At 38.4% G+C, this 57671-nt stretch carries 43 protein-coding genes (1 of these 43 running past the window's edge); 23 read left to right on the plus strand and 20 right to left on the minus strand.

Annotated features, from left to right (window positions below; genetic code table 11):
• Window positions 1-90: 90 nt before the first annotated feature.
• The 5 genes from ACI6PS_RS08840 to ACI6PS_RS08860 all read right to left on the minus strand — a co-directional run bounded on the left by ACI6PS_RS08840 (window position 91) and on the right by ACI6PS_RS08860 (window position 7324).
• The gene (locus ACI6PS_RS08840) at window positions 91-696 is read right to left on the minus strand and encodes a hypothetical protein (protein ID WP_421012198.1); all 606 of its coding nucleotides are present in this window, start codon (window positions 694-696) and stop codon (window positions 91-93) included.
• Window positions 693-1580: a carboxypeptidase-like regulatory domain-containing protein gene (locus tag ACI6PS_RS08845; RefSeq protein ID WP_421012199.1), complete on the minus strand. Its 888-nt coding sequence runs from the start codon at window positions 1578-1580 to the stop codon at window positions 693-695. The genes ACI6PS_RS08840 and ACI6PS_RS08845 overlap by 4 nt, the downstream gene beginning before the upstream one ends.
• Before the next feature lie 39 nt (window positions 1581-1619).
• Window positions 1620-3083 (minus strand): RNA polymerase factor sigma-54, encoded by a 1464-nt coding sequence (gene rpoN / locus ACI6PS_RS08850; RefSeq protein ID WP_421012200.1) that lies wholly within the window; start codon window positions 3081-3083, stop codon window positions 1620-1622.
• Between the two features lie 113 nt (window positions 3084-3196).
• Window positions 3197-4630, minus strand: coding sequence for an asparagine--tRNA ligase (gene asnS, locus ACI6PS_RS08855; RefSeq protein ID WP_421012201.1), 1434 nt, complete (start codon window positions 4628-4630; stop codon window positions 3197-3199).
• Window positions 4631-4906: 276 nt separating this feature from the next.
• On the minus strand, window positions 4907-7324 hold the full coding sequence (locus ACI6PS_RS08860; protein ID WP_421012262.1) for an efflux RND transporter permease subunit: 2418 nt from the start codon (window positions 7322-7324) through the stop codon (window positions 4907-4909).
• A 195-nt stretch (window positions 7325-7519) separates the two neighbouring features.
• On the opposite strand from ACI6PS_RS08860, the gene ACI6PS_RS08865 reads away from it, so the two are divergent.
• The 5 genes from ACI6PS_RS08865 to ACI6PS_RS08885 all read left to right on the plus strand — a co-directional run bounded on the left by ACI6PS_RS08865 (window position 7520) and on the right by ACI6PS_RS08885 (window position 14126).
• Window positions 7520-9787: a cation:proton antiporter gene (locus ACI6PS_RS08865; protein ID WP_421012202.1), complete on the plus strand. Its 2268-nt coding sequence runs from the start codon at window positions 7520-7522 to the stop codon at window positions 9785-9787.
• Between the two features lie 122 nt (window positions 9788-9909).
• Window positions 9910-10665 (plus strand): sensor histidine kinase, encoded by a 756-nt coding sequence (locus tag ACI6PS_RS08870; protein WP_421012203.1) that lies wholly within the window; start codon window positions 9910-9912, stop codon window positions 10663-10665.
• On the plus strand, window positions 10631-11350 hold the full coding sequence (locus ACI6PS_RS08875; protein ID WP_421012204.1) for a LytR/AlgR family response regulator transcription factor: 720 nt from the start codon (window positions 10631-10633) through the stop codon (window positions 11348-11350). The genes ACI6PS_RS08870 and ACI6PS_RS08875 overlap by 35 nt, the downstream gene beginning before the upstream one ends.
• Window positions 11351-11469: 119 nt before the next feature.
• Complete coding sequence (locus tag ACI6PS_RS08880) at window positions 11470-13740, plus strand: cation:proton antiporter (protein WP_421012205.1); 2271 nt, start codon at window positions 11470-11472, stop codon at window positions 13738-13740.
• Between the two features lie 2 nt (window positions 13741-13742).
• Complete coding sequence (locus tag ACI6PS_RS08885) at window positions 13743-14126, plus strand: hypothetical protein (RefSeq protein WP_421012206.1); 384 nt, start codon at window positions 13743-13745, stop codon at window positions 14124-14126.
• Here the strand turns inward: ACI6PS_RS08885 and ACI6PS_RS08890 are convergent, their stop codons facing one another.
• The 3 genes from ACI6PS_RS08890 to pyrH all read right to left on the minus strand — a co-directional run bounded on the left by ACI6PS_RS08890 (window position 14127) and on the right by pyrH (window position 18071).
• The gene (locus ACI6PS_RS08890; RefSeq protein ID WP_421012207.1) at window positions 14127-16619 is read right to left on the minus strand and encodes a DUF5686 family protein; all 2493 of its coding nucleotides are present in this window, start codon (window positions 16617-16619) and stop codon (window positions 14127-14129) included. It lies immediately after the preceding gene.
• 115 nt (window positions 16620-16734) lie between these two features.
• Window positions 16735-17298: a ribosome recycling factor gene (gene frr, locus ACI6PS_RS08895; protein WP_421012208.1), complete on the minus strand. Its 564-nt coding sequence runs from the start codon at window positions 17296-17298 to the stop codon at window positions 16735-16737.
• A 65-nt stretch (window positions 17299-17363) separates the two neighbouring features.
• The gene (gene pyrH / locus ACI6PS_RS08900) at window positions 17364-18071 is read right to left on the minus strand and encodes a UMP kinase (RefSeq protein WP_421012209.1); all 708 of its coding nucleotides are present in this window, start codon (window positions 18069-18071) and stop codon (window positions 17364-17366) included.
• Between the two features lie 116 nt (window positions 18072-18187).
• Between pyrH and ACI6PS_RS08905 the strand changes: the two genes are divergently transcribed.
• Window positions 18188-18778, plus strand: a complete 591-nt coding sequence (locus ACI6PS_RS08905; protein ID WP_421012210.1) for a thioredoxin family protein — start codon at window positions 18188-18190, stop codon at window positions 18776-18778.
• On the opposite strand, the gene truB is transcribed toward ACI6PS_RS08905, so the two are convergent.
• Genes truB through ACI6PS_RS08925 form a run of 4 tightly spaced genes read right to left on the minus strand, consistent with a single transcriptional unit; the run spans window position 18779 to window position 21522 of the window.
• Window positions 18779-19489, minus strand: coding sequence for a tRNA pseudouridine(55) synthase TruB (gene truB / locus ACI6PS_RS08910; RefSeq protein WP_421012211.1), 711 nt, complete (start codon window positions 19487-19489; stop codon window positions 18779-18781).
• Window positions 19490-19495: 6 nt separating this feature from the next.
• Window positions 19496-20305, minus strand: a complete 810-nt coding sequence (locus tag ACI6PS_RS08915; protein ID WP_421012212.1) for an undecaprenyl-diphosphate phosphatase — start codon at window positions 20303-20305, stop codon at window positions 19496-19498.
• A 50-nt stretch (window positions 20306-20355) separates the two neighbouring features.
• Complete coding sequence (locus ACI6PS_RS08920; RefSeq protein WP_421012213.1) at window positions 20356-20595, minus strand: DUF3098 domain-containing protein; 240 nt, start codon at window positions 20593-20595, stop codon at window positions 20356-20358.
• Window positions 20596-20646: 51 nt separating this feature from the next.
• Entirely contained in the window at window positions 20647-21522 is an 876-nt protein-coding gene (locus ACI6PS_RS08925; RefSeq protein WP_421012214.1) for a cell division protein FtsX, read from the minus strand.
• Between the two features lie 232 nt (window positions 21523-21754).
• Here ACI6PS_RS08925 and ACI6PS_RS08930 point away from each other — a divergent pair, with 232 nt between their 5' ends.
• From ACI6PS_RS08930 to ACI6PS_RS08950, 5 genes are all read left to right on the plus strand, one after another.
• Window positions 21755-22003: a DUF6364 family protein gene (locus ACI6PS_RS08930; protein ID WP_421012215.1), complete on the plus strand. Its 249-nt coding sequence runs from the start codon at window positions 21755-21757 to the stop codon at window positions 22001-22003.
• Window positions 22000-22425, plus strand: coding sequence for a type II toxin-antitoxin system VapC family toxin (locus ACI6PS_RS08935; protein WP_421012216.1), 426 nt, complete (start codon window positions 22000-22002; stop codon window positions 22423-22425). The genes ACI6PS_RS08930 and ACI6PS_RS08935 overlap by 4 nt, the downstream gene beginning before the upstream one ends.
• A gap of 110 nt (window positions 22426-22535) precedes the next feature.
• Window positions 22536-25703 carry a leucine--tRNA ligase gene (locus ACI6PS_RS08940; RefSeq protein WP_421012217.1) on the plus strand — a complete coding sequence of 1056 codons (3168 nt, stop codon included), beginning with the start codon at window positions 22536-22538 and terminating at the stop codon, window positions 25701-25703.
• Window positions 25704-26131: 428 nt separating this feature from the next.
• Window positions 26132-26830: a zinc metallopeptidase gene (locus tag ACI6PS_RS08945; protein WP_421012218.1), complete on the plus strand. Its 699-nt coding sequence runs from the start codon at window positions 26132-26134 to the stop codon at window positions 26828-26830.
• 421 nt (window positions 26831-27251) lie between these two features.
• Window positions 27252-27722 (plus strand): Lrp/AsnC family transcriptional regulator, encoded by a 471-nt coding sequence (locus ACI6PS_RS08950; protein WP_421012219.1) that lies wholly within the window; start codon window positions 27252-27254, stop codon window positions 27720-27722.
• A 420-nt stretch (window positions 27723-28142) separates the two neighbouring features.
• On the opposite strand, the gene ACI6PS_RS08955 is transcribed toward ACI6PS_RS08950, so the two are convergent.
• The gene (locus ACI6PS_RS08955) at window positions 28143-29528 is read right to left on the minus strand and encodes a saccharopine dehydrogenase family protein (protein WP_421012220.1); all 1386 of its coding nucleotides are present in this window, start codon (window positions 29526-29528) and stop codon (window positions 28143-28145) included.
• Window positions 29529-29642: 114 nt separating this feature from the next.
• Here ACI6PS_RS08955 and ACI6PS_RS08960 point away from each other — a divergent pair, with 114 nt between their 5' ends.
• Window positions 29643-30029, plus strand: a complete 387-nt coding sequence (locus tag ACI6PS_RS08960) for a DUF423 domain-containing protein (protein ID WP_421012221.1) — start codon at window positions 29643-29645, stop codon at window positions 30027-30029.
• A 78-nt stretch (window positions 30030-30107) separates the two neighbouring features.
• On the plus strand, window positions 30108-31709 hold the full coding sequence (pckA, locus tag ACI6PS_RS08965) for a phosphoenolpyruvate carboxykinase (ATP) (protein WP_421012222.1): 1602 nt from the start codon (window positions 30108-30110) through the stop codon (window positions 31707-31709).
• A gap of 62 nt (window positions 31710-31771) precedes the next feature.
• On the opposite strand, the gene ACI6PS_RS08970 is transcribed toward pckA, so the two are convergent.
• From ACI6PS_RS08970 to ACI6PS_RS08990, 5 genes are all read right to left on the minus strand, one after another.
• Complete coding sequence (locus tag ACI6PS_RS08970; protein ID WP_421012223.1) at window positions 31772-32554, minus strand: DUF3050 domain-containing protein; 783 nt, start codon at window positions 32552-32554, stop codon at window positions 31772-31774.
• Window positions 32555-32629: 75 nt separating this feature from the next.
• Complete coding sequence (locus tag ACI6PS_RS08975; RefSeq protein ID WP_421012224.1) at window positions 32630-33808, minus strand: acyl-CoA dehydrogenase family protein; 1179 nt, start codon at window positions 33806-33808, stop codon at window positions 32630-32632.
• Window positions 33809-34007: 199 nt separating this feature from the next.
• Window positions 34008-34718, minus strand: coding sequence for a tRNA1(Val) (adenine(37)-N6)-methyltransferase (locus ACI6PS_RS08980; protein ID WP_421012225.1), 711 nt, complete (start codon window positions 34716-34718; stop codon window positions 34008-34010).
• A gap of 89 nt (window positions 34719-34807) precedes the next feature.
• The gene (gene rimM / locus ACI6PS_RS08985) at window positions 34808-35332 is read right to left on the minus strand and encodes a ribosome maturation factor RimM (protein ID WP_421012226.1); all 525 of its coding nucleotides are present in this window, start codon (window positions 35330-35332) and stop codon (window positions 34808-34810) included.
• 13 nt (window positions 35333-35345) lie between these two features.
• Complete coding sequence (locus ACI6PS_RS08990) at window positions 35346-35924, minus strand: 30S ribosomal protein S16 (RefSeq protein WP_421012227.1); 579 nt, start codon at window positions 35922-35924, stop codon at window positions 35346-35348.
• A gap of 249 nt (window positions 35925-36173) precedes the next feature.
• Here ACI6PS_RS08990 and ACI6PS_RS08995 point away from each other — a divergent pair, with 249 nt between their 5' ends.
• The 4 genes from ACI6PS_RS08995 to trxA all read left to right on the plus strand — a co-directional run bounded on the left by ACI6PS_RS08995 (window position 36174) and on the right by trxA (window position 42468).
• The gene (locus tag ACI6PS_RS08995; RefSeq protein WP_421012228.1) at window positions 36174-36698 is read left to right on the plus strand and encodes a DUF6252 family protein; all 525 of its coding nucleotides are present in this window, start codon (window positions 36174-36176) and stop codon (window positions 36696-36698) included.
• A 221-nt stretch (window positions 36699-36919) separates the two neighbouring features.
• The gene (locus tag ACI6PS_RS09000; protein ID WP_421012229.1) at window positions 36920-37300 is read left to right on the plus strand and encodes an RNA recognition motif domain-containing protein; all 381 of its coding nucleotides are present in this window, start codon (window positions 36920-36922) and stop codon (window positions 37298-37300) included.
• A 212-nt stretch (window positions 37301-37512) separates the two neighbouring features.
• A complete protein-coding gene (gene dnaE / locus ACI6PS_RS09005; protein ID WP_421012230.1) occupies window positions 37513-42030 on the plus strand; it encodes a DNA polymerase III subunit alpha in 4518 nt (1505 codons plus the stop codon).
• A gap of 120 nt (window positions 42031-42150) precedes the next feature.
• On the plus strand, window positions 42151-42468 hold the full coding sequence (gene trxA / locus ACI6PS_RS09010; protein WP_421012231.1) for a thioredoxin: 318 nt from the start codon (window positions 42151-42153) through the stop codon (window positions 42466-42468).
• Window positions 42469-42514: 46 nt separating this feature from the next.
• Here the strand turns inward: trxA and ACI6PS_RS09015 are convergent, their stop codons facing one another.
• Together ACI6PS_RS09015 and ACI6PS_RS09020 are read right to left on the minus strand one after the other, a co-directional pair.
• The gene (locus ACI6PS_RS09015) at window positions 42515-44497 is read right to left on the minus strand and encodes a tetratricopeptide repeat protein (protein WP_421012232.1); all 1983 of its coding nucleotides are present in this window, start codon (window positions 44495-44497) and stop codon (window positions 42515-42517) included.
• Complete coding sequence (locus ACI6PS_RS09020; RefSeq protein ID WP_421012233.1) at window positions 44494-45198, minus strand: LytR/AlgR family response regulator transcription factor; 705 nt, start codon at window positions 45196-45198, stop codon at window positions 44494-44496. The genes ACI6PS_RS09015 and ACI6PS_RS09020 overlap by 4 nt, the downstream gene beginning before the upstream one ends.
• A 206-nt stretch (window positions 45199-45404) precedes the next feature.
• Between ACI6PS_RS09020 and ACI6PS_RS09025 the strand changes: the two genes are divergently transcribed.
• From ACI6PS_RS09025 to sprA, 6 genes are all read left to right on the plus strand, one after another.
• Window positions 45405-47546 (plus strand): cellulase family glycosylhydrolase, encoded by a 2142-nt coding sequence (locus tag ACI6PS_RS09025; RefSeq protein ID WP_421012234.1) that lies wholly within the window; start codon window positions 45405-45407, stop codon window positions 47544-47546.
• A 143-nt stretch (window positions 47547-47689) separates the two neighbouring features.
• Window positions 47690-48298: a hypothetical protein gene (locus tag ACI6PS_RS09030; protein WP_421012235.1), complete on the plus strand. Its 609-nt coding sequence runs from the start codon at window positions 47690-47692 to the stop codon at window positions 48296-48298.
• Between the two features lie 293 nt (window positions 48299-48591).
• A complete protein-coding gene (locus tag ACI6PS_RS09035) occupies window positions 48592-49329 on the plus strand; it encodes a hypothetical protein (RefSeq protein WP_421012236.1) in 738 nt (245 codons plus the stop codon).
• A 760-nt stretch (window positions 49330-50089) separates the two neighbouring features.
• Complete coding sequence (locus ACI6PS_RS09040) at window positions 50090-52381, plus strand: NADP-dependent malic enzyme (protein WP_421012237.1); 2292 nt, start codon at window positions 50090-50092, stop codon at window positions 52379-52381.
• An 85-nt stretch (window positions 52382-52466) separates the two neighbouring features.
• Complete coding sequence (gene ruvA, locus ACI6PS_RS09045; protein WP_421012238.1) at window positions 52467-53048, plus strand: Holliday junction branch migration protein RuvA; 582 nt, start codon at window positions 52467-52469, stop codon at window positions 53046-53048.
• A 39-nt stretch (window positions 53049-53087) separates the two neighbouring features.
• Window positions 53088-57671, plus strand: the 5' portion of a protein-coding gene (gene sprA, locus ACI6PS_RS09050; protein WP_421012263.1) for a cell surface protein SprA. It continues 2751 nt past the right edge of the window; only the first 4584 of its 7335 coding nucleotides appear in the window; its start codon is at window positions 53088-53090; its stop codon lies off the right edge, out of view.

Consider the following 57671-nt stretch of genomic DNA (forward strand, 5'->3'; position numbering starts at 1 on the left):
GGAATGAATTCCTTGTTGAAAGAAACGAAAAATACAGAGGGCAGTCCTGTTGACTTTAAAACACTCAACATTGGCCTGATGTTTTACATCCTATAGCCACAAATAGAAAAGTCCCGCCTGTGGAATTATCCCAATCAGGCTCCCCAAGACCAACTCAGTAGGAGTATGCGCTTTCATCTCGAGCCTTGAAGTGGCGACGAATCCGTTGCATAGGATTAAAAGTACGATTGGGAAAATCAAACGTACTTGAAAATGTAGACTCATCCCGATAGTAAATACGGTCAAGGCAGTGATGCCGATCATGTGCAGGCTTACTTTTTGTTGAAAATAAATCATTACCAAGGCAAGAAACGTACTCATCAGACTTCCTAGAAAAAAGAAATGAAGTTCGGGGAAATTCTCTACTGTGATGCTTTTCTTAATTAAGACGTAAAGCAGTAAAGCGTGAATGATTAACGGAATAATACGCTGGTTTCTTTTGGCAAGCATAATAGAATCCACCTTTCCCATTGATAGCAACAGGTAATAAAAGGTCACCGGAATAAGAATGGTGATGATGACAATCTGGATGATGATTAGATAGATGTCCGGATATTGGAAGAAATGTGTGCCGAAAACGAAAAACAACAAAACCGCATAGACCGATATAAATAGCGGATGCAAGATATAGGAAAATGCGGGTAGTATTTTTTTCAATTTGATAAAATTGTTTCGATGGCTAATGTTGCAAAAGAATCTTTGTTGTTTCCAATAGGAAAGGCAGGTGTTTGCTTCCAATTGGCATTAATATAATACCAAGTATCGCCATATTCGGGAGTAATAAATGCCGATAGAGTAGGCTCGTACCGATAGGCTTTTGTATATCCCTTTTTGTTCAAATCTTTTAAGTCATACTTGTATTTATTGCTTTCGATGGTTAGCCATTCAAAAGCAATAAATAATCCTTTTTCAGGAAAAGCAATTTTATATTTTGATAAATCTACAATTGTTTCTTTCAATCCTTTTGGAACAGAAAAAAGAATATCCTCATGGTAAAGGTATTCGCCAGGCGCTCCATTATCATCAGGAACATATAAAACCATTTTAAATTGAGCATTTCTGATGTTGCTGTTTGTCGCAAATTTTACTTTGTTCAAATAAGGTGTTTTTTCATATTCATGTTTATAGGCAAAGAAACGGCCAACTATCCATGGAGCTAACTGGATGCCAAAACCCGTTGTAGATTCCTCTAAATTAAATGTCGAAATGGTATTGAAAACAGTTTTCAAAGGAGTTTTTATAACCACTTCGTCCAGTTGCTGAATCGCTTCGGCTAGATAAAAAGTTTGATTATTCTCAGAAAAAACAATTCTTCTTTTTTCATATCCAACACACGATAAAACTAGTGTTTTTTTGAAGGCTTCGTCAGAAATTGTAAATATTCCATTTTCCTCAGATGTGGCGCCAATATTTTCATTATCAACCCATATATTGACATAAGGCAACGGTTTTTTTGTAAGGCTATCTTGAATAAGGCCCGTTTTTTGTGCAAAAAAAGGTAGGCTGAAAAGTAAAAATAAAATCTGAAGATAAAATTTCATTTACGATTTTTTTATTCTAAACTTAAAGATTTAGATTTATTATATTTTCTTCCTCATTCTCGCCACCGGAATATCAAGTTGCTCCCTGTATTTTGCAATTGTTCTTCTCGCAATCGGATAGCCTTTTTCTTTTAGGATATCGGCTAATTGATCGTCTGGAAGTGGCTTTTGCTTGTCTTCCTCCTCAATTACGTTCTGCAATATTTTCTTGATTTCAAGCGTCGAAACATCTTCGCCTTGATCGTTCTTCATCGCTTCAGAGAAAAATTCCTTGATAAGTTTTGTGCCGTAAGGAGTTTCTACATATTTGCTATTCGCTACACGGGAAACAGTCGAAATATCCAAACCAACCATATCTGCAATATCTTTCAGAATCATCGGTTTTAGCTTCGTTTCGTCGCCTTCTAAAAAGAACTCCTGCTGATAATGCATGATAGCATTCATTGTTACAAAAAGCGTTTCCTGACGTTGTTTGATAGCGTCAATAAACCATTTTGCAGAATCCAATTTCTGTTTGATAAACTGAACCGCATCTTTCTGTGCATTCGATTTATCGCGGGAATCCTTGTAAGTCTGCATCATTTCCTGATAATCTTTGGAAACGTGCAAGGTGGGAGCATTTCTCCCGTTCAGCGTCAATTCCAGTTCTCCATCCACAATCCTAATGGCGAAATCGGGAACCACATTTTCGGTAATTTTATTGTTTCCAGCAAAAGAACCTCCTGGTTTTGGGTTCAATTTCTCAATCTCGGTGATGGCTTTCTTGAGCAATTCACTCGAAACGCCGTATTTCTGTAAAAGTTTATCGTAATGTTTTTTGGTAAAAGCCTCAAACTGATTTTCGATAATATCTGTTGCCAATTCTACGGATTCGGTCGGGGTTTTGTGCTTCAATTGCAATAATAAACATTCCTGCAAATCTCTTGCTCCAACTCCCGAAGGTTCCAATTCATGCACGATATGAAGAATTTTCTCTACCGTTTTTTCATCGGTATAAATACCTTGTGTAAAGGCCATATCATCGACCATATCGGGAACGCTTCTTCGGATGTAACCCATATCGTCGATGCTTCCTACTAGAAATTCTGCAATTTCACGTTCGGCATCGTTCAAAATAAAAGTATTCAGCTGATTGATCAAATCTTGGTGAAAACTCACCGAAGCCGCCAAGGGCGATTCGCGATCGTCGTCGTCATCGCTGTAATTATTTACTTGGGTTTTATAATCAGGAGTTTCGTCGTTGCTTAGGTATTCATCAATGTTGATGTCTTCGGCTTCAATTCGGTCGCCTTCAAATTCATCGTAGTCGTCGTATTCTTCGCTTTCAAATTCATCCTTTTCATATTCGTCTTCATTTCCGCCTTCCAAGGCCGGATTCTCGTTCATTTCTTCTTTCAAACGTTGTTCAAAGGCTTGCGTAGGCAATTGAATCAGCTTCATCAGCTGGATTTGCTGTGGAGATAATTTTTGAGATAATTTTAAATTTAAAAACTGCTTGAGCATCCTAGTTAATTAAGTGGTATTTATAATTCAAATTTAATCAATTTCAAGTAAAAATGGCACACGTTATGATAAACTTGTGCCATTTTTGATAGGTTTTTATAAAATGTTGATTCTTAGAATTCCGCACTTCCAGGAGTTCTAGGAAAAGGAATAACGTCTCTAATATTGGTCATTCCGGTAACAAACAATACCAGTCTTTCAAATCCTAATCCGAAACCTGAGTGAACGGCAGAACCAAAACGTCTTGTATCCAAATACCACCAAAGTTCTTCTTCATCAATCCCGATCACTTTCATTTTTTCAAGCAAAACATCCAAACGCTCTTCTCTTTGTGAACCACCCACGATTTCTCCGATTCCAGGGAAAAGGATGTCCATCGCTCCAACTGTTTTTCCATCTTCGTTCAAACGCATGTAGAACGATTTGATGTTGGCTGGATAATCATACACAATTACAGGCGACTTAAAGTGTTTTTCCACCAAATAACGCTCGTGTTCCGATTGCAAATCAGCTCCCCATTCTTCAATGATGTAGTTGAATTTTTTATTCTTGTTTGGTTTTGAATTCTTCAAAATGTCAATCGCTTCAGTGTAAGAAACACGTTTGAAATTGTTCTCCAAAACGAAATTCAATTTCTCTAACAAAGCCATTTCGCTTCTTTCAGCTTGAGGTTTCTGTTTTTCTTCTTCTAATAAACGGCCTTCTAAAAATTTCAAATCGTCGCCACATTTAGCAACCGTATATTTAATCACATATTGGATAAAGTCTTCCGCCAAATCCATATTGTCGTGCAAATCGTTGAAGGCAACTTCTGGCTCAATCATCCAAAATTCCGCCAAGTGACGAGAAGTATTGGAGTTTTCAGCTCTAAAAGTTGGTCCAAAAGTATAAATCTGACCCAAAGCCATCGCGAAAGCCTCACCTTCCAATTGACCCGAAACGGTCAGGTTGGTGTGTTTTCCGAAGAAATCTTTTTTATAGTCAATATTTCCTTCTTCGTTTTTAGGCAAATTGTCCAAAGGCAAAGAAGTCACTTGAAACATTTCTCCAGCTCCTTCTGCATCTGCACCCGTAATCACAGGTGTATTCACATACACAAAACCTTTCTCTTGAAAATATTGGTGTACCGCAAATGCCAAAACCGAACGCACTCTCATAATTGCTCCAAAAGCATTAGTTCGCACACGTAAATGGGCATTTTCACGTAAAAATTCCAACGAATGTTTCTTAGGTTGCATCGGGAATTTCTCCGCATCCGAATCGCCAAGGATTTCCAATTTCTTCACCTGAATCTCGAATTTTTGTCCAGCACCTTTGCTTTCCACCAATTCTCCGGTTACCGAAACCGAAGCTCCAGTCGTAATTCTTTTCAAAGTTTCTTCCGGCGTGTTCTCAAAATCAACCACACACTGAATATTATGAATCGTCGAACCGTCGTTCAACGCGATAAATTGATTATTTCTAAAAGTTCTAACCCAACCTTTTGCATTTACTTCGTGAAGCGTCTGTGTACTGTTTAATAAGTCTTTAACTTTTGTGTGTTTCATTTTTATAAAATTTTAATCGAATGCAAATATATAGTTTTTGATAGTATTTTTTAGGAGCTTTTTATTTCATCAGTTCGCTTCGCTCGTGTCCCGCTATCCGTTACAATACTATCGGGGCTAGGCAAGTCAAATGGCTTGATAATTTAAAGGAATCTGCTTTTAAGCCACAGATTACATTCATTCGTACAGATTTTTGTTTCTATAGAAAAATCATTTTCTTTTAATCTGTGGCAGGTAAAATGATTTCAGTATAAATAATCTGTGAATCTGGGGCTATTACTTTTTATTATCCAAATCATCAATCTCAGCATCTGTATATTCCCTAAGTCGGATGTTAGGTTCAGGTAAATCCTGGGCATTTGCCAAACGTTTGTTCATTGTCAATACCAAAGCCGGCAACAGCATCAGGTTCGAAAGCATTCCGAAGCACAAGGTGATCGAAACCAATCCACCCAGGGCAATCGTACCGCCAAAACTCGACAACATAAACACCGAAAACCCAAAGAACAATACAATCGAAGTGTAAAACATACTCAATCCCGCATCATTAAAAGTCGCATAAACCGATTTTTTGATCTTCCAATTGTTGTTTCTCAACTCTTCACGGTATTGCGAAAGGAATCGCACAGTATCATCCACCGAAAGTCCAAATGCAATTCCAAAAACCAATATGGTAGAAGGCTTCAGCGGAATGCCAAAATAACCCATAATTCCAGCTGTCATCATCAAGGGCAACAAATTCGGAATCAAGGCCACCAGTATCATCTTGAACGAACGGAACATAAATCCAATCAGTAAGGCTGTCAAGAAAAAAGCAAATGCCAGCGAAGACAAAAGGTTGTCCAATAAATAATTTGTTCCTCTTTGAAAAACCAATGATTTTCCAGTAATGCTCACGTCATACGAATCTTTCGGGAAAATTTCATCCGCAATCTTTCGGATAGAAGCCTCAATTGCAGGCAGGTTTTCGCCATTATCATCACGCATATAAGTCGTGATCCGTGCTACCTGTCCGCTTTCATCCACATAGCTTTTCAATACATTTTCCTTGCTGTCTTTCGCAGTATTTTTTACGTAGCTCAAAATAAAAGCCTGTTCCTGAGAGGATGGCAAGGCAAAATATTCAGGATTTCCATTATAATAAGCCTGTTTGGCATATTTAACCAGATTCACCACCGAAATAGGTTTCGACAATCCATTGATATTTTGAATTTTAGTTTCAAAATCTTCCATCCTTCTCAAGGTCGAAAGTTTCATGACACCTTTTTTTCGCTTGGTGTCAATTACGATTTCCAAAGGCATGATTCCGTCAAATTCATCTTCAAAAAACACAATATCCTGGAAGAATCGGGTCTTTTTCGGCATATCTTCGATAATGCTTCCCGTAATTCTCATTTTCATGACACCCACGATACTCAATAAAAGCAAAACCGAAACAACAGCATAGATCTTGGTGCGATTGGTTTTTACATTGCGCAGAATCCAATCCATGAAACGCCTTACGGATCCTCGATCAAGGTGTTCCAAATGACGCTCTACAGGAGCCGGAATATAACTGTGGAAAATAGGAATAACAAAGAGGCAAAGGAAGAACAAGGCAAAAATATTGATTGCAGTAACGATTCCAAACTCAATCAACAATTGATTGTTGGAAGTCACAAAAGTTCCAAATCCTATGGCAGTTGTTACGTTCGTAATCAAGGTTGCCATACCGATTTTGGTTGTCACACGTTGCAACGCTTTCGCTTTATTCTTATGAACCTTGTACTCCTGGTGGTATTTGTTGGTCAGGAAGATGCAGTTCGGGATCCCAATAACGATAATCAACGACGGAACCAAAGAAGTCAGGATCGTAATCTCATAATTGAACAATCCTAAGATGCCGAACGACCACATTACGCCAATGATCACAATAATAATTGAGATTAAAGTAGCCCTGAAACTTCTAAAGAAGAAATAAAATAACAGCGAAGTAACGAGTAAAGAAGCGCCTATAAAAAGTCCGATTTCTCCCTTGATGGTTTCGGTACTCATTGTCCTGATATAGGGCATTCCCGAAATATGCAGGTTCACCTTGCTTTCCTGTTCAAACTTCTCAATAGCTGGATTTAAGATTTCAAGTACAAAATCTTTACGCTCAGCGGTATTCACAATCTTTTTATCCAAATAGATGGCACCACGGATTGTTCCTGTTTTTTTGTTGAACAGCAGGCCTTCGTAAAAAGGCAGGTCGCTTCGTAATTCTTCCACTTTTCCGGAAAGATAGTCAGCGTCTTTCGTTTTGGAATGATCTAGGAAAGGTTTTAATTCAAAGGTCTGAAGTGAGTCGTTCTTCTGCAATTGCTTCAAATTGTCAATGCTCAGGACCAGATCAACCGATTTGTTTTTTTGAAAATCCTGCATCATCCTGCTCCATTTTTCAAAAGCTTCAGGAGTAAAAAGCGAATCATTTTTAGAGCCAATGATGATCAGATTTCCCTCTTCGCCAAATTTTTCGAGAAAGGCCTTGTATTCGATGCTGGCAATTTCATCATCAGGTAAAAGATTGGCTTCCGTATAGGTGAACTTTATATTCTTCCATTGCAGAGCCAAAAAAATGGTGATCAAAACTACCGATACAAGAATGATTATTCTGTTACGAAGAACCAATCGTGCCAAAAGCGCCCAAAAACCCAAACTAAACCACTTAACCATCATCAAAATTTAAGGGTGCAAAGGTAGTTAAAACGTCACTTTTTTCAGGTTCTTTAGCTGTGAAATAAAGTTTTCTTGTGTTAATTTTAACATTGGGATTAAATTTACATTACGCTTTTTTTTCTTTGATAAATTTATATATTTGGTTTTTGCATCTTTGTAGGAAAATAAAAATAATTTTGGAAGTGTACATTTATGAAGAACTATAAAAATTCTATATTCTATGTAACCACTGTTGCCGGATTTTCAATGCTGATTTTCTGGGTTCTTTCTAAAGGAAAATTCCTCGAAGACGGCAGGGAAATAGTTTCCGCAACGTCGGCAAAAGACCATTGGGATGAATTTTTAGATTCAATGATGCACAGCCTCAAAGAACCTCTAGCAATCTTATTGCTTCAAATTATTTCCATCATATTAGTAGCCAGGTTCTTTGGCTGGATGTTCAGGAAAATTGGACAGCCTTCTGTAATTGGTGAAATGGTTGCAGGAATTGTCCTTGGGCCTTCGTTGGTTGGACTGTATTTTCCTGAGTTTTTCGAAAATTTATTTCCTGTAGCTTCACTCGGAAATTTAAAGTTCCTCAGCCAGATCGGATTGATTCTTTTTATGTTCGTCATCGGAATGGAATTGGACTTGAAAGCCTTAAAGAATAAGGCCAATGATGCAGTAGTGATCAGCCACGCGAGTATTATTTTTCCGTTTACGCTTGGAATTTCTCTGGCCTATTTTATCTATACACATTTTGCACCGGACGGAGTCGAGTTTTTATCATTCGCCTTGTTCATAGGGATTTCCATGAGTATTACGGCTTTTCCCGTTTTGGCAAGGATTGTCCAAGAACGTGGCATCCATAAAACCAAATTGGGAACTATTGTTATTACGTGTGCCGCTGCAGACGATATCACGGCTTGGTGTATTTTGGCAACGGTTATTGCGATTGTAAAGGCGGGTTCATTCGTAAGCTCATTGTACGTTATTGCTTTGGCAATTGCCTACGTTTTCCTGATGCTCAAAGTGGTCAGGCCCTTCTTGGCAAGAGTCGGACAATTGAAAAATTCACGCCAGAGTTTGAGCAAGCCGGTTGTTGCCATTTTTCTTTTAACGCTTATTGTTTCGGCGTATACGACAGAAATTATAGGTATTCATGCTTTATTTGGAGCTTTTATGGCGGGTGCGATCATGCCCGACAGTGCAAAATTCAGGGCCATTTTTATAGAAAAGGTCGAAGATGTTTCGGTGATCATCCTTTTGCCGTTGTTCTTTGTTTTTACAGGATTACGGACAGAAATCGGACTCATCAGCGATCCCGAATTGATGAAGATGACAGGATTGATCATTGCGGTTGCCGTAATCGGAAAATTTTTGGGAAGTGCCATTGCGGCAAAATTTGTAGGACAGAATTGGCGCGATAGTCTGACCATCGGAGCGTTGATGAACACAAGAGGTTTGATGGAATTGATCGTATTGAACATCGGGTTGGATCTGGGAGTTCTATCACCAGAAATATTCACTATGATGGTGATTATGGCCTTGGTTACTACGTTTATGACGGGGCCGGCTTTGGATCTGATCAACTTTATATTCAAAACCAAAGATGTGATTGTTCCTGAGGAAGTTCGAAAAGTAGACAAATACAAGATACTTTTTTCTTTTGGAAATTCTGATAGGGGAAAGTCACTTTTGCGTTTGGCCAACAGTTTTGTGAAGAAAGAAAACACGGAATCTATAGTAACGGCTATGCATCTTACCTCAAGTAACGAACTTCATACATTTGATTTGGAAGAGCAGGAAAAGAAAAGTTTTACACCGATAATTGCCGAATCTAAAAACTTGGATCAAAAGATTGTGACTTTATTTAAAGCTTCAAACGACATCAATACCGATATTGCGGACATAGCCAATCAAGGTGATTATGATTTATTATTGGTGGGTCTGGGCCAATCCATTTTTGAAGGGACTTTACTTGGAAAGGTATTGGGATTTACCACAAGGATCATCAATCCGGATCGGCTGATCGATAAATTTATTGGCAAAGAAGGCCTTTTTGAAAACTCTCCTTTTGATGAAAGGACACGTCAAATTATTGCCAATAGTAAAATGCCAGTTGGAATTCTGGTCGATAAGGATCTGAAATGCCCGAATAAGGTTTTTATGCCGATTTTCAGTAAAGATGATGTGTTTCTGATTGATTATGCGGAGAAATTGGTTTACAATAATGATTCGCATATTACCTTCATCGATCCGAATGAGGCGATTGTAAGTAATGAAGAAATCCACGAAAGAATCAGCGAAATCGAACAAAATAACCCAAGTTCTACTAAAATGGGAGAGCGAATCATAAAAAAAGATTTTCTAAAAGACCAGGATATCATGATCATCAGCCTCGAAAGCTGGAAAAAACTGATCGATACCCAGAGTATCTGGCTGACAAATATTCCTTCGGTTTTGATTATTAAACCTTAGGATAATTTAGGAATAAGATCACATTTGAAAACCTGTCGTACAAATACCCGGCAGGTTTTTTTGTTTTCAGTTTTCATTAATTTAGAAATGTCTACTTTTGAAAATCTTTTTTTGTAGATGATATGAATGACGGTACTGTTTTTATTTTATTGCTGATCCTAGTCCTGGTACTCGCTGTTGCAGTTTGCTGGCTGGTTTACCAATTGTTTCAATCTGAAAAGAAGAAAGCAAGGGCGGAAGAAAAATTCTATCTTTTGGAAATGAAAATAAACGATCTCCAATTGGAAACCTTGGAATCAAAACTCAATCCGCATCTTTTCAAGAACATATTGAACTCGATCCAATCACACGCGTATCAGACCTATTTTGCTTTGGATAAATTGGCAAATGTGTTGGATTATATATTGTATGAGAGCCAGAAAAAACTTGTTTCGCCAAAAGAAGAAATAGAGTTTGCAATGAATCTGATTGAAATCAATAAGATCAAAGTCAGTCCGCTTTTCGAGCTGAATATAAAGACAAAGATCAAGGAGAGTGAACCGCTTTTTGAGCAGAATTTAATTGCACCACTCATTTCGATTGATTTGATTGAAAATGCCTTTAAACATGCCGATTTGCAAAGTGCCGATGCCTTTATCTCGGTTTTGTTCGAGTTCAAGGACAATTGCTTTTACCTGACGGTTTCCAATAAGATTTCTGAAAAGAAGGCGCTCAAGAAGGAACGAAGCGGTATCGGTTCGACCACTTTGGAACAAAGATTGAAAATCATTTACAAGAACAACTTCAAACTTGATAAGTTTGTAGAAGACAACGTTTATATTGCCCACCTAAAAATAGACTTACTTGAATACAAGGCTCAGATGCTTACTGATAGATGACGAATTGCCAGGATTGATGTACCTGAAGATGCTGTGCGAACAGATTCCGGATTTGGAGATCGTAAGGACTTTCAACGATCCGGAAAAATTGATTCGCGAAATGCCTTCCTTGAATTTTGACCTGTGCATTACCGATATTGAAATGCCGGGAGTTGATGGCTTGCATCTTGCAGAAGCACTGAAGGATAAGTTGATCATTTTCATAACAGCCTACAAGCACTATGCCGTCGATGCCTTTGATTTGAACGCCGTGGATTACATCACAAAACCAGTAAAAAAAGAACGTTTGGAAGTGGCGGTTGAGAAAGCCAGGGGGCGTATGGATCGGAAAACAGAAGCAAGGAATTCGATGCAGGCCAATACGGACAAAGGAAGGTCGATTGTGTATTTTGATACTGTTGTTTATATAAAAACGGCTGCGATTGATAGTCGTGATAAGGAAATCTTGTTGGATGATGGAAGTTTGTTGTTGTTGAAGAACATTAATTTCAAGACACTTTTGGAAGAGCTTCCCGCTAATGATTTTTGCAGGATCAATAAAAAAGAAATCATTGCCTTGAATCAGGTAAGTTTTTTCAGCCATAATGAAATCACGCTTTCACAACGCGGCCAAAACGAAAAGAAAATTACACTTTCAGTAAGCGAAATTTACCGTTCTGATTTCTTGGCAAAGGTAAAAATCTAACTCATTACAAAATTTTGCCGTCTTATTACATCAGGCTGAAATTAGATTTCGGATCATTTTTTTTCCAGTAAATCACTTCCCATATTTGCGCCAAATTTCATACTAAACACAAAGCAAATATGAAAAACTTTAAAAATACCTTTTTCTATATCGCCATTATCAGCGTTTTTTCAAGTCTGATGTATTGGGTCATAAGCAAAGGAAAAGTACTTGAAGCGGGTAGAAATATCGTTACCGATCGGGTTGAAAATGGTCATTGGAATGATTTTATAGAATCGATGGTCCATAATTTAAAACATCCGCTGGCCATCCTGCTGGCTCAGATTGTGGCCATTATTTTGGTAGCCCGGTTTTTTGGTTGGGTTTCTAGAAAAATAGGACAGCCAAGTGTGGTGGGAGAAATTGTGGCAGGTATTGTGCTCGGGCCTTCATTGGTTGGAATGTATTGGCCTGAATTTTCAGCAATGCTGTTCCCAAAAGAATCAATGGGCAACTTGCAATTCCTAAGCCAGATAGGGCTTATCCTTTTCATGTTTGTTATTGGTATGGAATTGGACCTGAAAGCCTTGAAAAACAAAGCACACGATGCAGTTGTCATCAGCCATGCGAGTATTATTATTCCGTTCTCGCTGGGATTGGGGTTGGCTTATTTCATCTATCAATCTTTTGCCCCTGAGGGAATCGAATTTATTTCATTCGGATTATTTTTGGGTATCGCAATGAGTATCACTGCTTTTCCCGTCTTGGCACGTATTGTCCAGGAACGGGGCATTCATAAAACACGTCTAGGAACCATTGCCATTACTTGTGCCGCGGCAGATGATATCACGGCTTGGTGTATCTTGGCAGCGGTAATTGCTATTGTTAAGGCCGGTTCTTTTGTAAGTTCCCTTTATATCATTGGTTTGGCCTTGGTTTATGTCTTGGTAATGCTCAAAGTGGTACGTCCATTCCTGAAAAGGGTTGGAGATTTGAAATCCACCCGTGAAAGTTTGAGCAAACCTGTTGTGGCGATCTTCTTTCTGACCTTGCTGTTGTCTTCTTATGCTTCAGAGATTATTGGAATCCATGCCTTGTTTGGTGCTTTTATGGCGGGAGCGATTATGCCAGAAAGCGGTAAGTTCCGTAATATTTTTATCGAAAAGGTAGAAGACGTCTCGGTTGTCATCATGCTTCCTTTGTTTTTCGTTTTTACAGGATTAAGGACTCAGATAGGTTTGCTGAACGACCCTTCTCTTTGGAAAATTACCGGCCTGATCATTCTTGTTGCAGTAGTAGGCAAGTTTTTCGGAAGTGCCTTGGCGGCAAAATTTGTTGGCCAGAGTTGGAAAGACAGCCTTTCGATTGGTGCTTTGATGAACACCCGTGGATTGATGGAATTGGTCGTTCTTAATATCGGATATGACTTGGGGGTATTGTCTGCCGAAATATTCACGATGATGGTCATTATGGCATTGGTTACCACTTTTATGACGGGGCCTGCTTTGGATCTGATCAATTATGTGTTCAAATCGAAATCAGAAAATGTTCCTGGAGCGATAAGCAACAAGAATAAATTTAAGATACTGCTTTCCTTTGGCGATGCCGAAAAAGGAAAAATTTTATTGAAGATAGCCAACAGCCTTTCGAAAAAGCAGGAAAGCAGTACGATGATTACGGCAATGCACTTGTCTTTGAGTTCGGAACTTCACTCTTTCGATGTCAAGGATTACGAAAGGGAAACATTTCTTCCCGTGATTTCAGAGTCTGAACATTTGAATCAGAACATCAATACTTTATTTAAGGCTTCGAATGATATTGATTCGGATATTGTGGAAACAGCAAATCAGGGCGAATACGATTTGTTGTTGATTGGCCTTGGACAATCTATTTTCGTAGGGACATTGCTTGGAAAAGTATTAGGATTTACAACGAGAATCATCAATCCGGATCGTTTGATTGATAAGTTTACCGGAAAGGAAGGCCTGTTTGATAATTCCCCTTTTGATGAAAGGACAAGGCAGATAGTGGCCAAAAGTAAAATGCCGGTAGCGATTTTGGTAAATAAGGATTTGGAGAATATTGATACTGTTTTCCTGCCGATCTTTTCAAGCGAAGATGCTTTCCTGATAGGCTATGCACAAAAATTAATCCATAATAACGGATCCCAAGTTACAGTCCTCGATGCCGATGGACATATAAAAAGCAACCATGGAATCAAGGAAAATATTCGTTCAATTGAGCAGAATGCACCCAATCACATTATGGTGACAACGGATAAGACGATGAAGAAAGAGTTTCTAGACCAGCAGGATTTGATGATTATCAGTTTGGAAAGCTGGAAGAAATTGGTCGATTCTCACAGCACTTGGCTCAACAATACCCCATCGGTACTTATTATAAAGCCTTAATTATGAATTCAGTTTTTATTAGAAAGGCACTGCTGTTATCGGCAGTGCTCTTTTCTTCTGTTGTGCTTTCTCAAACTCAAGATGAAGTAAAAAAGGAAAACCCTACAGTAGATTTCGCCTTGGAAGGAAGGATTGGTGTTGCTGTCGGTGATAAGGCTGTCGGAATAAATGTAGGTGGCCCAAGCCTAAAACTCAAGTTGAATGGTTTTAAAATTGGTGTGGGCGCTTTTCCTTCGCTATTGGTTTTGGATGGTGATGCGGCACCAAGATTGTCCGTTTCTCCTATCATTGAATATAAAAAATGGATGCTGATTACACCTTATTATGGCTATGATGCTGAAAAGAAAATGATTTGGACGTTCGGAATTGGCTACAAATTCAAATAATTATAGGCCCAAGTCCAATACAAAATTTAACTTTATAGAAATATTGTCTTCAAAACGAAGCAACTGATTTGGCCCATATCGGTAAAATCCGGACAGCCCGAAGCCTTTGAAGATCTGGTTCAGTTCTATTCCAGATTCAAAATAACCCTTGTCCAATGTTTTGTAGCCAATCCCAAGATGCTGTTCCGGTTTTTCCATGTTTCCCCACGCGGCTCTTGAAACCAGGACCAAAGAAGGTTTTACCTTTCCAAACAATTTAACACGCTTGAAGGCATGCTTTAATTGGAAAAATGCATATTGGCTTGAGAAAAACTCATTAAAATACATTGTTTCCAAGCTGTTTTTTCCAGCAATGGTAATACGCTGGATAATGTTGTCTTTCGTCAAGCTATTTGGCGCAGTATTGTAAAGATGCGTCAACGGAACATCGCCAAAGGCATATCCAAATTCGGTATAGATGGCTGTTTTTTGACCGTTCAGATACTTCTTTTGAAACTCGGCTCTGATGTCAATTTTTCCAAAATCAAAATCATTTTGCATCACATCAGGTAATGATTTCGTAAACTGGAAAGTAAACTTTGGGTAGCGCTTGTCTATTTCCAATTTACCGCTAGGCGTTTGCATAAAATCACTAAAAGGGTTCCACTGCAACGAAACCATTGCCGTTGTCATATTATAGGAACTATAAGAACGCCCGTTTGCATTGTATACATAGGCAAATTGTGGCTCAATATAGCTTTGTGTAATCTGCCAGATGCTCTCCGTTTTAGGGATAATTTTGGTTTCGATATAAGCACGCCAGGTTTTATGGCTGTAAAAGGTGCTCAAGTTGATAGGCCGAGGATCGTATATTTTAAAGACACGCTTGTCGATTGAAAATGACGTACTCGCAATTTCGCGAATATCTTCGGTATAGGATCCGCCAATCCACGAGTTGGAAAATTTTCCAACCCTAAAAGCAGCGCCAGCACTGTATTTGATTTCTTCATCTTTCAAACCATAGGCGGCATATCCGTCAAGGCGGAATTTGTCGGATAATTTCTCATTGGTAATACCACCGAGACCAAATCGAAAACCTTCATAATTATTGTATTTGATGAGGTAGCGCAAATCCATATCGAAAAAACCTAAGGGAACATAACCGTTCAGTATTCTCCGTCCAATGTTTAATTTTCGCTCGATACCTTGCTTGATGACAATGCTGTCCAAGGTCACATACGTTTGCTTGGCGCGTAAATCCAAGCTGTCTTTTCGGTAGCGGTTCCAAAAAGATTCTTCTTTCTTGATCGCATCATCCTTTATATGGATTGCAATGGCGGGTTTTTTGATAGACAAGGGAACGTCAAATTCAAAATCAAAATGATTGGATTCCGAAATCAGATAAACAAAATCCGAAGTCACTTTATCTTTCGCAGTAGATTTTGAATCATCCAAGTCGCCTTCAAATTGAATCTGACCGCCTAAAATCTTGATGTTTTCGCTGTTGTTACCCTTTACAATCTTGAACGTTTTGCCTTTGGGAAACCACAAATCGCTGTCTGGGAGGTATTCATATTCGTGGATGCCACTTACATCGATAATGTTTTTAACCCTGAAAATTGCCTTGGCAACAGCATTGTTTTTTTGATCGATGTATAAAACACCGTGAAGACCGTTCTTCTTGGAACGTTTTTTATTCTTAAAGAAAATGACATATAAGTCACGTCCTTGGATTCTTACAGTATCCAACATTTTAAACGAATATTGTCTCAATGCATCATTTGCCAACGGACCGTCATAGCGGTTTTCTAATAATTCATATTTAGAATCATAAACGGAAAAGGATTGCAACTGCAAGCCAATCAATTCATAAATAGGTTGCTTGAAGCCGGCCATTTTTGTTGCCAGTACATATTCCTTGAAGTTCTTTCCGTCAAACTGATATTGCGATACTTTTTCAGTTTGATAGATGTGTTGTTTGGAGATGATTTTTTTGAATTTATAATCAGTCGAATCTAATTTTACAAATTTACGAATGCCTTTGTTGGTTACAAAAATCGAGTCCAAAGTCCCGCTGATAGAGTCGGGGTTTGCAGTAATGGTAGCCCTATTATAAGATTTAAATTGAAAGCTTCTTAGCTTTTTTTGAGGATTGTTCTGATCCTTTAAAGCGATTGATTTCTTAATGATGGCAATGGCAGGATTTTCTCCAATGGCAATTTCTTCTAAACTTTCCGACTTTGGCGAAAGCTGGACAGTGAAATTTTTCTTTCCCTCGGTTGCAATTTCTTTTTTGTGATAGCCAACATAGGATATTGTAAAAGTAAGAATCGGTTCTTTGCTTTCGATATCGAATTTGCCGTCAACGTCGGTTATTTCGAAACCATTTTTTGAAGAAATAGAAGCAAATGGAAGTGGTTTATTCGTCGCTTCATCCCGCACAACTCCCGTTATTTGAAATTGGGCTTGAACCGAAAACGATAAAAGGAAAAAGAATAAAACGATTTGCTTCATAGGGTTATGTACCAAACGAATAAAATACAAATTTGTTACACAGAACAAAAGTAAGTTAGTTGCATAAAAAAATCCACTCTTTTAAGTGGATTTTAATATTTATTAAGTTTAAAACTTAAACCTTCATAATTTCAGCTTCTTTCACAGCCAAAAGCTCATCAATTTTTTTGATATAGCTGTCCGTCAATTTTTGAACATCTTCCTCGGCTTTTTTGCAGATATCTTCAGAAGTTCCGTCTTTTTCCTGTTTCTTGATGTCAGTATTAGCGTCTTTACGAGCATTTCTGATCCCGATTTTTGCATCTTCGGCTTCTGCTTTGGCTTGTTTGGCCAAATCACGACGACGTTCCTCCGTCAATGGTGGAACACTGATGATGATTACGTCTCCATTGTTCATAGGATTGAAACCAATATTGGCAATCTGGATTGCTTTCTCAATCGGCTGAATCATGTTTTTTTCAAACGGTTGGATGGTAATAGTTCTAGCGTCAGGAACACTGATTTTAGAAACTTGCGAAAGGGAAGTCTGTGATCCATAATAATCCACAAAAACACTTCCTAACATTGCTGGAGATGCTTTTCCTGCACGGATGTTCAAGAATTCTTTCTCCAAATGCGCAATAGAACCTACCATAGATTCCTTTGTGCTGTCTAATATAAATTCAATTTCTTCAGTCATTTTTTTACTTGTTATCGGTTGTTAGTTTTCGGTTTTGTGAGTCACTGAACACTGATTACTGAAAACTAAATGTTTACTACTGTTCCAATATTTTCGCCTTCGCAGATTTTCAATAGGTTCCCTTTCTTGTTCATATCAAAAACCAAAATAGGCAATTCATTTTCTTGGCTCAACGTGAAGGCTGTTGTATCCATTACATTCAATCCTTTTTTAAGAACATCTTCAAAAGAAATGTAATCGAATTTTGTAGCCGTTGGGTCTTTTTCAGGATCCGCCGTGTAAATACCGTCGACTCTCGTTCCTTTCAGGATCACATCTGCATTAATTTCCACACCACGTAAAACGGCTGCAGTATCGGTTGTAAAGTAAGGATTTCCAGTTCCGGCTCCAAAGATTACGATTCTTCCTTTTTCAAGGTGGCGAACCGCTCTTCTCTTGATGTAAGGTTCTGCAATCGCTTCAATTTTTAAAGCTGTTTGCAAACGAGTCAGCATTCCTTTGTCTTCAAGAGCTCCTTGCAATGCCATTCCGTTGATGATGGTGGCCAACATTCCCATATAATCGCCTTGAACACGGTCCATTCCGTTACTTGCTCCAGCAACTCCTCTAAAGATATTTCCTCCGCCAATTACAATTGCAATCTGTACGCCTTTGTCGTGGATTTGCTTGATATCGTTAGCATATTCGGCCAATCTCGCAGGATCGATTCCGTATTGACGATCGCCCATTAACGCTTCACCACTTAATTTTAAGAGTATTCTTTTGTACTTCATCTTTACTTTTTAGTTGAGTTGTGCAAATATAGTTATATTCTGTTTTTTAGAAATATAGTTTTCAGAAAAATATAGATTCGTTTTTTTGATTTAATTTTGCAACTCAAATTTTGATTATGAACGATATAATTAAGGAAAGCCTTGAAAGAAGTTTTTCCTATTCACAATATAGAACTATGGTTTCGAATTTGCTTCAAGAAGGGAAATCATCTGGAAATACGCAATCAGACGATTTATTGCATTACAGCCTTTTGAACGAAACGAGAATGAATCGTCTGGAAAAAACGATTAAGATTTCTGATGAAAATCTATTGAAATTAAAAAATCTGAATAAAGAATATATGTGGTTGGTCATTTCGGAAGGTTGGTGTGGCGATGCGGCTCAACTGCTACCCATATTCAACAAGATGGCGGATGTTTCGGACAATGTAGAATTGAAAATTGTCTTCAGAGATGAAAACGAAGCCTTGATGAATTTGTTCCTTACGAATGGCGGAAAGTCCATTCCGAAAATAATTATTTTGGATAAACATACTTTAAATGTAATTGCAGATTGGGGACCAAGGCCGTCTGGAGCGACAAAATTAATGAAGGACTATAAAGAGAAATTTGGTGTTATCGATGAAACCATCAAAACCGAATTGCAATTATGGTATTTGCACGATAAGGGGATTTCTACTCAGAATGAAATTCTAAACCTTTTATAATTAAGAATTAGCTTCAGATAGTTTAGTGATTTGTTCTACAAATGTTTCAGGAGAAACACCATTTTCAACATTGTAATCGCCAATTTTTGTCCGTCTTAAAGCCGTTAAATGAGAACCCGATTCCATTGCTTTTCCGAAATCAAATGCCAAAGAACGGATGTAAGTTCCTTTACTGCATTTTACTCTGAAATCAATTTCAGGAAGCGCTATTCTTGTGATTTCAAATTCGTAGATAGTGGTTTTTCGGGATTGGATTTCAACTTCTTCACCCGCACGCGCGTGTTCGTATAAACGTTTTCCGTCTTTTTTAATGGCAGAAAAAATAGGCGGAACCTGGTCAATCTCGCCCAAAAATTGTTTTACCGTTTGATGAATCAAATCTTCATTGATATGAGAAGTTGGAAAAGTCTGATCGATTTCGGTTTCCAAATCGTAGGATGGAGTAGTGGCGCCAATATAAAAAGTACCCGTATATTCTTTCGCCTGACCTTGAATTTCAGAGATACTCTTGGTGAATTTCCCAGTACAAACAATCAACAATCCGCTTGCCAAGGGGTCTAAAGTTCCAGCATGACCAATCTTGAATTTCTTTGGAAGTCCGGCTTTGTTGATTAAGGTATATTTCAATTTATTAACCGCTTGAAAGGATGTCCAATGCAAGGGCTTGTCAATCAATATAACCTGTCCATCGTGATATTCTTGTGCTGTCAATTCGAATTATTTTAAGTAGATGAAGTACACCAAAAGCAAGCTTCCAGCCACAATTCGGTACCAACCCCAAGGTTTGAAACCGTATTTTTTGATGACACCGATGAAGAATTTTATCGCAATAATCGAAACAATAAACGCTATGACATTGCCAATTAGAAACAGTTTCAAATTCTCACCGTTTTGCATCAATAATTCATATCCTTTTAATTGTGATTCGTGGTACGTCTTTAGAAAAACCGAATAACACGTAACCGCCAACATTGTAGGAACCGCCAAAAAGAAAGAGAATTCAGCCGCAGTCTGTCGCGTCAAACCTTGTTGCATTCCACCAATAATCGAAGCGGCAGAACGGCTTGTTCCCGGCATCATTGCCAAACATTGCCAAAAGCCAATTGTCACGGCTTTCTTGATGCTAATTTCTTCTTCGCTGGTAACCGTTGGATTTTGAAAATATCGGTCGATAAAGAGCAATACAAAACCGCCTAAAATCAATACAATCGCAATCGGGATAGGATTTCCTAAAACCGCATCGATATAATCGTCAAAGATATAGCCTAGAATTAAGGCAGGAACAACAGCACACGCCAATTTGATGTAGAAATTGAATTTGCTGAAGTCAAAAAACTTCTTCCAGTACAAAACTACCACAGCCAAAATGGCTCCAAACTGAATAGAAACCTGAAATAATTTTGTGAAATCGTCCTCCTGAATACCAAAGAAAGAACTCGTAAAAATCATGTGTCCGGTTGAAGAAACAGGAATATATTCCGTCAAACCTTCTACAATTGCAATAAGAATCGCTTGTATTAAATCCATATAATAAGTTGTGATTAGCGAATGAACTAATTAGAAAATGCGCTAATTCGCTAATTTTTTTTTGGGTTCTTTAAAATAGCGTAAATCGTAATTCCAAAACCAATCAATACCGTCGTAGGCGCTAATCTGATTCTTCTGAAATTAAAGATATCCTCGCTAAAAACTGCCGGATCTTCCGAACCTCCGCCCGACATCAAGATGAAGCCTAGTGTAATAACAGCAAGCCCAATCAATAAAATCTTATAATTTACCTTCTCAAAAAGAAACTCGTTCTGTGGTTTATTTTCCATTTGTATATTTTTTAAATCTTAAATCTGAAGTCTAAAATCTGCAATCTAAAATTAATAAAGATCGTCCGTTCTCAAGTTCAAAAATCGTTGCGTTGCAAAGAACGTACTGATCCAAGTAATCAAAATCCCAACCAAAAGCACGCCAAGTAAAATCGCTCCTGTCATCAATTGGTCTTCCAGGATTTCCAAATCAGGATAATTGGTGTCAATATAATATAAGGTTGCAATCAAGGCCAAAATCGCCAAAACCGAACCGATAATTCCCAATCGAATACTTCTCCAGATAAAAGGTTTTCTAATAAACGACTTCGTAGCCCCAACCATCTGCATCGTTTTGATGATAAAACGGTTCGAGTAAATCGACAAACGCATCGAGCTGTTGATCAATAAAACCGCCACCAAAGCCAAAAATCCGCTGATGCAAAGGATGTAAAAACTCACTTTCTTGATGTTGTCGTTCACTAAATTCACCAATTGTTTGTCGTACACCACATCCGAAACCATTTCGTTGCTTCTCAAACGGCTTTCGATTTTTGCAATACTGTCGTTCACGATGTAGTCGGCTTTCAAATGCAAGTCAAATGAATTCTGCAACGGATTCGCACCCAAAAACGTCATGAAATCTTCCCCAATAACATCCTTGTGCATTTTCGCCGCCTCTTCCTTCGTTACATAATCGTGCGACAAAACAAATCGCGCCGATTTCATTTCATCGTCAAAAGCCTTGATAATCGTGTCGTTGGCTTCGTTTTTCATAAAAACCGTCATCACAATCGTTTCCTTGAAATCGTCCGAAAGCTTTTTAGAATTTACAACAAACAAACCCAAAATCCCCAACAGGAATAGCACCAAGAAAACACTTAAAACAACCGAAAAATAAGAAGAAAGCAGTCTGCGTTTTTGAAATTTATCGTAAGAAGAACTCATCTATATAATAATTTTTGGTAAAAATAATAAAGAATTTCTTTAAACACAGTTTATAACGCTCAAAGTTTCAACTTTCATACAATAAACGTAAATTTGCCACCTCGAATTGATTTTTTTTGTATAGAGTCATTCCTAAAGCTTTTAAAAATGATTTTGAAAGACACGTGTTTGAAATTCAAATAAAGCACGTGTGCAAAATATTTTCTTATATTTGTTCTCAAATTGAATTATAATGAATACAAAGTTAACCTTGACAATAGAGCAAGAACTGATACAGAAAGCGAAGGATTATGCCAAGCAAAAAAACCGCAGCTTATCGGATATAATTGAGAACTATTTAAAGATTCTTACGAAAGAAGAAAAGAAAGAAAGTTCAAAATTATCGCCAGTTGTAAAGTCTTTAAAAGGATCATTTAAAATGCCAGCAGATTTTGATTACAAAGAAGAATTGAAAAATAGGCTAGAGCAAAAATACCTATGATGGATACTGTTTTAATAGATACAGATGTGATTCTAGATTTCTTTTTTGATCGGGAACCATTCGTAGAATACGCAACCGAAGTTTTCTTGCTATCTGAAAATGGAGCTATCAAAGCTTATACCACGCCAGTGATCATCTCAAATGTTTATTATCTTTTAAGGAAGGTAGCAAAGCATGAAATCATAATTGAAAAGCTAAAACAACTGCTGACAATTTTAGACATTCTTGAAGTGGATAAAAATGTGATTATTGACTCTTTAAATTCCGGCTTTAAAGATTTTGAAGACGCTCTGCAAAATTTTGCAGCAGTGAATAACGGAACTATAAATATTATCTTGACAAGAAATACAAAAGACTTTCAAAAAAGCGAACTTGCCATTTTTAGCCCAGAAATTTATTTGAAAGAACGAAGCAGTCGCTGATTTTATACCGAGATATTTTAAAACTATAATTTCAACAAACCATAACCGCAAAATCATCGCTCCAATCGGAAACTTTGAACCTTTGCAACTTAGAACCTTAGCAACTCAAAATGAAATACAACCCTAACGAGATAGAAAAAAACTGGCAGAAATATTGGGCCGAAAACCAAACCTTTGCTGCAGAAAATAATTCAGACAAGCCAAAATACTATGTTTTGGACATGTTCCCTTATCCATCCGGAGCCGGATTGCACGTTGGGCATCCACTGGGTTACATCGCTTCTGATATCTATGCGCGATTCAAACGCCACCAAGGTTTCAACGTTTTGCATCCGCAAGGCTACGACAGTTTCGGACTTCCGGCGGAGCAATATGCGATTCAAACAGGACAACATCCTGATAAAACCACGAAGGAAAACATCGCTCGTTATAGAGAACAACTAGACAAAATCGGTTTTTCTTTTGATTGGAGTCGTGAAGTGCGAACTTCAAGCCCAGAATATTACAAATGGACCCAATGGATTTTCATCCAATTGTTCAATTCTTGGTACGATAAAGATGCCGACCAAGCTAGAGACATCAAGACCTTGGTAATGGATTTCGAAGAAAACGGAAACGCAAAAGTAAACGCGGTTTCTGATGATAATATTCCAACTTTCTCAGCCGAAGATTGGAAATCCTATTCAAAAGAAGAACAGGAAAGAATTCTATTAAAATACCGTTTGACGTTCCTTGCTGAAACCGAAGTAAACTGGTGTCCGGCTTTAGGAACCGTACTAGCAAACGACGAAATCGTAAACGGTGTTTCAGAACGTGGAGGACATCCCGTAATCCGCAAGAAAATGACACAATGGAGCATGCGAATTTCTGCCTATGCAGAACGTTTGCTTCAAGGTTTGGATACCATCGATTGGACAGAATCATTAAAAGAAAGCCAACGAAACTGGATCGGAAAATCAGTCGGAGCTTCGGTGACTTTTAAAGTAAAAGATTCGGAATTCGAAAGAAATGCTGTCGATTATATCCTAAGCGGAGACGAAACCAACGACCATGTTATCGAGGTTTTCACCACAAGACCCGACACAATTTTCGGAGTAACGTTCATGACGTTGGCACCAGAACACGATTTGGTTGCCAAAATCACCACTCCAGAACAAAAACAAGCCGTGGAAGCGTATGTTGAAGCAACTGCAAAACGTAGCGAACGCGAAAGAATGGCCGATGTAAAAACCATTTCGGGTGTCTTCACAGGTGCTTATGCCGAACATCCTTTTACCAAAGAAGCGATTCCAGTTTGGATTGGCGATTATGTTTTGGCAGGTTACGGAACCGGAGCCGTTATGGCCGTTCCTTGTGGCGACGAACGCGATTATGCTTTCGCAAAACACTTCAATATTCCTATCGTAAACATATTCGAATTGGATTCCCCTCCTGTGGAGGGGTGCCCGAAGGGTGGGGTGGACTTTGCTTACGGAGAAAAAACCGGATTCAAAATCGATAATTCCGATTTCCTAAACGGATTGAATTACAAGGAAGCCACCAAGAAAACCATTGAAGCGTTGGAAGGGTTGGAGCAAGGAAAAGGAAAAACAAATTACCGTTTGCGTGATGCCGTTTTCTCCCGCCAAAGATATTGGGGAGAGCCGTTCCCGGTATATTATGTAAACGGATTGCCACAGATGATTGAAACCCAACATTTGCCGATTCGCCTTCCGGAAGTGGAGAAATATTTGCCAACCGAAGACGGACAACCGCCTTTAGGAAACGCAACCGATTGGGCTTGGGACACCGTTAATAATACTGTGGTAAGAAATAACTCGATTGATAACGTTACCATTTTTCCTTTAGAATTAAACACTATGCCAGGTTGGGCAGGAAGTTCGTGGTATTGGTTGCGTTATATGGACGCCCACAACAACGACGAATTTGTTTCGGACGAAGCACAAAACTATTGGCAGAATGTCGATTTATACATAGGAGGAAGCGAACACGCCACAGGCCACTTGCTGTATTCCCGTTTTTGGAACAAATTTTTGAAGGACAGAGGTTTTGTCAACCAAGAAGAACCGTTCAAGAAATTGATAAATCAGGGGATGATTTTGGGAATGAGTGCTTTTGTTTATAAATTAAATATCTTAGGATATAATGTTTCTAGTGAAGAGTCTATAGATAATGATTTAGATTTAGAAGTAGATTATTTTAATTTGATTTATATTAGTAAATCTATTAAGAATAATTTGTTGTCGTTAAATCATAAGTTTAACATCCATCAAATTGATTTTGATAATCAATCAAATAATTCTTTTGTATTTTACAATAAAGATTGTATAGTTTTAAATGATTTGAAATTTAATAATGAAGATATAGCAATTTTGGAATCTTTAAAAAATAAATTTATAAAAACATTTGAAGGGAAAGAAGTGTCCTTGGAAATATCAACATTAGAATATCCTAGGCATGCCGATGTCAATCTTGTAAATTCTTCTGATGAATTAGATATTGAAGGTTTCAAAAATCATCCTTTAAACAAAGAGTATAAAGACGCCATTTTCATAACAGAAGAAAACGGCAAATATATCGTCGGTCGCGAAGTAGAAAAGATGTCAAAATCGAAATACAATGTAGTAACTCCAGATGACATCTGCGAAGAATACGGAGCCGACACCTTACGTTTATACGAAATGTTCCTTGGTCCATTAGAACAAGCAAAACCTTGGAACACCGCTGGAATCACAGGTGTTTTCGGATTCTTGAAAAAATTGTGGAAACTCTATTTCGACGAAACCGGAATGATCGTAACCTCAAATCCAGCAAGTCCAGAAGCATTAAAAGCGTTGCACAAAACCATCAAAAAGGTAAACGAAGACATCGAAGGATTCTCTTTCAATACTTCCGTAAGCCAGTTCATGATTGCCGTAAACGAACTGACGGCTTTAAAATGCCACGAGCGTTCGGTTCTAGAGCCACTTGCCATTTTGGTTTCGCCTTATGCACCGCATATTGCCGAAGAATTATGGAAAAGGCTAGGGCATGAGCAAAGTATTTCAACGGCTCCATTCCCTAAATTCAATCCAGAATATCTGGTAGAAAGCAGTAAGGAATATCCGGTTTCGTTCAACGGAAAGATGCGTTTCACGATGACCCTGCCTTTGGATTTAACCAAGGAACAAATCGAGGAAATTGTAATGAAGGATGAACGAACCATCAAACAACTCGATGGAAAGATGCCCAACAAGGTCATCATCGTTCCAGGAAAAATCATCAACCTGGTAGGATAACCATCATTTTTTTCAATTTACATAAACCCTCCGAACCTCAAACTGTAGGTTCGGAGGGTTTCTTATAAATAGTAATATTATGTAGGATTTAAAGCTAAATAATGTGGTAATAAAAAAGCTTTATATGTTATAAAAGCTACGTTATGTGGTTTTAAGAATTACATAATTTGGTAATTGAATATCTTTATGTAGTATAAAAAACTATATTATGTAGTTATAAAAAGATATTATGAAGTTAAAAGACATCATTATGTAGCATTTATAACTACATAATGTATGAATAAAACGTACATAAATCTTTAGAACTCTTGATTTCTAAAATAGTGGGTAAATATTTTTATAATATCTTTAACGCGTGTCAAGATGGCATAAGTTTGCTTTTGGTGTGCAAATTGCTATATTTGAAGAAACAATAAAATCAAAACAAAATGATAGGATATTATATATTAATCGGAGTTATCGCTTTAGTAAGCTGGGCTGTAAGCGCCCGACTGAAGAGTAAATTTGAAAAATATTCAAAAGTAGTATTGCGCAACGGAATGAGCGGTGCCGAAATAGCCGAGAAAATGCTTGCCGACCACGGCATCCGTGATGTAAGAGTAATTTCAACACCAGGACGTTTGACCGACCATTACAACCCGGCCGACAAAACCGTCAACCTGAGCGAAGCCGTTTATAACGAGCGAAACGCCGCCGCAGCCGCAGTTGCCGCCCACGAGGTGGGCCATGCCGTACAGCACGCAACGGCCTATGAATACTTGACAATGCGTTCAAAACTAGTTCCTGTAGTCAACATTTCGTCAGGAATGTCGCAGTGGCTAATTATTGGAGGTCTGATTCTTGGAGCCGCCGCTGGAGCCGGATTTGGCTACTATATCGCCATCGCAGGTCTGGTTTTGATGGCCGTTACCACACTGTTCACCTTTATCACCCTTCCGGTAGAATACGATGCAAGTAACCGCGCCCTTGCTTGGCTAAAAAACAAAAATATGCTCGGACAGCAAGAATATGCCGGCGCCGAAGACGCTCTAAAATGGGCCGCAAGAACCTATCTTGTTGCCGCAATCGGAGCCTTGGCATCGCTATTATATTGGGCACTCCAAGTTTTTGGAGGTTCAAGAGACTAATTTCAGAAAGAAAAAATACAAGAATCCGTTTCGAAAGAAGCGGATTTTTTTTGTGCCATTGCGAGAACAAAGCAATCTCATCAAGTCAATCAGGAGCGAATCGATAGTGTCGGGAGTAAATCCATGTTCCCGCTTTCCGTTCCAATCTTTTTGTTCCGAACCCCGGAACAAAAAGGATTTCCACTACAATCGGGGCTAGTGGGAAACTGTAGGCGCTTTTATAATCGCTTGTAACCAAAACGTAAGTATTCCAATTCCACCATCTTGTCATCCTTTATCCCGAAGCTTCGGGAGAAGGATCTCCGCAAGAAACTCCAAACCATTTCCACAATCCAATAAATCTACAATCTACAATCAAAATTCCCTATATTTACTTTCCAATTTAAATCAAAAACAACTTTTACGTTTCAATAATTTTAAAATGAAAATAAACTCCTTACAAATAGAAATAGACGGCATCGACAAGGAAATCCTCCGCGACCTTATGGAAGATGCCCGAAAACCCATCCTCCAGATCGCCAACAAAATAGGAATCTCTGGTGCGGCAATTCATCAAAGATTGCGAAAATTGGAGCAATCAGGAGTTATATCGGGTTCTAAATTTGTGGTCAACAACAAGGTTTTGGGCTACAGCACGATGGCTTTCGTAGGAATCTATCTTGAAAAGGCGGCCACCAACTTGGAAACGGTACGCGAACTCAAAAAAATTCCCGAAGTGCTCGAATGCCACTACACCACCGGAAACTGGTCGATCCTTATTAAGATAATATGCCTTGACAATGAGCATTTGATGACCTTGCTGAATACAAAAATCCAAGCGATAGAAGGTGTGTCGCGAACCGAAACCTTCATATCATTAGACCAGCAGATTGAACGACAGATTCAATTGTAGATTGAAGATTTTAGATTGTTGAATGAAGATTGCTGATTTTCTTAGATTGTGGAAATGGTTTGTGGAACACATTTCTAAAGCATCATCTACATCCGAAAACTTGTCATCCTGACGAAGGAAGGATCTCACCAAACAAGTCCATAAACCATGATTCAAGTTAGTAGAGCTACTCGCGAAGATCCTTCCTTCGTCAGGATGACAAGATGGTCGAATTGGAGTACTTAGGTTTTGGTTACAAGCGATTATAAAAGTGCTTAGAGTTTCCTCTTAGCCCCGATTGTAGTGGAAATCCTTTTTTTTCCGGGGTTAGGAACAAAAAGATTGTAACGGAAAGCGGGAATATGGAATTACTCCCGGCACTATTCATTCGCTCCTAATTATGCACACAAAAAATCCGCTTCTTTCGAAACGGATTCTGTTTTATGAATATTTTAGATTAGCTCCAATCTTATCGGGATTGTAGCCCACATAAGGCATTGTTTTTTCGTGAAAACGTACGCCAAATTCTTCGAGTTCTTTAAGTATCGGAAGGTAAACTTCCGTGTTCAACGGGAGCTGAACGCCCGGAGTAGTGATTTTTCCGTTGAGGATGAGCAAGGTTGCCATGGCTACTGGCAGTCCAACGGTTTTGGCCATTGCGGTATAGGTTTGGTCTTCGCCGATGCACACCATTTTCGAATCGATCTGTTTTTGCTCGCCGTTTAATTCGTATCCGAATTTGTGGTACATTACAATCATGTCCTTGTCGTCCTTTTCTAAAGTCCAGCTGTCGTTGAGGATTTTTTCGAGGATTTGTGCCGGTGTTGCATTTTTAAGCCCAACAATTTTGTCTTCGTTAAAGATGTCAAGCTCGACCAATTTGTCCCACATAATATCGTCCTGCTCGATGCCAAGACTCAAACGCGTTTTCAATTCCACGGAATCTGTCGGGTGGTACGGCAGGAATAAATTGATGAATTCTCTATAACTGATTGTTTCAGAATTGTCAATCAGGTAAGTATCATCCGTCATTCCAAGCTGTACAAACATGTTCCAAGCTCTGGAATATCCTACACGGCGAATGGTTCCTCTGTAAAGCGTAAGAATATCTTCAAGACCATAAATTTCGCGGTATTTCAACGAGTCGCGGTTGGCATATCCTTCGAATTTTCCGTAACCTTCCACTTCCAGAAATTCTGTTCTGCGGAACAATTTGTGATAGGGGATATATTTGTAAGTACCTTCCTGGATGAATTTTGCGGCACCACCTTGTCCGGCTAAAACCACGTTTCGAGGTGCCCAAGTGAATTTGTAATTCCAAAGATTATTGTCGGATTCTGGAGCAACCAATCCACCACAAAAAGATTCGAAAAGCAACATCTTGCCGCCTTGTTCACGAATTTCATCGATGATTTTCATCGCACTCATGTGATCGATTCCTGGGTCGAGCCCGATTTCGTTCATGAAAACAAGGTTGTTTGCTTTGGCTTCGTCGTTCAAAGATTGCATGGCTTCGCTGATGTAGGAAGCTGTAACCATGTGTTTTTTGAATTTGATACAGTCTTTCGCCACTTCAAAATGCAAGTGAGCCGGCAACATCGAGATAACGATATCGGCTTTCTGAATTTCGGTTTGTCTCTGATTTTCATTAAAGATATCAAAGGCCAAAGCAGTGGCATTAGTATGATTGGCAGTCTTTTTCTGTGCCAATTCAACAGATAGATCGCCGATAGTGAGGTGTAGTTGCTCCTCTTCGGACTTGCTTAAAAGGTATTGGATTAGTGAGGAAGCTGAGCGTCCTGCGCCAATGATTAATATATGTCTCATAGTTAGTTTGTGTCACACAAAAGTAGGCAATTGTTATATTTACAAAAGAAAAATCGCAAGAATCTTTTATTTTTTTTAAAATGATGTTGCGTAACTTTATGCAAAATTTTAAAAATGGACAAAAAGGTTATTTCTACAGGAGCGATTTTAGGAGCTATCGCAATTATTTTAGGTGCTTTTGGCGCACATGCATTAAAAAAGATTTTAGATGTCGATCAATTGGCGACTTTTGAAACGGGAGTAAAATATCAGATGTATCATGCTTTGTTTTTGCTTTTCGTAGGAACATCTCAATTGATATCTCAAAAGGCCAAAAAAGGAATATTGTATTTGGTTGTATTTGGAGTGTTATTTTTCTCTGGATCGATTTATCTTTTGGCTACAAATGGTCATTTAGGCATTGATTTTAGAGTTATCGGATTCGTAACTCCTATTGGAGGATTCCTATTAATCATGGCTTGGTTTTGGTTATTCTTCGATTTTTTCAACAAAAAATCATAATTTTTAAATTTACTACAACGTTGTAATTAATAATTTTTACTTTTGTACTCTGTTTAAACACAACACAACATTAAATTTATGGATAATAACGCTTTATTTACGAAATCGATTTCGTTGGAAGGTCTAGGGATTAAAAATGCAAATGTGCGCTATCAGTTGTCTCCAGACGAGTTACACGACATTACAATTCAATCTGGACAAGGAGTTGAGAACTCAACTGGAGCCTTGGCAATCAATACGGGAGAATTTACAGGAAGATCGCCTCAGGATAGATTTATTGTGAAAGACAGCATTACTGAGGACAAAGTTTGGTGGGGAAAAGTAAATATTCCTTTCTCATCAGAAAACTTCGACAAGTTATACAACAAGGTTACAGCTTACCTTTCTGACAAAGAAGTTTTTGTTAGAGACAGTTATGTTTGTGCCGATGATAATTATAGATTGAATGTGAGGGTTGTAACGGAAACGGCGTGGTCGAATTTATTTTGCTACAATATGTTCCTTAGACCGGAAGCTTCGGAACTTGACAATTTTACTCCAGACTGGCACGTAGTATGTGCTCCAGGATTTATGGCCGATCCAGCTGTTGATGGAACACGTCAGCATAATTTTGCGATATTGGATTTTACTAGAAAAATTGCTTTGATCGGTGGAACTGGTTATACTGGTGAAATGAAAAAAGGAATTTTCTCAGCTTTGAATTTCATCCTTCCGGTAGATAAAAATACATTGCCAATGCACTGTAGTGCGAATGTTGGTGATAATGGCGATACAGCTATTTTCTTCGGATTGTCTGGAACAGGAAAAACAACTTTGTCTGCCGATCCTGCAAGAAAATTAATTGGTGATGACGAGCACGGATGGACAAGTGAAAACACTGTTTTCAACTTCGAAGGTGGATGTTATGCTAAAGTAATCAACCTTACGGAAGAAAACGAACCGGATATCTTTAGAGCAATCAAAAGAGGTGCAATCCTTGAAAATGTTATTTTTAAAGAAGGTACAAACGAAGTAGATTTTGAAGATGTTTCTATCACTCCAAATACAAGAGTTAGTTATCCGATTTACCATATTGATAATATTCAACCAGGTTCTATCGGAAAAAACCCTAAAAATATATTTTTCCTAACGGCAGATTCTTTCGGAATCTTGCCTCCAATCTCAAAGCTAACTCCTGGTCAAGCGGCCTACCACTTTATTTCTGGATATACTGCAAAAGTTGCTGGGACTGAAGCTGGGGTAACAGAGCCACAACCTAATTTCTCTGCTTGTTTTGGAGCACCATTCATGCCTTTACATCCTACAAAATATGCTGAGATGTTGAGCAAAAAGATGAAAGATGCTGGTGTAACAGTTTGGTTAATCAACACAGGTTGGACAGGCGGGCCTTACGGAATTGGTAACCGAATGAAATTGAAATACACGCGTGCAATGATTACCGCTGCCTTAAACGGAGAGTTGGATAATGTTGAGTACGTAGATCATAAAGTTTTTGGAATCGCAAAACCACAATCTTGCCCGAACGTGCCAAGTGAAATCTTAAATCCTAGAAATACTTGGGAAGATAAAGATTTGTATGATGTGAAAGCTGTTGAATTAGGTCAGAAATTTAAAGAGAACTTCGCCAAGTTCGAAGAGTTTGCCAATGAAGAGATTATGTCTGGTGGACCATTAGTGTAAAACAAACAAAAGTTATTATAGTTGCCAAAAAAACCAGTTACGAAAGTAACTGGTTTTTTTTATTATGCTAATTCTGGTTTCATTTCTATTAGTTCTTCAATCGCATTCCAAAGTCCAATTCTCGTATCTAAAGCTTGAATGGAAATGTTTTTTACTTCGTCCCAATGATTTTCATTGTTTCCACACAATTCTTCAATCATTTGCATGGCCATTGGTCCGTGTTCATCAGCATCAAGTTCAATGTGTCTTTCAAAATAATAAATCAGCTTTGACAGGTCGACATCAGGGAAATTATTTTGAAAATTTCTAAGAATTTCAGTGAACATCGAAGGAATTAAATCTTCTCTTCCAAAAGTGAAAGCAGCCGCTATTTCGTGCGGTTTTCCTTCTTCAATGACACTAAAGGTGAAAGTTAGAAATTCTTTAATCATAGGATGTAAATCACTTTGTTTGATTGCAACAAAAATGTTTTTAGTGGAAATAACATTTTCCAAAAAACTTTCGATTTCAGAAACATTCGCGCCACAATCTTTCATCGCATCAATGTACATTTCGTAGTGGCTTTGTCTTTTTCCGTCGCGATTCAAATCAGTTTCTTCGGCTAAAACAATCTCGTTTATCAAGTAACGAATTTCGGGATTCCCAACAGGAACCCAGGGAGTTGTAGTAGAAGTAAGTTTTGATTGAAGTGCTTTTAGAAGAGACATAAAATCCCAAACGGCATAAACATGGCTTTCTAAAAAGCGATGTAAATCATCTAGATTTTGTACTTTTTTGTATAAGGGATGGTTTAATAAAATTTCTTTTTGAGTTTGAATACTAGCGTTAACGGTCTCGATGTTCATAGTTAGGGATTTGTGCAAAAGTAAAAAAAGCTTCCCTAGGTAGAGAAGCTTTTCTAAAACTTTAAGTTATGTTTATTATTTGAATGCAGGAATTCCCGTTACATCCATACCTGTAATCAACAAGTGGATATCGTGAGTTCCTTCATACGTAATTACAGATTCTAAGTTCATCATGTGGCGCATGATTGAATATTCACCAGTAATTCCCATTCCTCCAAGAATTTGTCTAGCTTCTCTAGCAATATTGATTGCCATGTCTACATTGTTTCTTTTTGCCATAGAAATTTGAGCAGAAGTAGCTTTTCCTTCGTTTCTCAAAACGCCAAGTCTCCAAGTCAACAATTGCGCTTTTGTGATTTCTGTAATCATTTCGGCCAATTTCTTTTGTTGTAATTGTGTTCCAGCGATTGGTTTGTCAAATTGGATTCTTTCTTTTGCATAGCGTAAAGCAGTATCATAACAATCCATTGCAGCACCGATAGCACCCCAAGCAATTCCATAACGTGCAGAATCCAAACAACCTAGTGGTGCTCCAAGTCCAGATTTATTTGGTAATAAGTTTTCCTTAGGAACTTTTACATTGTCAAAAATCAACTCACCTGTTGCTGATGCACGAAGTGACCATTTGTTGTGTGTTTCAGGAGTTGTGAAGCCTTCCCTTCCTCTTTCTACAACCAATCCGTGGATTCTTCCAGATTCGTCTTTTGCCCAAACTACAGCGATGTCTGCGAAAGGAGCATTGGATATCCACATTTTGGCACCATTCAATAAATAATGATCGCCTTTGTCTTTAAAATTGGTAGTCATTCCACCCGGATTTGATCCATGATCAGGCTCAGTCAAACCAAAACATCCGATGAATTCTCCAGAAGCCAATTTAGGCAACCATTTCATTCTTTGTTCTTCGTTTCCATATTTCCAAATAGGATACATTACCAAAGAAGATTGAACAGAAGCGGTCGAACGAACGCCAGAATCTCCTCTTTCAATTTCTTGCATGATCAATCCGTAAGAAATCTGGTCCAAGCCAGCACCACCATATTCTTCAGGAATATAAGGTCCGAATGCACCAATTTCGGCTAAACCATTGATGATTTGTTTTGGAAATTCTGCTTTTTGAGCATAATCCTCAATAATTGGCGATACCTCACGCTTTACCCACTCGCGGGCTGCGTCACGTACCATTTTATGTTCGTCTGACAATAATTCGTCTAAAAGATAATAATCGGGAGCTTGAAAAAGGTCTGGTCTCATTGCTATGTTTTTAAATCTTCGCAAAAATAGCTAAACATTTCTAACATATCAATAATTGAAAGTGATAATTTTCGAATTAAATTCGATTTTTTTCTAATTTGGGCAATCCGTAAACGGCCGGGCTATTCGTTGCAATCTTTTTTGTTTTTAAAGAAAAAACAAAAAAGGATTTCCACTTCTATCCCTATTGCTACAATCGCTACATCTTCAAATAAAAATCCTTAGTCAAGGCAATATATTCTTCTGTATAAATATGCCTGGAAGTTTCAATTGTCAATTCATCAACTGGAAAAGCTTCTGAAAAATTTCTGTTGAAAGCCAAAAGGCTTCTTTTGATTTCGCTGTTTGGAGTTCCCTTAACACGGGTAATTTTGATGGGAAATAAATCAACTTCTTTTGCAAGAGCAATAAAATCTTCTTCTTCTTTGTAAGGTATGATAACGGAGAAGATTCCGTTTTCCGAAAGCAATAAAGCTGCCGCTTCTATCAATTCTTCAAAAGGCATTGCATCGGCAAAACGAGCCAAATCTCTTTGTTCATTATCAGATTTATAATCTTCGGTATAAAAAGGAGGATTGGAAACAATCAAATCATATTCGTCTTCTGGCTCTTCTACAAATTCGTCCAAACCTGCATGAAAACAAAATAACCGATCGCCCCAAGGCGAATTTTCAAAATTTTCTACTGCTTGTTCGTAGGCTTCCTCGTCAATTTCCAAAGCGTCAATTTGTTCGGCGAAACTTCTCTGCGCAATCATCAAAGCGATGATTCCGGTTCCGGCTCCAATGTCCAAAACGCTAAAAGCATTTTCAGGAATTGGCGACCAAGCTCCAAGCAAAACGCCATCAGTTCCGATTTTCATTGCACAACGGTCTTGTTCTACAGAAAATTGCTTGAATTGAAATGCCATAGAAGTATTGGGATTTAGTATTAAGAATTAAGATAAATTTGAAATGGAGTTTTTCTAATAGCCGAAAAACAAATAACCGAATAAACTCTCTAGAGATACATCTCTATCAAGCCTTCAGGCAAATCCATCACGACTTTTTTGTTCTCGCGATCAATCTTAACTAGAAAATGATCAATCATCGGGACTAAGATTTCCACTTCGCCATTCAAAACTTCAAAAAGAGGCTGTGCAGTGGTGTCGTTAACCGATTGGATTTTTCCGAAAACACCTAAACGTTTGTCTTCAATTTCAAAACCAATAACCTCATGGAAATAAAATTTGTTGCCCGAAAGTTTTGGCAACATCTTTAAAGGAAGGTAAATGTGGTTGCCAAGAATTTCGTCGGCTTCTTCCTCATTGTTCACATCTTCAAAACGAACTCTTAGAAAGTCGTTCTTATGAAGCGAACTGTTTTCAATAAAAAAAGGAACCAAGTGTTTGCCGCATTCGACAAACACTGATTCCAAGTTTTCGTATAACTCAGGCTCGTCAGTATCTAAATAAATAAGGACCTCACCTTTGAAACTAAATTTTTTCGCGATTTTACCTAAATAGAAACAATCTTCTTTACGCATTATCGCATCAAAATTAAGCTTGAGTTTCTTCGTTGTTTTCTTCTGCAGCTGGAGCTTCTTCAGTAGTAGCTTCTACTTCGGCAACAGCCTCTTCAGTAGCTTCTTCTTCAGTAGCTTGGCTAGCAGCAATAGCGTCAGCTTCAGCTTTTGCAGCAGCAGCTAAACGTTTTGCATTAACTTCTTGTTCTGCTTTGAAAGCTTTTGCTTTAGCATCAGCCTGAGCTTTTGATAAACCTTCTTTCTTAGCATCTACTTTTCCAGCTTTTGCATCTAACCAAGTAGACAATTTAGCATCAGCTTGCTCTTGCGTCAAAGCTCCTTTACGAACTCCTCCATCAAGGTGGTGTTTCAATAAAGCTCCTTTGTAAGAAAGGATTGCTCTAGCTGTATCAGTTGGTTGAGCACCATTGTGCAACCATTTTACAGCGCTATCAAGGTTCAAGTCGATAGTTGCAGGGTTAGTGTTTGGATTGTAAGTACCTATTTTCTCTAGGTATCTACCATCTCTTTTTGAGCGAGCATCTGCCGCTACTACCCAGTAAAAAGGTTTTCCTTTTTTACCGTGTCTTTGTAATCTAATTTTTACAGACATAATCTAAGATTAAATTTTGAGGTACACGACCTCGATTAATTAAGGCTGCAAAGATACATTATTTTTTGATTCGCCATATCTTTCATTTGATTTTTAATAATTTAAAGGTTCTTAATTTAACCTTGCAGTGAAAATTTGTTAATTATTAATTCATGTTATGAATTTATTAAAAATTGTTTAGCAAGTTTCGTTTTAAAAACTATTTTTGTAATCTATAAAATGACAAACTGAATATAAATATACGTATTGATGAAAAAAATTGTATCACTTTTGCTAATATTAGTTGTTTTTGCTTCTTGTGAAGAGGATATTAGTTCAAACACACCTTCGTTTCAAGCGAGAAAGGATAATTTTATGTGGAGGGCTCAAGATTATACAGCTATATACAATCCTCTAGATAGTACATTGGTACTGACGGCATTCAATGGTTTGGAAGTACTTAAATTATATTCGTATCCTGTTATTATTAACGGTACAGGTACGAGTACATTCTTTGAAAATGCAACTTTCGAACTTGGTAATGATGATGATAACAAAGCATTCTATTCATTTGCAGATAGAGGAGTAAATTTTGAATATGAAACAGGAATTGCTGATGCTCCAAATGGGGAAGTAGTTTTAGAAAATACTGTAAATCAAAAGCCAGGAACTATATCAGGAAGTTTTAGATTTGATGCTCCATTCGTGGGCGATATCGAAGATGCACCAGAGAGGATCAATTTTCAAAATGGCGTTTTCTATGAAATACCACTCACAATTGGCGTAAACCAATAAAATTTCAAAACCATTCTGAAAAGAATGGTTTTTTTTATTCCAGAATTTCTATTTTTTTTCTTGAATTTTGCATAATAGTAGAAAGCAATAATCAAGAGAGTTAGTGTGTTTTCTCTAAAATTAAAGTTAAATTTTTTTTATTCGGTTATAATTCATCTAATGCATAGTAGATTACAAATTTAAATAGTTTACATTTGTTTGAATTATAATAAATAGTACATATGAATATTTTTGTTGGAAGCCTTCCGTTTAGTATTGAGGAAGCAGATTTAAGAGAATCTTTTGAGGCTTATGGAGCAGTTGACTCTGTAAAGATCATTACGGATAAATTTACTGGAAGAAGTAAAGGTTTTGGTTTTGTCGAAATGCCAAACGACGACGAAGCTCAAAAAGCAATCGACGAATTGAACGGAGCTACTGTTCAAGGACGTGCAATTGTTGTAAACAAATCAGAGCCTAAGCCAGAAGGCGAAAGAAGAAGCTTCGGTGGAAATAGCCGTGGTGGAGACTCTCGTGGAGGTTTCAGAGGTGGAAACGACCGTAACAGCGGTGGTGGATACGGAGGAAACAACCGTGGAGGTGGAAACAGAGGAGGTTATTAATAATTTTCTTTTTGGATTCAATCCAATAAATGGGATGATGTACTGTTAGAGATTAACTTTATTTTTTCACATATAAAAAACCATTCGTCAACTCGGCGGATGGTTTTTCTTTTTTGTTGATAACTATATATTGGCAAACCTAAGATTTAAACGTAATTTTGTGTGATTCCGACTTTGGAAATTGGAGTTTAATTTTTTGGAATTTTCAGCTTATGTATTTAATATTCGATACGGAAACAACCGGTTTGCCAAAACGTTGGGATGCTCCAATCACCGATGTCAACAACTGGCCCCGATGCATTCAGATTGCTTGGCAGTTGCACGACGAAATGGGGAAACTCATCGAACATCAGGATTACCTCGTCAAGCCAGACGGCTTTAATATTCCGTATGATGCCGAGAGAATCCATGGTATTTCTACCGAATTGGCTCAAGCCGATGGTATTTCGTTGTCAGAAGTTTTAGAGAAATTCAATATTGCGTTATCGAAGGCTAAATTTATCGTAGGTCAGAATCTTGGTTTTGATGTCAACATCATGGGATGCGAATTCCATAGAATGGGAGTGAATTCTCCAATGAGCCTGATGCCGGTTTTAGATACTTGTACCGAAGTAACCGCTTCGCTATTGCAACTTCCTGGCGGTCGGGGCGGAAAGTTCAAATTGCCAACCTTAACAGAATTACACGAATATTTATTCCATAAACCTTTTGCAGAAGCGCATAATGCCACTGCCGACGTTGAGGCGACTACAAGATGTTTCCTCGAACTAATCCGTCGTGAGGTTTTTACAAAAGAAGAACTTGATGTTCCGTCTGGATATTTTGAGGATTTCAAAAATTACAATAAGGGAGAAATCCAACTTATCGGATTAAAGCACATCAATCTAAAAGCGGCTTCCGATAAGATCAGGGAAAGTTTTCAAAAAGCGCAGGAATCAACTACTCCAACGCCTATCTCTTCTGAAACGACACAAGAACTTGCCACAGCTGTTTTTGCCCATCTTCACAACCATACCCAATTTTCGGTTTTGCAATCGACAATATCAGTTAACGATTTGGTAAAGGCTTCCGCCAAATTCAAAATGCCAGCAGTTGCGATGACTGATACGGGCAACATGATGGGAGCTTTCCATTTTGTGAGTGCCGTTATGAACCACAACAAGGCCGCTTCTGCAAAAAATAAAACCTTAACAGAAAGCGGTGAAGAAGCTACCGAAACAGAGATCATTCCGATTGTAGGTTGCGAATTCAACATCTGCGAAAATCATACAGACAAGACTAAAAAAGACAATGGATATCAAGTTGTCTTTTTGGCAAAAAACAAAAAAGGCTATCATAATTTGGCCAAAATGTCTTCCATTGCCTATACGGCTGGATTTTATTATGTGCCGAGAATTGATAGGGAAGTCATCGAAAAATACAAGGAAGATATCATTGTACTTTCTGGAAATTTATACGGAGAGATTCCTAGCAAGATTTTAAATATTGGTGAAAATCAGGCAGAAGAAGCCTTGATTTGGTGGAAAGAACAATTTGGAGCCGATTTTTATCTAGAAGTGATGCGTCACAAGCAGGAAGATGAAAATCGTGTGAACCAAACATTAATCGCTTTTGCAAAAAAACACGATGTAAAACTTGTTGCTACAAACAACACCTATTACGTAAACAGGGAAGACGCCAATGCCCACGATATTTTACTGTGTGTAAAGGATGGTGAAAAACAAACCACACCAATTGGTCGCGGACGAGGTTTTCGTTATGGAATGCCAAATCAGGATTATTATTTCAAATCGGGCGACGAGATGAAGCAGATTTTTGCTGATTTGCCCGAAGCCATTATCAACATCCAAGAAGTGATCGATAAGGTTGAATCCTATTCGCTATACCGAGACGTATTGCTTCCTAAATTTAATATTCCAGAAGAGTTTTTCGTTCCAGAAGATGAAGCTGATGGCGGAGTCCGTGGAGAAAACAAATACCTGAGACACCTGACGATGGTCGGTGCCAAAAAAAGATATGGAGAAATAACACCGGACATTCAAGAACGTTTAGATTTTGAGTTATTGACCATTTCAAATTCTGGATATCCGGGTTACTTTTTGATTGTGCAGGATTTCATTGCCGAAGCCCGAAGTATGGACGTTTCGGTAGGTCCTGGCCGTGGTTCTGCAGCAGGATCAGCGGTAGCATATTGCTTGGGAATTACAAACATCGACCCTATTAAGTACGACTTACTTTTTGAGCGTTTCCTAAATCCCGATCGTGTGTCGATGCCTGATATTGATATTGATTTTGATGATGAAGGTCGTGGCCGTGTAATGGATTATGTAATCAAGAAATACGGTTCCAGCCAGGTAGCACAAATTATCACCTATGGTAAGATGGCAACAAAATCGGCTATTCGAGATACTGCCCGTGTTTTGGATCTGCCATTGTTTGAAGCCGACAGGATTGCAAAACTGATCCCTGGCATGATGCCTTCGAAATGGAATTTGGCTCGATTTTTATCCGAAGACGAAAGCGAAGTCAAGAAAGCCTTGCGTACGGAAGAGTTTGACAAGGTAAAGGAACTTATCGCTATTGCAAATGATAAAGATTTAGCAGGAGAGACCATCCAGCAGGCAAAAATTTTGGAAGGTTCGATGCGAAATACAGGAATTCACGCCTGTGGAGTAATCATTACGCCAAGTGATATTACCAATTTCGTTCCAGTAACTACTGCCAAAGATTCTGACTTATACGTGACCCAATTTGACAACTCGGTTGCAGAAAGTGCTGGATTGCTGAAGATGGACTTTTTGGGTTTGAAGACCCTGACACTGATAAAAGATACTGTAAAATTGGTAAAATACCGGTTAGGAATCGAGCTGGATCCTGACAATTTTCCTATCGATGACAAGGAAACTTATGAATTGTTCCAAAGAGGAGAAACCGTTGGAGTGTTCCAATACGAGTCACCCGGGATGCAAAAATACATGAAGGATCTAAAGCCAACGGTCTTTGCCGATTTGATTGCCATGAATGCATTGTATCGACCTGGACCATTGGAATATATCCCTTCATTTGTTCGAAGAAAGAATGGCGAGGAAGAAATCAAATACGATCTGGAAGCATGTGAGGAATATCTTGCCGAAACCTACGGAATTACGGTTTACCAAGAACAGGTAATGCTTTTGTCCCAAAAATTGGCAGGATTTTCTAAAGGTGATGCCGACGTTTTGCGTAAGGCGATGGGTAAGAAACAGATTGAAGTCCTCAACAAAATGAAGCCTCAGTTTGTAAACCAGGCGGCTGAAAAAGGGCACGATCCTGAAATTCTGGAAAAAATTTGGAAAGACTGGGAAGCCTTTGCGAGTTATGCCTTCAACAAATCGCACTCTACTTGCTATGCTTGGATTGCTTACCAAACAGCTTATTTGAAAGCGCATTACCCTGCTGAATATATGGCAGCCGTACTTTCGAATAATATGAACGATATCAAGCAGGTTTCGTTTTTCATGGAAGAATGCAAGCGTATGGGATTACAGGTTTTAGGACCAGATGTCAATGAGTCGTATTATAAATTTACGGTAAACGAGAATTACGCTGTCCGTTTCGGAATGGGAGCTGTAAAAGGAGTCGGAATGGGCGCTGTTCAAACCATTGTAGAAAACAGAAAGGACGGAAAATACAGATCGATTTTCGATTTAGGAAAACGAATCGATTTACGAGCAGCCAATAAAAAAGCATTCGAAAACCTTGCATTGGCAGGCGGTTTCGACTGTTTTGCTGAAACACATAGAGCACAATATTTCCACCACGATGGCGATGGAGTTACCTTTTTGGAAAAAGCCATCCGCTATGGTTCGAAATTTCAAGAGAATGAAAATTCATCACAGGTGAGTTTATTTGGAGATGCTTCGGAAGTACAGATTGCAGAACCTCAGATTCCACCGTGTGAGGATTGGAGTACGATGGAAAAACTCGCCAAGGAAAAAGAAGTAGTCGGGATTTATATTTCCGGGCATCCGCTTGACGATTTTAAATTTGAGATGAAGTATTTCTGCAATGCCCGATTAGAAGCGCTTAAAAATCTAGAAAAATATGTAGGGCGAAATCTTACCGTTGCAGGAATCGTTACCAACGTTCAAAGAAGAACGGCTAAAAACGGAAAGGATTGGGCGATTTTTACACTTGAAGGATACGATGAAAGTTATGAGTTTAAAATCTTTGGGGAAGAATACCTTAAGTTTCATTATTACCTGATTTCAAATAATTTCGTCTATTTCAAAATTAATGTGAAAGAAGGCTGGACGGATAAGGAAACGGGCAAAAAAAGTGAACCAAGATTGCAGTTCATCGAAGCCAAACAGCTTCAGGACATCCTCACCTCATTTGCCAAAAAGCTTATCATTGATTTGGATATAAAAGTATTAGAGTCAGACCTTATTTCAAATCTTCAGGATATTTTCCAGCGTCATAAAGGAGATAATCAGGTTACTTTTGAAGTGTTGGAAAAGGACAAAGTACAACGAATTGTTCAGGAAGAGCCTGTTGCTGTTATAGAGTCTGAAGATCCAACGGATGATGAAGAAAGCTTAGGCGAAATGGCTGTTGCAGTGCCAACGGTTATTGAAGAAGACAGAATCCTGACAAGGTTGACAATGCCTAGCCGAAAACTTAAAATCAAAATATCGAATGAATTATTGCAGGAATTGGAAAAACTTCAGATCGATTTCAAACTTAATTGATCTTTTTGAAGCCATCAATTATGACAATTCTCGGATAACCAAAACTGATTTTGATTTAACAAAAGATTAAATATTAAAACACTAATTTTGTATAATAAAATTTAACTAAAGAAATAAAATATGGCATTAGCAATAACAGATGCTACTTTTGACGAAGTAGTATTGAAATCAGAGAAACCAGTTGTGGTAGATTTTTGGGCAGCTTGGTGTGGACCATGTAGAATGGTTGGACCGGTTATCGACGAAATCGCAACTGAATACGAAGGAAAAGCAACAGTTGGAAAGGTTGACGTAGATGCAAACCAAGAATTTGCAGCAAAATACGGCGTTAGAAACATTCCAACGGTATTGGTTTTCCAAAACGGAGAAGTAGTAGGCCGTCAAGTTGGAGTAGCTCCTAAAAAAGCCTATACAGACGCTATCGACGCATTGTTGTAATCAAAGCATTCAGTATAAAGAAGGTTTGACGAAAGTCAAGCCTTTTTTATTGGTTGAATTTTAAGATAAAAGTAGTGCCTTTGTTAGTTCTAGAATCTACCGAAATCTCGCAATCAATGGCTTTCGCCAAATCACGAATCAAGTGCAATCCCAAGCCAGACTTGATTCCGATGACTTCCTTATCATCATACAATGCTTTGAACTGCTCTAAGCTTGCACCGGATCCATTGTCGGTAACGGATAAAAAGGCTTGATTGTTTTGATGCCAAGCTTTCCACACAATCGTTGGATTTTGTGTAGTTGTAAAAGCATTAATCGCATTACTGGTTAGGTTTCTAATAATGGTTTTGAGATAGTTTTCATCTGTAAGAATCTCACTGTTATCTGGATTATGGTATTCAAATTTTATAGTATGATAGCCTAAAAATATTTTTTTAGTATCTTCAAATAGTTGATTTACAGTAATTTTTTTAGGCTGAGGTTTGAAATTGGCCATCTGTCCTTTGCTCCACAACAAAATATCTTCCATCGATGACAATAGGTTTTCGGCACCTTTGATGGTTTTGTTTTGCATTCGGTTTTTTGTTGCTTCATCCAGCAACTCTGGATTTTCTTTTTGAAGGTGCAAAAAGTGAATCAAGTTGGCAACCGGAGCTCGAAGATCATGATTCAAAATACTAAAAAACCGGGTTTTGTTTTTGTTGGCTTGGTCGAGTTCGGTGTTTAAGAGTTGCAATTTTTCGTTTGTTTTTCTGCGGTTTCTGCTTTGATAAAAAAGTAAACTTCCAATGATTGCAAGTAGTAATATTCCACCAATATAAAACCATTTTTGTTTTTCTTTGGATTGCAGGGTAAGTTTGTGGAGTTGAATTTCTTTGTCTCTGAGTTCGATACTTTGCTTATCTTCTAAATTCTTGATGGTTTCTTTTGAATCTTCATTATATACAGAATCTTTGTAGGCTGAAGCTTTTATGCTGTAATTATTAGCTTCTTTAAAATTATCAAGCAAGGCTTCTATTTTTGATAATTGAACATAGTTAAAAGAAATTTCCTTCCAGTTTCGTTGCTTGAGTTGGATTTGCAATGAAGAGTTTAAGTACTTTTTCGATTTATTTAATAAGTCTTGTTTTTGCTTTTTGTTCGTGCTCGCCTGGGCCATATCCAGATAAATATCACCGATTAATCCGGAATTATTTGATATATTTCTTTCGTCTTGGTTTTGTTCGTTTATTTTTAAAGAGGCTGAGGCAAATTCTAAAGCTTTTTCAAAATCACCTCTTTCATAATGAACCATTGCAACGGAACCAAGCAGTATTGCTTTATTGGTTATATCACCATTCTTTTCGCTAATAACTATCCCTTTATTATAAAACTCTAACGCTTTTTCATGTTCTCTTAAGTCGTTATGAACATGTCCCTTGTTTATGAAATTGCTGGTCATAAAAATAGAATTCCCCATTTTAGAATTGATAACCAAAGCCTTATCAAAGTATTCAAGTGCTTTAGGAAATTTTTTAAGGTCTTTGTAAACGATGCCAATATTGGATAATACTGCCGCTATTCCTCTCTGATCATTTATTTCTTCAAGCATTTTTAAAGCCTGAAAGTTATATTCTTGTGCTTTTGCGTAATTGCTTTGATACGTATATACTAAACCGATACTAAGGATTGTGAAACTAAGAACCTTTTTGTCGGCCCCAGATTGTAAAGATTTTTCATAAAAGGAAAGGGCTTTTTTGAAATCTGACTTTGTAGAATAGTTATTCCCTATACATTTGTAAGCCATTCCAATTCCGTTTGCCCATTTTAGTTTTTTAGCAAGTTGCAACGCTTCGTGCCCATATTTCAAGCCACTTTCTGGATCTATGTTATCGTAAGTATAGGAAAGTTCGTTGAGCAGTTTAACTCTTAGAGTATCTTGCTTTGTAGTAGGCAAAACACTCAAAATAGAATCCACTTTCGCCTGACCTTCTTTTTGACCGAAGGAAAACAAAGGAAGCAATAACAGAAATAGTATTAGCTTACTCATAAAATTATGTTCAAATCATCTTTGTAGCTTCTTCCAATAGGAACGGATAAATTTTCATTCAAAAAAACTTCATGCGATCCAATTCTATGGATGAGGTTTCGCTGCACTGCAAAACTTCGATGAACACGAATAAACGACTGGAAGTGATGTTCTTTCAAAAGTGTTCCAATACTCGAAAGCACACAATGGCGTTTTTCATTTGTCACCAAAAGTGTATAGTCCTTTAACGCTTCAAGGTAGAGAATCTCATGAAGTTTAACCTTTGTTTGTTCATGGCCTTCCTTGATGTAGATGGAATCGCCACCAATACTCGATTCGTAGAGCAACGCCTTGGTCTTGATTTCCATAAACTCATTGATGCGTTCAACAGCTTTAGAGAAGCGATCAAATTTCAGTGGTTTTACTATAAAGTCCAGGGTTTCCAATTCAAAACTTTCCACGGCGTGTTCAGGATGCGACGTAATAAAAATACAAACAGGAATTCCAGAAAGTGATTTCCGAAGTTGCAAGCCATCCATTCCCGGCATATCCACATCGAGAAAAACAATGTCTACAGTATTCTTTTGGCAAAAGGCGAGCGCCTCCTCTGCATTCATAAAAGCACCAAGAAGTTCCAAGTGCGGAAACCTCTTTACAAACGAAACCACCATCAATTGGTCTATTTCGTCATCATCTACGATTATACAGGTTAGATTTTTCATAGGCATATAGGTTTAATTAACTGAGAGCTACTCAAATGTACTGTTTTTTTTGATACACAATGTTGTTCGTCTATTTAAAATGCAGTTGGTCTATTGATGGTTTTTAGTAAAGAAAATAAGGATGAATTTTGGGTAAGATTAAAAAAACTATTTGAATTAAAAACGACCAATAAATAATCTACAACTTTTAACAAACTGAATCAATCATGAAAAAAACCATCACAATAGTAGTATTACTAATTAGCTTTTTAGGCTATTGCACGGATATTAATGGAAGTATCATTTCCAATTCAGTTACAAGAACGTTCTCGTTGTTTGCACCAGGCTCGGCAGTTGCCGCAAATTTGCCGGTTGTGATAGCCTTACACGGTGATGGAGGTACTGGTGCGGGTTTTAAAGCATATTCTGGCTTGGATGCTGTTGCAACCGCAAATAATTTTATGGTGGTTTATCCAAATTCATTAAGCACTTTAGGAAATGGTATCTGGAATAAACCAATAAATGGAGATTTGAATGATGGTCCAAACGATGTGCTGTTTATTGCAGATTTGATAGAGCATTTATGTCAAACCTATGCCATTAATAGAAATAAAATTTATGTCACAGGCCATTCGGGTGGCGCTTTTCTGGCTTATAATCTAGCTTTATCATTGCCCGACAAGATTGCGGCTATTGCTCCAGTTGCTGGAAATATGTATGGAGATAATACATATATCAACAATAAATTGCAAAGCAGCAACTTTATCAAAATCCCAATCTATCATATCCATGGCGATGCAGATAATGTGGTTTCCTATCCGGATCCTAATCACGTTCCAAATGCCTGGTCCGAATATCCTTTAACGGCATTTTCCTATCCTACTTGTGCATCAAGCACGTATTCCGTTGCTAACGTTGTCGATATCGTTGCAGGAGTAAAGAAAATCCCTTTTTGTACAAATTCGGCAACATCAAAAGAAATATCTTTAATAAGAATTGTTGGCGGAGGACACGGTTGGCCTAATGTTATGGGTTTTAATGCAGCCCAAAAAATATGGGAATTTTTTGTACCCCATCAATTGAATAGTGCAGGAACATGCAGCTCTTCTAACACAGGACAAACTTCATTGTTGCAGGTTGATGGTAAATTTTTAAAAGATGATTGTGGAGAAACGATTGTTTTAAAAGGGTTCAACCACGGAAACATTTATGATGTTTCCGATTTTGGAGTGGGTGAAGCAGCACAAATTGCTCAAACAGGAGCAAATGCAATGAGAATTGTAGTAGACAGGGAGTATTGCACTTTTCCACCGCCAAACTATTCGTGTGTCGAGGTTCCTACAACCGCTGCACAGCTCACCACGATGATTCAAGCGAGTCTCAATAACAACATGATTCCAATTTTAGAACTACATGATTTTACAGGAAGTTCAAATCCAACTGCCGATTTGGCTACTGCAGCAAGTTGGTGGATACAACCAAGTATTTTAGAAGTGTTAAAAGCCAATCAGAATTATTTGATATTGAATATTGCAAACGAACCCAGCAATTCAAATTATCCGCCAAGCGCCACAGAACAAACCGCCTACTACAGCGCAAATGTAAACGCAATCACTATCTTAAGAAATGCCGGACTCACTTGCCCTATTATGATCGATGGAATGCACTGGGGAAAAGACCATCTGTTCTTTGTCAATCATGGAGCCGCACTAATGGCAGCAGATCCTTTGCATAAACTTATTTTTAGTGTACATACCTACTGGGCAGCTGGCGGAAACGCTGTTCAGGTAAGTGATACTCAAATGACAAATTACATGGCTCAATTGGCCGCTATAAATGCCCCGATAGTCTTGGGCGAAATTGCACACGACGAAACACAGGGAAGCAATATAGTTCCTATCAATTATCAGCTGCTCTTGACACTTAGTGCAAACCATAATTTTGGATACCTCATTTGGTGGTGGGGCCGCATTGAAGCCGGATCAATCAGCCCGCTTTACATCACCACAAACGGACTCTTTTCCGGATTAACTTCCCACGGGAATGTCTTTGTCAATACACATCCTAATGCCATCGCCACAACCGCAACCAGACCTTACAAGTTAGTAAACGGAGAATGCAATACACTGAATGTTGATGATTTTAATAGTAAAAGCAAAGCGATAATCTACCCAAATCCATTTGATGATAGTTTTATAGTGAGCAACAAATCCCCAATTTTTAAGATAGAGTTATATGATATTCTAGGACACAAAGTCTTGGAGTCTAAAGACGAGTATGTATCTACACAGAATTTGAGTACGGGTATTTATTTTGCCAAAGTCTATACCGATAGGGGTGCCGAAACGATCAAGATTATAAAAAAGTAATAGTGAAATAAATAATATAACTAAAAATGAAGTATTGTCAGAAAATGCATCAAAGCATAATGCTCTTTCGTCTAGTAGCCGTTGCCGATTCTTCTTTTTAAATACAACTTTGATATAGAATTTTAATCTAAAATAATAGTAATATGAAAACAATAGTAAAAACAACAGCAATCATCCTAATGATGATGCTCACCGCGTGCAGCAGCGACGACGGCAAAAAAACAGAAGAACCATTATCGGAAAGGCTCGAATATGAATATGCGACCGAAACAATAATTCCCGACGGCACGGTAGTTCCAGTCATGATTAGTATAGAGGTGCCAGATGATAAGATCGTAATTGATCCAGCTAAAGTTCATATCGAAATAACATTAGAACACGAGGTGGCTATCGATCTAAGTTTTGGGTATCTTATGCCGAACACGGGTAACGAGTTTAAAACTATCGTAAACCAACTTGGAGGATTCAATAAATATATCCCTCAAAATGTGTTTTCATTCAACCCAGAAAACACACAGGTAATAAATCCAGACGGGAATCACTATTATCCCCAACAAACAATTCCTGCAGGAAAGTACAAAGAAGGAACCAACAATCCAGAATATCCTGTTGAAACACCTCTTTTCCAAAGCATGCTCAACAAAAACATTAAGGGACAGTGGAAGTTCTATTTCCTTGACAGTATTGAACTCGACGAAGGAAAAGTAATAAAAGTAAAGCTTATTTTTGATGAGGGGGCTTTGGGAATTTAATAAAAGCTTTTTTTAGATATGCTTTAATTTGGGTTTGGTTTGAAGAAGGTGCAATGAAAGTTGCGCCTTCTTTTTTGATTGGGTTTTGATCTTTATGGTGGTAGGTATGACACAAGTTACCAGCAAATGTTGGCTACTTCTATAAAGGGAGATAAGCTGCTTTGAGATGATGTTGGTGTATTGAATATTGGTATTTAGTACGGTATAAATACTATATATATACGTCATAAAGACGATATATATAGTACTATAATTTAGTATATTTGTATTGTTAATCTATGATTTACAGTTATATGGCAAAGCAATTAGGTATTGTGCCTCTGATTGGCACCTTGGACGGGATTAATTTTTATATGCGAAAAGGAAAGATGGTGGCTCGAAAGGCAGGTGGTGGTTTTAACGGGACTGCGATTAAGAAAAATGCCTCGATGGCTCGTGTAAGGGAAAATAATACGGAGTTTGGCCATTGTTCGCGGGTCAAGAAGGTCTTTAAGGATAGCCTTTTTCCTTTTCTGGGCAAAAAACGAAATGAGGAATTGCAGGGCAGACTGATGCAGTTGTTTATTAAGATCAAGAATGCCGACTTTGTTTCTGAACGTGGCAAGCGGCAGATAGGGATAGGGTTGGAACATGCGGAAGGGAAAGCACTGCTTGATGGATTCTGTTTCACTTCTTTTTGTCTGCCAACTGAGGAGGGCATTTATGATGTTGCTACGACTAGTTATTATTTGGGAGGTTTTGTTCCTATGAACTTAAAGTTCATGGACAGTGCCACGCATTTTGAGTTGCAATTTGGTGTGGTTGTTTTGGATTTGGATTCGTTGGAGGCTGCACTTTTCAGGAGTGAGGTTGTGCGTGTGGGCAAAAATGATGGGATTCAAGATCTTGTTTTTCCTGTGTCTGTGGGGGATGAGGTGCGGGGGATTCGTATAGGACTTTTGTATTATCGTTTTTCGCAGGAGGTTAATGGTGGTTTTTATGGTTTACAGGAGCAGAATGGTTTTGGATTAAAGGTTGTAGGGGTGTCCTGATTTAATTGACTCCCACTGTTGGGCGAGTCTTTCGCATGCTCACATATTTTCTACTATCAGATGTATTTAATTATATTTGAATTAAAAAATGAGCAGAAATTATAAATTCCACAATACGGAAGGGCTTTATTTTATGAGCTTTGAAGTTGTAGGCTGAGGTTTTTTCAGAACCTTAAATTTGTAATATGTCCACGCAAAGGGATTTGGCAGTAGCGGGGATGGCTGACCGGAATCAACAATACTGCAAGCCTTGTAGAGAGTGGGTTTCCTAAGGATCTTTTCGCCTTTAGGCTGGGATACAATAACGTAGCAGGGATGAGCACGGCGCTGTTTAACGGTAACATTGGTGAAACCTACTGGAGGACAAATTCTGACGGCATCCTACGGAAGTACAGTTACGAATATGACGATTTGACCCCGATAGCGCGGATATATCTGGTGTCTTGTCCTGAAATAGGTTTACACTTTTGTGTAAACCTATTTCAGGACAAGACATAAAGAAGGTTTGACGAAAGTAAAGCCTTTTTTATTTAGAAGTAAAACGCTCGGGCCAAAAATAAATCCATGTTCCTGCCTTCCTTCCAAATCTTTTTATTTTTAAAGAAAAAATAAAAAGGATTTTCCCTCCAGTCAGGGCTATAAGGAAAACCATAATTCCCAAAAAGGACTACTTCCACAACAATTAACAATAATAATAACCCAAAAGTTTCCTTTTTAACTGCATACTTCTACCTTTGCAAGTCGGAATAAAAATAGTCTTATGAACAGAAACAGTAAAAGGAGAGAAGCTTTATTATACCACGCCAAGCCCACACCGGGGAAAATTCAGGTAATACCAACTAAAAAATATGCAACCCAGAGGGATTTGTCATTGGCCTATTCGCCAGGGGTTGCAGAGCCTTGTCTTGAAATTGCAAAAGACGTCAACAACGTTTATAAATATACTGCCAAAGGAAATCTTGTAGCCGTAATCACGAATGGAACCGCCGTTTTGGGTCTGGGCGACATTGGTCCGGAAGCTTCAAAACCGGTAATGGAAGGGAAGGCTTTGCTGTTCAAGATCTTTGCTGATATTGATGTTTTTGATATTGAAATAGGCACAAAGGATGTTGATGCTTTTATTGAAACCGTAAAGAATATAGCCCCAACATTCGGGGGAATCAATCTGGAAGACATCAAAGCGCCAGAATCTTTTGAAATCGAAAGACGCTTGGTGGAGGAATTGAACATTCCCGTAATGCACGATGACCAACACGGAACCGCCATCATTTCTTCGGCCGCTTTGCTTAATGCATTGGAACTGGCCGAGAAGAAAATTGAAGATGTAAAAGTGGTGGTTTCAGGAGCAGGTTCGGCGGCTTTGGCTTGTGCGAATTTGTATGTTTTGTTAGGAGTAAATCCTCAAAACATCATCATGTTTGATAAAGACGGCGTACTTTCATCGGAACGTACAGACTTGTCTGTTCTGCAAAAAAAATATGCCTTCGGAACACCAAACATCGATTTGAAGCATGCCTTGAAAGGAGCTGATGTTTTCCTTGGACTTTCGGCAGGAAATATCCTTACACCGGATATGCTTATGGTGATGGCCAATGACCCGATTGTTTTTGCAATGGCCAACCCAATTCCGGAAATCGATTATAATTTGGCCATAGCCACACGTCACGATATCATTATGGCAACGGGAAGGTCTGACCATCCTAACCAGGTGAATAATGTTCTTGGCTTCCCTTATATTTTTAGAGGTGCCTTGGACGTTCGTGCTACCAAGATTAATGAGGCGATGAAGATGGCAGCTGTAAAAGCGCTGGCTTCCCTTGCAAAAGAGCATGTTCCGGAGCAGGTGAACATTGCTTATGGCGAGACAAAACTGAATTTCGGACGTGATTATATCATCCCTAAGCCATTTGACCCTAGGTTGATTGCCGTTGTGGCTCCTGCAGTTGCAAAGGCGGCAATGGAATCGGGGGTGGCGACGCACCCTATTACCGATTGGGAGAAATATGAAGAGGAGCTTTTGGAGCGTCTTGGTTCTGATAATAAAATGGTTAGGTTGCTTACCAACCGTGCAAAAACAGATCCTAAGCGTATCGTTTTTGCGGAAGCTGATCATCTGGACGTTTTGAAAGCGGCCCAGATTGTGATGGAGGAAAAGATAGGGTATCCGATCCTTTTAGGCAATAAAGAGGTTATCTTGGAATTGAAAGAGGAGCTAGGATTTGATGCCGAAGTGCCTATTTTTGATCCGAAAACGGCAGAGGAAGACGAACGAAGATTGCGTTTTGCAGATATTTTCTGGAAAGAAAGACGCCGCAGGGGAATTTCGTTGCTTGACGCCCAGAAATGGATGCGTGAGCGCAACTATTTTGCCGCCATGATGGTAAATGAAGGGGAGGCGGATGCATTATTGACGGGTTATTCCAGGAGTTATCCATCGGTAATAAAGCCTATGATGCAATTGATGGACAAGGCGCCGGGTATTTCCCTAATCGCGACTGCGAATATGATGATGACCAATCGTGGACCGATGTTCTTGTCGGATACGGCGATCAACCCGAATCCATCTGCGGATGATTTGGCAAAGATTGCCTTGATGACTGCCAAGACGGTAAAAATGTTTGGAATGCAACCTGTTATTGCAATGGTTTCGTACTCCAATTTTGGTTCGTCGTCTAACGAAAGTGCAACCAAAGTGAGAGAAGCAGTTGCTTATCTGCATAAATATTACCCGGATTTGATAGTGGATGGAGAAATCCAGACAGATTTTGCCTTGAATTCTGAAATGCTTCAAAAGAAGTTCCCGTTTTCTAAATTGGCGGGAAAAAAAGTAAACACGTTGATTTTTCCGAATTTAGAATCGGCCAATATCAATTATAAAATGTTGAAAGAATTGTATAAGGTAGATTCCATCGGACCGATTATTCTTGGAATGGATAAGCCTGTCCATATCTTCCAGTTGGGTGCCAGTGTTGAAGAAATGGTGAACATGGCGGCCGTTGCTGTTGTAGATGCACAGGAAAAAGAAAAGAGAAGTAAAATGCAAGCTGAATAGTTTGCATTTTATTTTTTTTGTTGATACTCAATTACATTGATTACAATAAAAGTTTTTTACTACATTTGGCAATTACTTAACACTGATGATTGCACATATACAAGGTAAATTAGTTGAAAAAACACCAACCGAGGTCGTAATAGACTGTTCAGGTGTGGGTTATCATATTAATATTTCTTTACATACCTATTCCCTTCTTCCGTCTTCGGATCATATCAAGCTTTTCACGTATCTCCAGATTAAGGAAGATGCCCATACTTTGTTTGGGTTTGTAGAAAAGTCCGAAAGGGAAATCTTCAAGATGTTGCTTTCGGTTTCAGGAATTGGCGCCAGCATAGCCAGAACGATGCTTTCATCATTAGAACCTAAACAGATTATCCAAGCTATTGCATCTGGTGATGTTGCTGCAATCCAGTCTATTAAAGGAATTGGAGCCAAAACCGCACAGCGCGCCATTTTGGATTTAAAGGACAAGGTGTTAAAGTTGTATGATTTGGATGAAGTTTCTATAACTCAAAACAATACAAATCGTGATGAGGCGTTATCTGCTTTGGAGGTTTTGGGCTTCATAAGAAAATCTGCTGAAAAGGTAGTTGAAAAAATTGTAAAGGAAAATCCGGATGCTTCCGTGGAAACCATAATAAAACAAGCATTAAAAAATCTATAGTATTTGAAAACAATCTATTTTAAGGGAGCCGAATCGTTAATGAAAATGGGTATTTTTTTACTTGTTTTCTTTTCTGCATTCGATATACAAGCACAAGTTGACGAAGATGAAGACGAGCAAGTAAGGGATACCATTGGTTATAATACAGGAAAAGTAGTTATCCAGAATCCGCCAAGTGTGGTTTCGGCCTATACTTATGATGCCGCTTCGGACCGTTACATTTATAATAGCAAAGTAGGCGAATACAATATCAATTATCCCGCAATTCTTACTCCCAAAGAGTACGAAAGTTTGGTGATGAAAGAATCGATGAAAAAATATTTCAAAGAGAAAGCAGATGCCATAGATGGAAAGAAAGCAGGAGCCGAAGAGGCTAAGAAAGATTTATTGCCAAGGTATTATGTAAACTCAAGTTTTTTTGAAACTATTTTCGGAAGCAATACCATCGATGTAAAACCAACCGGATCGGTAGAGATGGATCTTGGTGTTCGCTATACAAAACAAGACAATCCATCCTTTTCACCAAGAAACAGAGCGGTTACCACTTTTGATTTTGATCAAAGAATCAGTTTAAGTTTGATGGGTAAAGTAGGAACCCGATTAAGTGTAAATGCAAATTATGATACTGAATCGACATTTGCATTTCAGAACCTTATCAAGCTAGAATATACGCCTACGGAGGATGAAATTCTTCAGAAGATTGAGGTTGGTAACGTGAGCATGCCCTTAAACAGTTCCTTGATTCGTGGGGCACAGAGTTTATTTGGTGTAAAAGCCCAGTTTCAATTTGGAAAAACTACCATTACTGGGATTTTTTCTGAGCAAAAATCACAAACAAAATCGGTTACAGCACAAGGTGGAGGAACACTTCAGGAATTTGATATTTTCTCGTTGGATTATGATGCCGACCGACACTTCTTCCTTTCCCAATATTTTAGAAACAAATACGACTCTTCTTTAAGGAATTATCCCTTAATCAACAGCCGTGTTCAGATTACCAGAGTAGAAGTTTGGGTGACCAATAAACAAAATAGAGTCAGCACTACCGATAATAATTCACGAAATATTCTTGCATTGCAGGATTTGGGAGAAGCTCAATTGCCAGGATTTGAAGATAATGAAATTGTAAACATAGGCCCAACGATACCAGCAGGGTTTTTCTTAGTTGCTCCAGATGCACCATCGGATAATAAAAACAATAAATTTAATCCAGGTTTAATAGCAAGTGGTGGCGGTATATTAAATGCGTCCATCAGGGAAATTGTAACTACTGGAAGTAATTCTTTCAATGCTCCTGGAACTTCAATTACCGAAGGACAGGATTATGCAAAATTGGAAAATGCGCGAAAGCTATCGCCAAACGAATACACCTTTCATCCTCAGCTGGGGTACATTTCCTTACAGCAACGATTGGCTAATGATGAAGTTCTAGCAGTGGCTTATCAGTACACTATTGGAGATCAAGTTTATCAAGTGGGTGAATTTGGTAATGGAGGTGTTGAATCTACGACCGTTACAAATGGAGCCCAGCCTGAGAATCAACCCGAACCCGAAAATCAGGTGATCTCTACACAGAGTTTGGTTTTGAAGATGCTGAAGAGCAGTATTACAACTGTAACGAACCCGGTTACCGGAACTACCCGACCGATTTGGAATTTGATGATGAAAAACATCTACCAGATTGCTCCAGGAGGTCAATTGGAACAAGAGGATTTTAGGTTCAATATCTTGTACAGCGATCCTTCTCCATTGAATTACATTACAGCGGTTAATGATGCAAACCCACTGCCAGAAGATGTGAATCAAACACCTCTTTTGAAAGTGTTTAATGTTGACCGATTGAATTATACTAACGATCCAGAAGAGAATGGAAGAGGAGATGGTTTTTTTGATTTTGTACCGGGCTTAACCGTTGATGCACAAAATGGAAGAATTATATTCACGACAGTAGAACCTTTTGGAAGACATTTGTTTAATAAATTAAGAACAAATAATGCTGAAGATTATGATGCGCCATTGACCTATAACGCCAATCAAGCAAAGTATGTATTTAGAACACTGTACAGCAATTCCCAAGCAAGGGCTTTGCAGGATAGCGACAAGAATAAATTTGAGCTCAAGGGAAGATACAAATCTACCGGTGGCGATGGAATATCCATTGGAGCATTCAATGTTCCGCAAGGTTCGGTTACCGTTACTGCTGGAGGAAGAGTCTTGATTGAAGGTGTAGATTATTCTGTAAATTATCAAAGAGGAACAGTTCAGATTTTAGATCCGTCACTTCAGGCGGCAAGTACCCCTATAAATATAACGCTTGAAAATAATTCGGTTTTCGGACAACAAACCAGAAGGTTTTTCGGGTTTAATGTAGAGCATAAATTCGCAGATAATTTTCTATTGGGTGCCACTTTTCTAAGAATGTCTGAAAGACCTTTTACACAAAAATCTAGTTTCGGACAAGAATCTGTAAACAATACCATTTTTGGTGTGAATGGAAATTTCTCAATGGAAGTTCCTTTTCTTACAAGATTGGTAAACAAGTTGCCAAATATTGATACAGATGTTCCCTCCAATTTATCTTTAAGAGGAGAAGTGGCATTTCTACAGCCAGATTCTCCAAAGGGAGACCGTTTTCAAGGGGAGTCGACCATTTATGTAGATGATTTTGAGGGCTCTCAAACTACAATTGACATGCGTTCTGCATTAGCATGGAGCTTGGCTTCGGTTCCTGTGAAGCAAACGACTCCAACTATCAGCTCAAATCCAGATTATAATGCAAGTTCTGATAATTTAAGCTACGGATTTAAAAGAGCGAAATTATCTTGGTATACCATAGATCCAATATTTTACTCTAGCCAAAGACCTGGCGCTATAACAGATGCTGATTTAGCATCAAACAAGACAAGAAGGATTTATATTCAAGAATTGTTTCCAAATACAGATATACCTGACGGACAGCAAACGGTTATCAATACATTGGATTTATCCTATTATCCAAGAGAAAGAGGGCCTTATAATTATAGCCCAACGGCACAAGGAAATACACTTCCTAATCCGCAGGAAAATTTTGGAGGAATCATGAGGTCTATAAGTTCTACCAATTTCGAGCAAGGAAATGTTGAGTATCTTCAATTTTGGCTTTTAGACCCTTATCTGAACAATGAAACATTGCCTACAAATACAGGAAAGCTGTATTTCAATCTAGGGGAAATTTCTGAAGATGTTCTAAAAGATGGTAGAAAGCAATATGAAAATGGATTGCCAGAGGCAGGTTCAAGTCAAAATACAGTATCCTCTATTTGGGGTAGGGTTCCCGCTTCGCAATCATTGATTTATGCATTTGACACGAATACAGCCAATAGAGCTTCACAGGATGTGGGTCTGGATGGTATCAATGATGCCCAAGAAGCGGCGCTTGCAGGTGCAAGTAATTTTGCAGGACTTGCAGATCCGGCGGCAGATAACTATCAGTTTTATCTTGACGTTAGTGGAAACATATTGGAACGTTATAAAAACTATAACGGACTTGAGCGAAACTCTCCAGTTGATGTGACCGACAATAATAGAGGTAATTCTACCCTTCCGGATGTAGAGGATATCAATAGGGATAATACGATGAACACCATTGATTCCTATTATCAGTACAGTGTAGATATTTATCCGCAGATGACTACTGGGCAGAACTTTATTACAGATGTGACAGAGCAGAAAAACGTTACAGTTCCAGGCGGCTCATCGGGAGTATCTGTCCCTGCAAGGTGGATTCAGTTTAAAATTCCAATTCAAGGGCCGTTAAAAGAAAACATCGGACAAATGGAAGATTTTAAATCTATTCGATTCATGAGGATGTATATGACAGGATTTTCTGAAGAAGTAACGTTGCGTTTTGGTACACTCGAACTCGTTAGGGGAGAATGGAGACGCTATACCAATTCACTGGAAACAGGGCAACCGTTACCGGAAAACGACAATACAAATCTTGATATATTGGCGGTTAATATTCTGGAAAATAGTGAGCGGGATCCTATAAATTATGTCACTCCGCCGGGTGTTGTTAGGGAACAATTGTATAATAACAATACCGTAATCAACCAAAATGAACAATCATTATCATTAAGAGTATCAGGATCAAAAGGTTTGGAATTTGGCAATTCAAGAGCTGTATTTAAAAATGTTAGCGTGGATATGCGCCAGTTTAAGAATCTCAAAATGTTCCTTCATGCAGAATCTTTGAGCGATCCTATGGCGGCACCACTAGCAGATAATGAAATGGCTGGGTTTATTCGTTTTGGAAATGATTTCACACAAAACTACTATCAGGTAGAAAAAGCCCTAAAAGTAACCTTGCCCGGTGCTGATTCGGAAGCAGATGTGTGGCCTGCAGAAAACGAATTGGATGTTCCGCTGGCTTTGTTGACGACCTTGAAAATCCAAGCCATGAGTGCTCCACAGGAAGATTTTACCGAAGATAACGTTTATAGTAAATTCGATTATCAACTGGACCCAAATATCGCACGAGAGAACAGTCGCATAAAATTGAGTATCAAGGGAAATCCTAATTTTGGATTGGTACGAACTTTAATGGTTGGGGTTAAAAACAATACTGGAATTGATCCTTTGAAT

It is taken from the genome of Flavobacterium sp. PLA-1-15 (genome assembly GCF_049060005.1).
GTDB lineage: Bacteria > Bacteroidota > Bacteroidia > Flavobacteriales > Flavobacteriaceae > Flavobacterium.

What these genes read in the sequence shown, in the direction of transcription:
- ACI6PS_RS08915 (WP_421012212.1), bottom strand. Translation starts at nt 20,305, where the DNA reads ATGGATTTAATACAAGCGATTCTTATTGCAATTGTAGAAGGTTTGACG.
- rimM (WP_421012226.1), bottom strand. Translation starts at nt 35,332, where the DNA reads ATGCGTAAAGAAGATTGTTTCTATTTAGGTAAAATCGCGAAAAAATTT.
- ACI6PS_RS08975 (WP_421012224.1), bottom strand. Translation starts at nt 33,808, where the DNA reads ATGAGACCAGACCTTTTTCAAGCTCCCGATTATTATCTTTTAGACGAA.
- dnaE (WP_421012230.1), top strand. Translation starts at nt 37,513, where the DNA reads ATGTATTTAATATTCGATACGGAAACAACCGGTTTGCCAAAACGTTGG.
- ACI6PS_RS09040 (WP_421012237.1), top strand. Translation starts at nt 50,090, where the DNA reads ATGAACAGAAACAGTAAAAGGAGAGAAGCTTTATTATACCACGCCAAG.
- ACI6PS_RS08885 (WP_421012206.1), top strand. Translation starts at nt 13,743, where the DNA reads ATGAATTCAGTTTTTATTAGAAAGGCACTGCTGTTATCGGCAGTGCTC.
- ACI6PS_RS08925 (WP_421012214.1), bottom strand. Translation starts at nt 21,522, where the DNA reads ATGAGTTCTTCTTACGATAAATTTCAAAAACGCAGACTGCTTTCTTCT.
- ACI6PS_RS08990 (WP_421012227.1), bottom strand. Translation starts at nt 35,924, where the DNA reads ATGTCTGTAAAAATTAGATTACAAAGACACGGTAAAAAAGGAAAACCT.
- ACI6PS_RS09020 (WP_421012233.1), bottom strand. Translation starts at nt 45,198, where the DNA reads ATGAAAAATCTAACCTGTATAATCGTAGATGATGACGAAATAGACCAA.
- pckA (WP_421012222.1), top strand. Translation starts at nt 30,108, where the DNA reads ATGGATAATAACGCTTTATTTACGAAATCGATTTCGTTGGAAGGTCTA.
- ACI6PS_RS09025 (WP_421012234.1), top strand. Translation starts at nt 45,405, where the DNA reads ATGAAAAAAACCATCACAATAGTAGTATTACTAATTAGCTTTTTAGGC.
- ACI6PS_RS08960 (WP_421012221.1), top strand. Translation starts at nt 29,643, where the DNA reads ATGGACAAAAAGGTTATTTCTACAGGAGCGATTTTAGGAGCTATCGCA.
- pyrH (WP_421012209.1), bottom strand. Translation starts at nt 18,071, where the DNA reads ATGAAGTACAAAAGAATACTCTTAAAATTAAGTGGTGAAGCGTTAATG.
- ACI6PS_RS08940 (WP_421012217.1), top strand. Translation starts at nt 22,536, where the DNA reads ATGAAATACAACCCTAACGAGATAGAAAAAAACTGGCAGAAATATTGG.
- ACI6PS_RS09015 (WP_421012232.1), bottom strand. Translation starts at nt 44,497, where the DNA reads ATGAGTAAGCTAATACTATTTCTGTTATTGCTTCCTTTGTTTTCCTTC.
- ACI6PS_RS08860 (WP_421012262.1), bottom strand. Translation starts at nt 7,324, where the DNA reads ATGGTTAAGTGGTTTAGTTTGGGTTTTTGGGCGCTTTTGGCACGATTG.
- ACI6PS_RS08945 (WP_421012218.1), top strand. Translation starts at nt 26,132, where the DNA reads ATGATAGGATATTATATATTAATCGGAGTTATCGCTTTAGTAAGCTGG.
- rpoN (WP_421012200.1), bottom strand. Translation starts at nt 3,083, where the DNA reads ATGCTCAAGCAGTTTTTAAATTTAAAATTATCTCAAAAATTATCTCCA.
- ACI6PS_RS09000 (WP_421012229.1), top strand. Translation starts at nt 36,920, where the DNA reads ATGAATATTTTTGTTGGAAGCCTTCCGTTTAGTATTGAGGAAGCAGAT.
- ACI6PS_RS08955 (WP_421012220.1), bottom strand. Translation starts at nt 29,528, where the DNA reads ATGAGACATATATTAATCATTGGCGCAGGACGCTCAGCTTCCTCACTA.
- ACI6PS_RS08970 (WP_421012223.1), bottom strand. Translation starts at nt 32,554, where the DNA reads ATGAACATCGAGACCGTTAACGCTAGTATTCAAACTCAAAAAGAAATT.
- frr (WP_421012208.1), bottom strand. Translation starts at nt 17,298, where the DNA reads ATGACTGAAGAAATTGAATTTATATTAGACAGCACAAAGGAATCTATG.
- trxA (WP_421012231.1), top strand. Translation starts at nt 42,151, where the DNA reads ATGGCATTAGCAATAACAGATGCTACTTTTGACGAAGTAGTATTGAAA.
- ACI6PS_RS08930 (WP_421012215.1), top strand. Translation starts at nt 21,755, where the DNA reads ATGAATACAAAGTTAACCTTGACAATAGAGCAAGAACTGATACAGAAA.
- asnS (WP_421012201.1), bottom strand. Translation starts at nt 4,630, where the DNA reads ATGAAACACACAAAAGTTAAAGACTTATTAAACAGTACACAGACGCTT.
- ruvA (WP_421012238.1), top strand. Translation starts at nt 52,467, where the DNA reads ATGATTGCACATATACAAGGTAAATTAGTTGAAAAAACACCAACCGAG.
- ACI6PS_RS08995 (WP_421012228.1), top strand. Translation starts at nt 36,174, where the DNA reads ATGAAAAAAATTGTATCACTTTTGCTAATATTAGTTGTTTTTGCTTCT.
- ACI6PS_RS08870 (WP_421012203.1), top strand. Translation starts at nt 9,910, where the DNA reads ATGAATGACGGTACTGTTTTTATTTTATTGCTGATCCTAGTCCTGGTA.
- ACI6PS_RS09030 (WP_421012235.1), top strand. Translation starts at nt 47,690, where the DNA reads ATGAAAACAATAGTAAAAACAACAGCAATCATCCTAATGATGATGCTC.
- ACI6PS_RS08935 (WP_421012216.1), top strand. Translation starts at nt 22,000, where the DNA reads ATGATGGATACTGTTTTAATAGATACAGATGTGATTCTAGATTTCTTT.
- ACI6PS_RS08865 (WP_421012202.1), top strand. Translation starts at nt 7,520, where the DNA reads ATGAAGAACTATAAAAATTCTATATTCTATGTAACCACTGTTGCCGGA.
- ACI6PS_RS08980 (WP_421012225.1), bottom strand. Translation starts at nt 34,718, where the DNA reads ATGGCATTTCAATTCAAGCAATTTTCTGTAGAACAAGACCGTTGTGCA.
- ACI6PS_RS08920 (WP_421012213.1), bottom strand. Translation starts at nt 20,595, where the DNA reads ATGGAAAATAAACCACAGAACGAGTTTCTTTTTGAGAAGGTAAATTAT.
- ACI6PS_RS08845 (WP_421012199.1), bottom strand. Translation starts at nt 1,580, where the DNA reads ATGAAATTTTATCTTCAGATTTTATTTTTACTTTTCAGCCTACCTTTT.
- ACI6PS_RS08905 (WP_421012210.1), top strand. Translation starts at nt 18,188, where the DNA reads ATGAACGATATAATTAAGGAAAGCCTTGAAAGAAGTTTTTCCTATTCA.
- ACI6PS_RS08890 (WP_421012207.1), bottom strand. Translation starts at nt 16,619, where the DNA reads ATGAAGCAAATCGTTTTATTCTTTTTCCTTTTATCGTTTTCGGTTCAA.
- ACI6PS_RS09035 (WP_421012236.1), top strand. Translation starts at nt 48,592, where the DNA reads ATGGCAAAGCAATTAGGTATTGTGCCTCTGATTGGCACCTTGGACGGG.
- ACI6PS_RS08880 (WP_421012205.1), top strand. Translation starts at nt 11,470, where the DNA reads ATGAAAAACTTTAAAAATACCTTTTTCTATATCGCCATTATCAGCGTT.
- ACI6PS_RS08950 (WP_421012219.1), top strand. Translation starts at nt 27,252, where the DNA reads ATGAAAATAAACTCCTTACAAATAGAAATAGACGGCATCGACAAGGAA.